At 37.8% G+C, this 56,624-nt stretch carries 54 protein-coding genes and 7 pseudogenes (1 of these 61 only partly in view); 28 read left to right on the top strand and 33 right to left on the bottom strand.

The features are described from left to right. Nucleotides 1-86: 86 nt before the first annotated feature. From N4G44_RS16090 to N4G44_RS16080, 3 genes are all read right to left on the bottom strand, one after another. Nucleotides 87-371, bottom strand: a complete 285-nt coding sequence (locus N4G44_RS16090; RefSeq protein ID WP_474925099.1) for a helix-turn-helix domain-containing protein — start codon at nucleotides 369-371, stop codon at nucleotides 87-89. Continuing rightward, complete coding sequence (locus N4G44_RS16085; RefSeq protein WP_474925097.1) at nucleotides 349-651, bottom strand: helix-turn-helix domain-containing protein; 303 nt, start codon at nucleotides 649-651, stop codon at nucleotides 349-351. Before N4G44_RS16085 ends, N4G44_RS16090 begins: the two co-directional genes overlap by 23 nt. Nucleotides 652-1,018: 367 nt before the next feature. Further along, complete coding sequence (locus tag N4G44_RS16080; protein ID WP_474925094.1) at nucleotides 1,019-2,245, bottom strand: TPR end-of-group domain-containing protein; 1,227 nt, start codon at nucleotides 2,243-2,245, stop codon at nucleotides 1,019-1,021. Between the two features lie 223 nt (nucleotides 2,246-2,468). On the opposite strand from N4G44_RS16080, the gene N4G44_RS16075 reads away from it, so the two are divergent. Beyond that, on the top strand, nucleotides 2,469-2,615 hold the full coding sequence (locus tag N4G44_RS16075; protein ID WP_474928285.1) for a hypothetical protein: 147 nt from the start codon (nucleotides 2,469-2,471) through the stop codon (nucleotides 2,613-2,615). Nucleotides 2,616-2,951: 336 nt separating this feature from the next. Here the strand turns inward: N4G44_RS16075 and N4G44_RS16070 are convergent, their stop codons facing one another. From N4G44_RS16070 to N4G44_RS15970, 21 genes are all read right to left on the bottom strand, one after another. Next, nucleotides 2,952-4,199 (bottom strand): site-specific integrase, encoded by a 1,248-nt coding sequence (locus tag N4G44_RS16070; protein ID WP_474928284.1) that lies wholly within the window; start codon nucleotides 4,197-4,199, stop codon nucleotides 2,952-2,954. A 300-nt stretch (nucleotides 4,200-4,499) separates the two neighbouring features. Then, on the bottom strand, nucleotides 4,500-5,057 hold the full coding sequence (locus N4G44_RS16065) for a hypothetical protein (protein ID WP_474928283.1): 558 nt from the start codon (nucleotides 5,055-5,057) through the stop codon (nucleotides 4,500-4,502). Further along, nucleotides 5,054-5,608 (bottom strand): hypothetical protein, encoded by a 555-nt coding sequence (locus tag N4G44_RS16060; RefSeq protein ID WP_474928282.1) that lies wholly within the window; start codon nucleotides 5,606-5,608, stop codon nucleotides 5,054-5,056. Before N4G44_RS16060 ends, N4G44_RS16065 begins: the two co-directional genes overlap by 4 nt. Further along, nucleotides 5,608-5,895: a hypothetical protein gene (locus N4G44_RS16055; RefSeq protein ID WP_474928281.1), complete on the bottom strand. Its 288-nt coding sequence runs from the start codon at nucleotides 5,893-5,895 to the stop codon at nucleotides 5,608-5,610. Before N4G44_RS16055 ends, N4G44_RS16060 begins: the two co-directional genes overlap by 1 nt. Nucleotides 5,896-6,013: 118 nt before the next feature. After that, nucleotides 6,014-6,565 (bottom strand): hypothetical protein, encoded by a 552-nt coding sequence (locus tag N4G44_RS16050; RefSeq protein WP_474928280.1) that lies wholly within the window; start codon nucleotides 6,563-6,565, stop codon nucleotides 6,014-6,016. 3 nt (nucleotides 6,566-6,568) lie between these two features. Next, on the bottom strand, nucleotides 6,569-6,856 hold the full coding sequence (locus N4G44_RS16045; RefSeq protein WP_474928279.1) for a hypothetical protein: 288 nt from the start codon (nucleotides 6,854-6,856) through the stop codon (nucleotides 6,569-6,571). A 121-nt stretch (nucleotides 6,857-6,977) separates the two neighbouring features. Then, a complete protein-coding gene (locus N4G44_RS16040; RefSeq protein ID WP_474928278.1) occupies nucleotides 6,978-7,535 on the bottom strand; it encodes a hypothetical protein in 558 nt (185 codons plus the stop codon). A gap of 26 nt (nucleotides 7,536-7,561) precedes the next feature. Then, nucleotides 7,562-8,104, bottom strand: a complete 543-nt coding sequence (locus N4G44_RS16035) for a hypothetical protein (protein ID WP_474928277.1) — start codon at nucleotides 8,102-8,104, stop codon at nucleotides 7,562-7,564. A gap of 12 nt (nucleotides 8,105-8,116) precedes the next feature. Continuing rightward, a complete protein-coding gene (locus N4G44_RS16030) occupies nucleotides 8,117-8,683 on the bottom strand; it encodes a hypothetical protein (protein WP_474928276.1) in 567 nt (188 codons plus the stop codon). 11 nt (nucleotides 8,684-8,694) lie between these two features. Next, nucleotides 8,695-8,976 (bottom strand): hypothetical protein, encoded by a 282-nt coding sequence (locus N4G44_RS16025; protein WP_474928275.1) that lies wholly within the window; start codon nucleotides 8,974-8,976, stop codon nucleotides 8,695-8,697. Between the two features lie 114 nt (nucleotides 8,977-9,090). Next, nucleotides 9,091-9,648, bottom strand: coding sequence for a hypothetical protein (locus tag N4G44_RS16020; protein WP_474928274.1), 558 nt, complete (start codon nucleotides 9,646-9,648; stop codon nucleotides 9,091-9,093). An 11-nt stretch (nucleotides 9,649-9,659) separates the two neighbouring features. Continuing rightward, the gene (locus tag N4G44_RS16015) at nucleotides 9,660-10,031 is read right to left on the bottom strand and encodes a hypothetical protein (RefSeq protein ID WP_474928273.1); all 372 of its coding nucleotides are present in this window, start codon (nucleotides 10,029-10,031) and stop codon (nucleotides 9,660-9,662) included. Nucleotides 10,032-10,084: 53 nt separating this feature from the next. Continuing rightward, on the bottom strand, nucleotides 10,085-10,630 hold the full coding sequence (locus N4G44_RS16010) for a hypothetical protein (protein ID WP_474928272.1): 546 nt from the start codon (nucleotides 10,628-10,630) through the stop codon (nucleotides 10,085-10,087). A 26-nt stretch (nucleotides 10,631-10,656) separates the two neighbouring features. Next, nucleotides 10,657-11,034, bottom strand: a complete 378-nt coding sequence (locus N4G44_RS16005) for a hypothetical protein (RefSeq protein WP_474928271.1) — start codon at nucleotides 11,032-11,034, stop codon at nucleotides 10,657-10,659. A 29-nt stretch (nucleotides 11,035-11,063) separates the two neighbouring features. Further along, on the bottom strand, nucleotides 11,064-11,567 hold the full coding sequence (locus tag N4G44_RS16000; RefSeq protein ID WP_474928270.1) for a hypothetical protein: 504 nt from the start codon (nucleotides 11,565-11,567) through the stop codon (nucleotides 11,064-11,066). Nucleotides 11,568-11,570: 3 nt separating this feature from the next. Continuing rightward, nucleotides 11,571-11,948 carry a hypothetical protein gene (locus tag N4G44_RS15995; RefSeq protein WP_474928269.1) on the bottom strand — a complete coding sequence of 126 codons (378 nt, stop codon included), beginning with the start codon at nucleotides 11,946-11,948 and terminating at the stop codon, nucleotides 11,571-11,573. Nucleotides 11,949-12,076: 128 nt separating this feature from the next. Continuing rightward, the gene (locus tag N4G44_RS15990; RefSeq protein WP_474928268.1) at nucleotides 12,077-12,601 is read right to left on the bottom strand and encodes a hypothetical protein; all 525 of its coding nucleotides are present in this window, start codon (nucleotides 12,599-12,601) and stop codon (nucleotides 12,077-12,079) included. A 20-nt stretch (nucleotides 12,602-12,621) separates the two neighbouring features. Further along, nucleotides 12,622-13,167 (bottom strand): hypothetical protein, encoded by a 546-nt coding sequence (locus N4G44_RS15985; RefSeq protein WP_474928267.1) that lies wholly within the window; start codon nucleotides 13,165-13,167, stop codon nucleotides 12,622-12,624. Nucleotides 13,168-13,169: 2 nt separating this feature from the next. Then, nucleotides 13,170-13,547 carry a hypothetical protein gene (locus N4G44_RS15980; RefSeq protein ID WP_474928266.1) on the bottom strand — a complete coding sequence of 126 codons (378 nt, stop codon included), beginning with the start codon at nucleotides 13,545-13,547 and terminating at the stop codon, nucleotides 13,170-13,172. Between the two features lie 153 nt (nucleotides 13,548-13,700). Beyond that, nucleotides 13,701-14,459 (bottom strand): PPK2 family polyphosphate kinase, encoded by a 759-nt coding sequence (locus tag N4G44_RS15975; RefSeq protein ID WP_474928355.1) that lies wholly within the window; start codon nucleotides 14,457-14,459, stop codon nucleotides 13,701-13,703. 360 nt (nucleotides 14,460-14,819) lie between these two features. Further along, complete coding sequence (locus tag N4G44_RS15970) at nucleotides 14,820-15,284, bottom strand: DUF1573 domain-containing protein (RefSeq protein ID WP_040997965.1); 465 nt, start codon at nucleotides 15,282-15,284, stop codon at nucleotides 14,820-14,822. Between the two features lie 127 nt (nucleotides 15,285-15,411). On the opposite strand from N4G44_RS15970, the pseudogene N4G44_RS15965 reads away from it, so the two are divergent. From N4G44_RS15965 to N4G44_RS15940, 6 genes and pseudogenes are all read left to right on the top strand, one after another. Continuing rightward, nucleotides 15,412-18,026 (top strand): annotated as a pseudogene (locus N4G44_RS15965) (valine--tRNA ligase). Between the two features lie 95 nt (nucleotides 18,027-18,121). Then, the gene (locus tag N4G44_RS15960) at nucleotides 18,122-18,757 is read left to right on the top strand and encodes a DUF4241 domain-containing protein (RefSeq protein ID WP_474928265.1); all 636 of its coding nucleotides are present in this window, start codon (nucleotides 18,122-18,124) and stop codon (nucleotides 18,755-18,757) included. A gap of 63 nt (nucleotides 18,758-18,820) precedes the next feature. Continuing rightward, nucleotides 18,821-19,711 (top strand): ribokinase, encoded by an 891-nt coding sequence (locus N4G44_RS15955; RefSeq protein ID WP_474928264.1) that lies wholly within the window; start codon nucleotides 18,821-18,823, stop codon nucleotides 19,709-19,711. Nucleotides 19,712-19,800: 89 nt separating this feature from the next. Beyond that, nucleotides 19,801-20,646 carry an alpha/beta hydrolase family protein gene (locus N4G44_RS15950; protein ID WP_474928263.1) on the top strand — a complete coding sequence of 282 codons (846 nt, stop codon included), beginning with the start codon at nucleotides 19,801-19,803 and terminating at the stop codon, nucleotides 20,644-20,646. Next, on the top strand, nucleotides 20,643-21,287 hold the full coding sequence (locus N4G44_RS15945; RefSeq protein WP_474928262.1) for an HD domain-containing protein: 645 nt from the start codon (nucleotides 20,643-20,645) through the stop codon (nucleotides 21,285-21,287). Before N4G44_RS15950 ends, N4G44_RS15945 begins: the two co-directional genes overlap by 4 nt. A gap of 38 nt (nucleotides 21,288-21,325) precedes the next feature. Next, nucleotides 21,326-21,919: a hypothetical protein gene (locus N4G44_RS15940; RefSeq protein ID WP_474928261.1), complete on the top strand. Its 594-nt coding sequence runs from the start codon at nucleotides 21,326-21,328 to the stop codon at nucleotides 21,917-21,919. Nucleotides 21,920-21,997: 78 nt separating this feature from the next. Here N4G44_RS15940 and N4G44_RS15935 read toward each other — a convergent pair whose 3' ends face one another. The 3 genes and pseudogenes from N4G44_RS15935 to N4G44_RS15925 form a co-directional block, all read right to left on the bottom strand. Continuing rightward, nucleotides 21,998-22,228, bottom strand: a complete 231-nt coding sequence (locus tag N4G44_RS15935) for a hypothetical protein (protein WP_260542888.1) — start codon at nucleotides 22,226-22,228, stop codon at nucleotides 21,998-22,000. A 125-nt stretch (nucleotides 22,229-22,353) separates the two neighbouring features. Next, nucleotides 22,354-23,243 (bottom strand): annotated as a pseudogene (locus N4G44_RS15930) (DUF72 domain-containing protein). A gap of 92 nt (nucleotides 23,244-23,335) precedes the next feature. Beyond that, nucleotides 23,336-24,745, bottom strand: coding sequence for a hypothetical protein (locus N4G44_RS15925; RefSeq protein WP_474928260.1), 1,410 nt, complete (start codon nucleotides 24,743-24,745; stop codon nucleotides 23,336-23,338). Nucleotides 24,746-25,528: 783 nt separating this feature from the next. Here N4G44_RS15925 and N4G44_RS15920 point away from each other — a divergent pair. Beyond that, nucleotides 25,529-28,712 (top strand): annotated as a pseudogene (locus N4G44_RS15920) (TonB-dependent receptor). Nucleotides 28,713-28,851: 139 nt separating this feature from the next. On the opposite strand, the gene N4G44_RS15915 reads toward N4G44_RS15920, so the two are convergent. The 5 genes and pseudogenes from N4G44_RS15915 to N4G44_RS15895 all read right to left on the bottom strand — a co-directional run bounded on the left by N4G44_RS15915 (nucleotide 28,852) and on the right by N4G44_RS15895 (nucleotide 34,726). Next, a complete protein-coding gene (locus N4G44_RS15915) occupies nucleotides 28,852-30,420 on the bottom strand; it encodes a hypothetical protein (protein ID WP_474928259.1) in 1,569 nt (522 codons plus the stop codon). Between the two features lie 6 nt (nucleotides 30,421-30,426). Next, complete coding sequence (locus N4G44_RS15910; protein ID WP_474928258.1) at nucleotides 30,427-30,999, bottom strand: hypothetical protein; 573 nt, start codon at nucleotides 30,997-30,999, stop codon at nucleotides 30,427-30,429. Between the two features lie 636 nt (nucleotides 31,000-31,635). After that, nucleotides 31,636-33,293 (bottom strand): annotated as a pseudogene (locus N4G44_RS15905) (ribonucleoside-diphosphate reductase subunit alpha). Between the two features lie 56 nt (nucleotides 33,294-33,349). After that, entirely contained in the window at nucleotides 33,350-33,637 is a 288-nt protein-coding gene (locus N4G44_RS15900) for a hypothetical protein (RefSeq protein ID WP_474928257.1), read from the bottom strand. Nucleotides 33,638-33,751: 114 nt separating this feature from the next. Beyond that, nucleotides 33,752-34,726: a ribonucleotide-diphosphate reductase subunit beta gene (locus N4G44_RS15895; protein WP_040997941.1), complete on the bottom strand. Its 975-nt coding sequence runs from the start codon at nucleotides 34,724-34,726 to the stop codon at nucleotides 33,752-33,754. A gap of 425 nt (nucleotides 34,727-35,151) precedes the next feature. Here N4G44_RS15895 and N4G44_RS15890 point away from each other — a divergent pair, with 425 nt between their 5' ends. From N4G44_RS15890 to N4G44_RS15870, 5 genes and pseudogenes are all read left to right on the top strand, one after another. Beyond that, nucleotides 35,152-35,841 (top strand): ABC transporter ATP-binding protein, encoded by a 690-nt coding sequence (locus tag N4G44_RS15890; protein ID WP_048502390.1) that lies wholly within the window; start codon nucleotides 35,152-35,154, stop codon nucleotides 35,839-35,841. Between the two features lie 100 nt (nucleotides 35,842-35,941). Further along, nucleotides 35,942-37,171, top strand: coding sequence for an ABC transporter permease (locus N4G44_RS15885; protein ID WP_474928256.1), 1,230 nt, complete (start codon nucleotides 35,942-35,944; stop codon nucleotides 37,169-37,171). A gap of 117 nt (nucleotides 37,172-37,288) precedes the next feature. Further along, nucleotides 37,289-38,559: pseudogene (locus N4G44_RS15880) on the top strand (ABC transporter permease). A gap of 131 nt (nucleotides 38,560-38,690) precedes the next feature. Next, nucleotides 38,691-39,884: an efflux RND transporter periplasmic adaptor subunit gene (locus tag N4G44_RS15875; RefSeq protein ID WP_474928255.1), complete on the top strand. Its 1,194-nt coding sequence runs from the start codon at nucleotides 38,691-38,693 to the stop codon at nucleotides 39,882-39,884. Between the two features lie 133 nt (nucleotides 39,885-40,017). Continuing rightward, nucleotides 40,018-40,749: a glycosyltransferase family 39 protein gene (locus tag N4G44_RS15870; protein ID WP_474928254.1), complete on the top strand. Its 732-nt coding sequence runs from the start codon at nucleotides 40,018-40,020 to the stop codon at nucleotides 40,747-40,749. 107 nt (nucleotides 40,750-40,856) lie between these two features. On the opposite strand, the gene N4G44_RS15865 is transcribed toward N4G44_RS15870, so the two are convergent. After that, nucleotides 40,857-41,060 carry a hypothetical protein gene (locus tag N4G44_RS15865; RefSeq protein WP_474928253.1) on the bottom strand — a complete coding sequence of 68 codons (204 nt, stop codon included), beginning with the start codon at nucleotides 41,058-41,060 and terminating at the stop codon, nucleotides 40,857-40,859. 18 nt (nucleotides 41,061-41,078) lie between these two features. On the opposite strand from N4G44_RS15865, the gene N4G44_RS15860 reads away from it, so the two are divergent. The 15 genes and pseudogenes from N4G44_RS15860 to N4G44_RS15790 form a co-directional block, all read left to right on the top strand. After that, a complete protein-coding gene (locus tag N4G44_RS15860; RefSeq protein WP_474928252.1) occupies nucleotides 41,079-41,543 on the top strand; it encodes a hypothetical protein in 465 nt (154 codons plus the stop codon). A 236-nt stretch (nucleotides 41,544-41,779) separates the two neighbouring features. Further along, nucleotides 41,780-42,679 (top strand): NAD(P)/FAD-dependent oxidoreductase, encoded by a 900-nt coding sequence (locus N4G44_RS15855; RefSeq protein ID WP_474928251.1) that lies wholly within the window; start codon nucleotides 41,780-41,782, stop codon nucleotides 42,677-42,679. A gap of 109 nt (nucleotides 42,680-42,788) precedes the next feature. Continuing rightward, on the top strand, nucleotides 42,789-43,115 hold the full coding sequence (locus N4G44_RS15850; RefSeq protein ID WP_474928250.1) for an ArsR/SmtB family transcription factor: 327 nt from the start codon (nucleotides 42,789-42,791) through the stop codon (nucleotides 43,113-43,115). Between the two features lie 56 nt (nucleotides 43,116-43,171). After that, the gene (locus N4G44_RS15845; RefSeq protein ID WP_474928249.1) at nucleotides 43,172-43,645 is read left to right on the top strand and encodes a DUF6428 family protein; all 474 of its coding nucleotides are present in this window, start codon (nucleotides 43,172-43,174) and stop codon (nucleotides 43,643-43,645) included. Nucleotides 43,646-43,667: 22 nt separating this feature from the next. Next, nucleotides 43,668-44,279 (top strand): arsenate-mycothiol transferase ArsC, encoded by a 612-nt coding sequence (locus tag N4G44_RS15840; protein ID WP_474928248.1) that lies wholly within the window; start codon nucleotides 43,668-43,670, stop codon nucleotides 44,277-44,279. Between the two features lie 2 nt (nucleotides 44,280-44,281). Next, nucleotides 44,282-45,316 (top strand): ACR3 family arsenite efflux transporter, encoded by a 1,035-nt coding sequence (gene arsB / locus N4G44_RS15835; protein ID WP_474928247.1) that lies wholly within the window; start codon nucleotides 44,282-44,284, stop codon nucleotides 45,314-45,316. 137 nt (nucleotides 45,317-45,453) lie between these two features. Continuing rightward, nucleotides 45,454-46,719 (top strand): serine hydroxymethyltransferase, encoded by a 1,266-nt coding sequence (glyA, locus tag N4G44_RS15830; RefSeq protein WP_073060977.1) that lies wholly within the window; start codon nucleotides 45,454-45,456, stop codon nucleotides 46,717-46,719. Nucleotides 46,720-46,779: 60 nt separating this feature from the next. Further along, a pseudogene (locus tag N4G44_RS15825) lies at nucleotides 46,780-47,243 on the top strand (regulatory protein RecX). 44 nt (nucleotides 47,244-47,287) lie between these two features. Next, on the top strand, nucleotides 47,288-48,379 hold the full coding sequence (locus tag N4G44_RS15820) for a DegT/DnrJ/EryC1/StrS family aminotransferase (protein WP_474928354.1): 1,092 nt from the start codon (nucleotides 47,288-47,290) through the stop codon (nucleotides 48,377-48,379). 119 nt (nucleotides 48,380-48,498) lie between these two features. Beyond that, entirely contained in the window at nucleotides 48,499-50,427 is a 1,929-nt protein-coding gene (locus N4G44_RS15815; protein ID WP_474928246.1) for a polysaccharide biosynthesis protein, read from the top strand. A 37-nt stretch (nucleotides 50,428-50,464) separates the two neighbouring features. After that, nucleotides 50,465-51,286, top strand: a complete 822-nt coding sequence (locus tag N4G44_RS15810) for a polysaccharide biosynthesis/export family protein (RefSeq protein WP_474928245.1) — start codon at nucleotides 50,465-50,467, stop codon at nucleotides 51,284-51,286. Nucleotides 51,287-51,293: 7 nt separating this feature from the next. Continuing rightward, entirely contained in the window at nucleotides 51,294-53,678 is a 2,385-nt protein-coding gene (locus N4G44_RS15805) for a GumC family protein (protein WP_474928353.1), read from the top strand. After that, nucleotides 53,679-54,970 (top strand): annotated as a pseudogene (locus N4G44_RS15800) (nucleotide sugar dehydrogenase). 69 nt (nucleotides 54,971-55,039) lie between these two features. Next, nucleotides 55,040-56,482, top strand: a complete 1,443-nt coding sequence (locus N4G44_RS15795; RefSeq protein WP_474928244.1) for an oligosaccharide flippase family protein — start codon at nucleotides 55,040-55,042, stop codon at nucleotides 56,480-56,482. Between the two features lie 51 nt (nucleotides 56,483-56,533). Next, nucleotides 56,534-56,624, top strand: the beginning of a protein-coding gene (locus tag N4G44_RS15790) for an EpsG family protein (RefSeq protein ID WP_474928243.1). 356 nt of this gene lie beyond the right edge of the window; 91 of the gene's 447 nt are visible here — the first part of the coding sequence; it begins with the start codon at nucleotides 56,534-56,536; its stop codon lies beyond the right edge, outside the window.

Here is a 56,624-nt window from a genome sequence, read left to right as displayed (position 1 = left end):
CAGAGTGGAAACTCCGGCTGTTAAATAACCTATGAAAAACACCAAGATCAAAATTAAACATATATATAAATTTTGAAAAATATTTTTTATTTTCTTTTGTAGTTGCTTTTCAGCAGTTTCAGGATATCTGATTCTTTAAATAGTATTTTGCCTTCTATTTGAATATAAGGCAATAGCCGATCATCCCTGTACTGTTGAAGTGTGCGCTTGCTGATATGCAGTCGCGAGCAAACCTCTGGACCTGATAAAAAGATTTCACCATTGAATACCGGGCGGTAGTGTTCCCTGATAAATAAGAGTTCTTTTTTTATTTGGTTTAGCGTATCTAAGTATGCCTGCCCTTCATCGTTATTTTCTTTTAATTCTTTCATGCATTTTGGGTTTGGATTGGAGAAGTACTGCAACATCTTCGTATTTAAAATAATTCTTCCTGTTGATACAACTGGCAGCAAGTAAGCCACGGTCTTTATAAGATTGGAGGCTACGTTTACTTATATTAAGCAGGATACAGACTTCCTGCGCATCCAGCCATTTTACAGGTCTTCCAAGGTATTCATAAGGCCGAACCAGTTCTTTGGTTAATACTGATACCTCTGCCAGCGCTGTGGTGAAGGCAATAAATTGGACCTTTTCAAAAAACACTATTTCCATTGTTCACGGGTTTTGATAATCGTAAACTTATACTGGATTACAAGCCCTGGGTGGATAATTGCCAACAGTTGTATAATTTGGCTTAAATAAGCCTAAGAGTATATATAAAAAAGCTGTCTCATACACAGCATGAGCTGGCTATGGACAGCAGCCTGTGTGATCAGGCCTTACTTTGTTATGAACAGTCGCTGATCGTGCTGTTAATAGGGGTTGTCTGTATGGACAACCTTTATCGCGCTTTCAGCATTTTAGTTTAAATTTCAGATAGCAGCTGAATAACTTTTTTGCATCCTACAATTGGGCCGTTCTACTTGCAAGCCTTACAGGAGACAGAGATAGCACTCAATAGAAAATCAACATAAATGTTTTAATTTTTCTTAAGTGGCAGTTTCCAGAAATAAGCGGGATCGTGTGTAATTGTGTTGCCCTTCAAGTAATGGTTTTGCGTTTCATCAAATCCCGACGGCACAAGGGAGACGAATTGCAACTCTTTGTCCAGCGGCCGGTACCTGCTTTCGTTATTGAACCGGCTCTGGTTGGTACATTGTATCCAATAAAGGTTTTTGGCCATATAGTAGTCGAGGTACCAGTCTTTGGTTACTTGTGTTTCTTTGTTCAACTTCAGTGGACTGTTGTTTTTCAGGCGGTCTCTCACCTCTTCTATACTCAGGATACTGTCATGTTCGTCCATCACATAAATACCGTGGGACGCATCCATCCAAAGCCATTTATTCAGTGTTTCGGAATAAACACAATTGATAACATGACAGTCAGTATCCTTGTCATCTTTGGGCATACAAGTCACGTAGCGCGATTTAAAACCCAACGCCAGGTACATTTCATTAAGAGTCATAGCCTTATGGCGGCAATTAATACCCCTTCCGGTTGTCTTATGGTAGTTGTAAAAATCTATGGCATCAAACTCACATAGTGCCCAATTGGTGCCGTCGTAGGCGATTTCTCGGGTTACAAAGAGCATCACATTAATGAGTCTTGATACTTCGTCGCCATTACCTGAAATGGAATCAAGGTTGAAGTACCGTCGTATTTCTTTGAGGTTGGATTGATCTGCGGACTGGTAGTAAAATGCAGGCAATGAGTCTTTGTACTCGGTATGGTAGCTGCCTGACTGCTGAAGCAATAGCAGCTTGTCGTATTGTTTTAATTGCCCGAACAGTAATATGAATTTTTTCTCTTTGCGGATGTTGTCGAGATCAGTATCCTTTTTGACATGCTGGTATTCGGTATAACCAAAATTGATCGCGTTTTCAAAACTAGCAATTGCCAGCTTTTTCTGCCCCAGTAATGATTGTACACAGGCGAGGTTATAAAAAGAATTTGCTTTTATCATTCTGATATTGGACTCGACTTTCTTCTGTTCCGTCGGCGATAGTTGTAATTTATCCAAATTCGAAATTACTTCTTTCAGCACCCATTCAGCTTTTTGGTATTCTTTAGCCGTGTAATGGGTATTATACTGCGTTGAGAGATCGGAAAGTTTTGCCAGGAACGTATTCCAGTTGGCTGAATTGGTTTGTGCAAGTGAGCAGAGTGCAAAGAGAAGTGCCGCAACAAAAGTGATCAAGGATTTCATGTTCAATTTAGTTTTAGTAGAAAAAGGAGTTGGTTACAGCACTCTATGCTCTTCAGGTCACAAGGTTTTATGTATGCGTAGTTATACTGTTCCGTAATTATGATTATGTAAAGATAGAGAGGGCGGCTCAAAAGGACACCTCTTTTTTGTGGTTGTTCACAGATATAGATAAAAATAAACTGCTGAGTCTTGTAGTTGTTGTTGCGTTGTCGTTTAATAATGCATGGGTAAATCAGACGTCATCTTTAAAATATACAATCAGCAGCAGACCATGCTACCGCCTGCGGACCTGAAAAAGTTGGTAGAAAAGACACACGCGGTATGGATCATCAATATTATAATCGATCATTTGAATATTGATGGTATTTAGCAGCCAGTATAAAGGTCGCGGTACCACCAGTTACAATAATCCGCGTATGCTGCTCAGGGCGCTGGTATATGTCTATATCTGTAACGAGTACAGTAGCCTTAGAATAGAACATTATTGAGGCGGGGAATTGTCCAGCCGATATAGAAGCTGTTTTTGATACTAGCAAACACAACAAAGGCGTTAGAGCGTTATGATCAGAGGAATGGAAAAAGTATTGACAGAAACAGGGCTCCAACTAGCAACATAAAAACCTGAAAACGACCGACTCGCTCCTGCGAAAATGAAAAAACCGCCTCAAATACTTTGAGACGGCCTCTTGTTGGGCAGTGAGGTTTGTTAAGCGCTTTGGTAAAATTGCGTCATGCCCTTTATTTTATCAGCCGCCTTCTCCATGTCTTTACCTATTTTTTCATTGATGATTTTAGCATAGATCTGAGTAGTGGAAAGTATTTTATGTCCCATCATTTTGCCTAAAGTTTCCAGTGGAACACCTTCGGTAAGTAAGAGGGTAGCAAATGTATGACGGGCGCTGTGAAAAGTAAAATACCGGTTCTTTAAGGATTCTATTTCACCGAATAACTTTCTCAGGTTCTTGTTGCATGACGTATTACAGGACATAGGAAAGATCCGGTCATCTTTTGAGACACCCTCATATTTTTCTATGATCAGTTTGGGTATATCGAGCAAGGGTACATTGGAAGTAGTCACCGTTTTTTTCCTACGGGTGATTATCCAGCTTTTACCATCAAAGAAATCCTGGATGTTACTTTTGGTCAGCCGTTTAATATCTATATAGCATAACCCTGTAAAACAACTGAAAAGAAAAAGGTCTTTTACCAGTTCCAGCCTTTCATTGGATGGCTGGTGAGCTATTAGTTGTTCTACCTCCTTTTTAAGTAGGTATCCCCGGTTTGTTTCTTTACAGCTGTTTTCATATTCATCGAAAGGATTATGATTGAGCAGCTTGCGTTTGATCGCCAGCTTGGTGACTGTAGTCAGCCCTATCATATACACCCAAATGCTGTTGTGTTTTAAACCAACATCACCCCTGAGGTAGAAATCAAAGTCCTGGATGAACTCTGGTGTCATATCACTAAATGGAATATCTCCTTTTTTGTGTTTAGTGGCAATATAGTCTTGCAAATGTTTAAGCAGCGTGCCATATTTATCATAAGTAGAAGCCGACCGGGTTCCGTTGTCCACCATTTTTTTAAAGTTCTTGTTGAACTGTGTAAAAAATGCAACGATAGAGGGGTCGTTGATGTTATTGCCCAGCACTATATTTTTTAGCTCTTCAGCTTTTACCCTGCCTTGCTTACCAAGTAAAGCAGTATAACATTCTTCAGTACGCAGCCGTACTTGTCCGAGCTTCTGATTAAGGGTCAGTGCTTCTTTACTTTTACCGCTTACCCTTCCATACTTTAAGTCCCAGTTTTCGGGGCTTATGTCAAGCTTCGTACTAAATTGAGCGATTTCTCCATTGATGGTAATTCTGGCCATAACAGTTACCATCCCGTTTTTCTTAGGAGCATTTTTTTTGAGATAAAATAGCAGCTTAAAAGTGCTTCTTTTTGTTGTTTCCATAACTCTAGGATTTTAATGTTTTAAGTTATAATCTGTTGAGTTACAGTTGTGTATGAAAGGTAGCGCAGATGAGTGCTGTATTACTAAAGCGGTTTTAGCTTAAATTCAAAACAGGTAATGATTTAGTAACCTATCTTTTGCACAGTAGCTTCATTCTAATGCATTATTCTGCATGAAAGCTTAAAGAACAATTTTAATAAAACCCGCTACCGTAGCCACTTTGCTCCATTTTTCCTCCTTTTTCTTTTTTGTTGTATTTTTAAAATAAAAAAGCGGAGACTTGTCTCCGCTTTTTTCTGTCTATGGATAAATACTGAAATAGGTCACCTTTCCAGTGGATGTGGTAATGGTAAACCATTCTGCTTCTATCCCGCTGCTGGCTCCTATCTGATAGGCGTTTGCCGTTACACCCGCATTGATCGCAACAGCAGGGTCTCCTACGAGAAAGGAATCAATGGCATTTCCTGCGCTGTCACGAAGCACAAAATGGAAGGATGCCCATTCATTAATAGCTGACATCGTAGATGTTATAAAATTATGATTGTAAGGATATGATGCGTTGTTGTTTGTATTGGTAGGATCGGTCACATTCCATTGCATCATGTTCATAGGGAATGGTGCCAGGCCGGTAGTCCCGAAAGAGTCGTAAGATGAAGAAATTCCTGCCGGCATCGTGTAGGTCCCGAATGTTCCGTTTGGGGAGGCATACATATATTTAATCAGTCCCGGGGTCGGGCTGCAGGTCATCAGTCTTCCTACTGCATCATAGGCATTGTAGTTATTAAATACAAAAGAAGAGGTCTGGGCTGAAGAAAGTATTCCTGCTAAACCCAATAATAAAGCTGCTGTTTTTTTCATGGATAAATTTGTAGATAAGTTGTTGTATCAGTACCTGTTGTAATGGTAAACCATTCTGCGGAGCCATACGGAGTGGAGAAATAATCCACACTGGTGACACATGTATTCGGGGTAGCATCTCCCAGATTCGTGTTGAATCCCGGCACTTGATTACCGGTTCCTGCATAATACATGGAGAACTTAGAAGTTACCCACTTGGTATTGCTGGCAATTACACCGCCGGGCATAAGGCTGGGATGGTTCCATGTTCTAACGGTTGAAGACGATGAGCTAAGGGTTACAAGCCAGGTATTAATAGGGTACAGGGAACTGACGAACTGGTCTCTGTAATTATCGATCTTCCAGGCAAGTCCATTTCCCATGTGTGAGTTGGCAGGAACAATAATTGTAGCAGGGTCATTGTTGATGACAGCCGGAATACAGCCGCTGAAATTAATGGCCATGAGATTTCCATAATAATCGTGAGGGGAATAATTATTGAGCATAAACATTCCCTGGGAATATGCTAGTGATGCTGCAGTGATTCCTAAAATGGTTAATAGTTTTTTCATTATTTGTCGGATTTAATGTTTTTACGGATCTCATCACTTTTCTGCATATAGACCTGGGTAGCCCAAACAATAATCTGGCTCATGTCACCACCTGTTTTTCTCATTAATTCAGCTTCCGTAACGCCTGTGGAAAGGATTAATTCTTTGGATGCAGGAACAAGAAGAGCCTTTCTTCTGTCGCTTAGTTCCGAAGTATTTCTTTTTCTTTCCTCTTCGGTAGGTCTGTTTTGCGAATCACCAAGACTTTTAAAAGCTTTGTCGAAGTTTTCCATTTGTGGAGTTTTCATAGTTTCCACGGTATTGACAGCGGTTCCTTCATTGTTACATGAAACCAGAGTTAAAGCGGCAAAAGCTGCCGATAAAAAAGTTTTTTCATAATTAATTAGAATTTAAGTTGAATTTTGATTAATAAAGCTGAAGATATGTGGTTACATTGCTCCCACTGGTAATGGTAAACATTTCTGCGCTGTTAGTTCCGCTTGGAGTCGTAAAAAAATCAGGATAAGTATAACATGGATTTCCCGCTATAGCTATATCGGCATTAAAACCAACAACATTATTATTGGTTCCGGCATAGACCATTCCGAATTTAGACATGCCCCATCTCGTATTGTTTGAAAACGTACCTCCGGGAACTAAAGCCGGGTGGTCCCACGGTCTTACATTGGTGGTGTTGGGAGAGGTTGCAACACTCCATGCAGCCATCGGATACAACGAAGATGTATACTGATCTCTGAAGTTATCATATTGGAGCTGGGTTCCGGTTCCCGTATTGGAATTGGCAGGCACTATGATAGGAGTATTGTTGACCACTCTAGGATAGCATGGGGCAAACAAGTTGTGTGCGATTACATCTCCCCTGTAATCATAAATCGTATAATTGTTGATAATAAGGGTTCCTTGTGCATAGGCAGCTACGGAGGCTGCAATACTTAATATTGACAGGATTTTTTTCATAGCCTATTTATCAGATTTGATGTTCTTACGGATTTCGTCACTTTTCTGCATATAGATCTGGGTAGCCCAAACAATAATCTGGCTCATGTCACCGCCTGTTTTTCTCATTAATTCAGCTTCCGTAACGCCTGTGGAAAGGATTAATTCTTTGGATGCAGGAACAAGAAGTGCTTTTCTTCTGTCACTCAGTTCGGAAGTATTTCTCTTTCTTTCCTCTTCTGTAGGTCTGTTTTGGGGATCACCAAGACTTTTAAATGCTTTGTCGAAGTTTTCCATTTGTGGAGTCTTCATAGTTTCCACAGTATTGACAGCAGTTCCTTCATTGTTACATGAAACCAGAGTTAAAGCGGCAAAAGCTGCCGATAAAAAAGCTTTTTCATAATTAATTAGAATTTAGGTTTGATTTTTTTGATTAATAAATTTGTAAATAAGAATAATCTACATTGCCCGTAGTAATATTGAACCACTCTGCGTCCCCGTAAGGCGTTGAAATATAGCCTGTAGCTCCTGTACAGGGATCAGGAGTTTCTCCGATCAGCCCGCTGAAAGCCGGTTCCGGCGTTGAAGTTCCTGCAAAATACATCTGGAACTGTGAAGAAGCCCATTTTACATTCGAAGCAATAACTCCTCCGGGTGCTATACTTACATGGTTCCAGGCGCGTACCTGGGTTGTGGTGGGATTCAGCTGTACTGTCCAGTTGGTAGTAGGATACAATGAGCCGGTAAACTGGTCTCTGAAATTTTTATAGGCAAGCTCCTGTCCGTTACCTGTATGTGAATTGGCAGGAACAGTAATCGTTGCGGGTGTACTGGATGTTACATACGGATAGCATCCTCCTGCGAAATTGTGAGCACTGATGTTTCCCCGAAAATCATAAGTGGTAGAATAATTATTGACAATCATCAGGCTGCTCTGGGAGAATGCTGATGAAAACAATGCGAGTGAAAGGATGGTTACTATTTTTTTCATGCTTGTAGTATTAAAATGATTTAAGATTAATAAAGCTGCAGGTAGGTAATACCGGAGATGGTAAACATTTCCGCACTGTTGTTTCCTGAAGGGGTAACGAAATAGTCATTGATACCGGTATTGCAAGCGTTGGCAATATTCATATTGGCCCGGAAATTTTCTGTGTTTGAATTTGTTGTTCCTGCGTCCATCATATCAAACTTCGTGGCATACCATTTTGTGGTGGTTGCAATGGTTCCGCCCGGTGAAAGATTCACATCATTCCACGCCATGATTGAAGATGAAGTAGGATTTAATGTCACTACCCAGTTAGCTGTAGGATACAGGGAAGAAGAGAATTGGCCCATATAATCCTTGTACACAAGCTCAAGCCCGTTTCCCATATGAGATTCAGCAGGAACCACAATTGCACCGTCATTTCCTACACGGGGATAACAACCGGAGGTGGAATTGGTAGCTATTAAAAATCCGTAAAAATCAAATTTCGAATAGTTGTTCACAATAATGGTTCCCTGTGAATAAGCAAAAGAAGCCACTGCAGTTCCCAATATCATTAAGATCTTTTTCATAATTAAATTATTTTAGTAGAGTTGGATGTACGTGAAAACAGTTCCTCCGCTGCTCAGCGTGAATATTTCTGCACTATTGCTACCTGTTGAGGTCGTCATATTGTCAGAGGCATTGTAGCAGTTTATGTTGCCGGCAAGAGTGAGGGCACCGTTAAAGTTATCAGGAGCCAGAGTGGTTGTTCCAGGATAGTACATTACAAATTTGGTAGTGGCCCATTTTGTATTGTTTGAAAGGACTCCGCCAGGCATGATGGCCGGATGGTTCCATAATCTTACTATACCGGGTGCAGATGATGTGCTGACGTGCCATTCCGTCATCGGGTACAAAGAAGAAGTGTATTGGTCCCTGTAATTGGTGTATATCAATGCATTGCCATTACCTGTATGAGAATTGGCGGGCACTGTTACCATGTCCGGATTGTTGGAGCTGATATAAGGATAACACCCTCCGGCAAAATTATTAGCTACAATGAATCCTTTAAAATCATATGGAGAATAGTTATTTACAACAAGCGTTCCTCCTTGTGAGAAACCGAAAGAAAAGACCGCTAATCCCAGTAATGTTAATACTTTTTTCATGATGGTTATTTTTAAGATTTAATGTTTTTACGGATTTCATCGCTTTTCTGCATATAGATCTGGGTAGCCCAAACAATAATCTGGCTCATGTCACCGCCTGTTTTTCTCATTAATTCAGCTTCCGTAACACCTGTGGAGAGGATTAATTCTTTAGATGCAGGAACAAGAAGAGCTTTTCTTCTGTCGCTCAGTTCCGAAGTATTTCTTTTTCTTTCCTCTTCGGTAGGTCTGTTCTGCGGATCACCAAGACTTTTAAAAGCTTTGTCGAAGTTTTCCATCTGTGGAGTTTTCATAGTTTCCACCGTATTGACGGCAGTACCTTCATTAGAGCATGACACAAAACTTAAAACGGCAAATACAGCCGGGAAAAATATCTTTTCATAGTTAAATTTTAATTTGATGGTGTTTTAATAAATCTGTAAGTAAGTTTCTACTAAACCAGTACCGGTAGTAATCGTAAATATTTCTGCGCTGTTCATTCCGCTTGTGGTTACGAAATAATCTGGTGCAATGTAGCATGAGTTCCCTGCAACCGCCACGGTCGTACTAAATCCCGGAACATAAGCGGACGTTGCCGGATCATACATTTCAAATTTTGAGGCAGACCACTTTGTATTAAAAGATAATGCACCCCCGGGCATAAGACTTGCGTGGTTCCATGGCCTTACGCTGGTGCTGGTGGCAGCCAGGTTAACCGTCCAGTTAGGCATGGGATACAGGGAAGTGGTGAACTGATCTCTATAATTAGGATATATTAATGCATTGCCATTGCCTGTATGAGAGTCAGGAGGGATCACGACTCCGCTGTTGGTCCCGATAATAGGATAACATCCTCCTGAAAAATTATTGGCAATTAATGCTCCGCGGTACTCGTATATACTGTAATTGTTCACAATCAGAGTTCCTCCTTGTGAGAAACCGAAAGAAAAGATCGCTAATCCCAGTAATGTTAATACTTTTTTCATGATGGTTATTTTTAAGATTTAATGTTTTTACGGATCTCATCACTTTTCTGCATATAGATCTGGGTGGCCCACACAATGATCCGGCTCATGTCACCGCCTGTTTTTCTCATTAATTCAGCTTCCGTAACACCGGTGGAAAGGATTAATTCTTTGGATGCAGGAACAAGAAGAGCTTTTCTTCTGTCGCTCAGTTCGGAAGTATTTCTCTTTCTTTCCTCTTCGGTAGGTCTGTTCTGGGGATCACCAAGACTTTTAAAAGCTTTGTCGAAGTTTTCCATCTGCGGGGTTTTCATAGTTTCCACCGTATTGACGGCAGTGCCTTCATTATTACATGATGCCAGAGTCAATAGGGCAAAGGCCGATGATAAGAATAGTTTTTTCATAAGTGCTTAAATGTTAGATTTTTAATTATGTTAAACTTTTGATGGTGTAGGGATTAATAGATTTGGAAATAGGTAACCAGTCCGCCCGGTGTTGTGATCGTAAACCAGTCTGCGGAAACAGTGGTGTTGGGCCCTGTCTGGCTTGAGCTTAAGAAACCGTTGGAAAGAATAGGATCCCCTACCTCAAAAGTATCATACGTATATCCCGTAGTATCTGTAAGCCTGAAAGCGAAGCCCATCCACTCATCAACAGGAGTAACTGCTGTGATGATAGGATGATTGTACGGATAATTACCGGTGTTGGAGCTGTTTAAAGGATCAATATAATACCATCCGGGTATGGGAATAGGGTTCGAACCGCCTGTGTTATCGAATTTTTCGTATTTCGTATACCCTCCTGCAGGAATAGTATATACGGAGTAAGGAGGATTCGGAAGGGCGTACATATAAGGTTGAGACGATCCCATGCCGGCCGAGCCTACCGTCATAAACCTGCCTTCAGCATCATAAGCGCTGTAATTATTGATCACCATTAAGGATGATTGTGCAGAAATACCTATTCCTGTCAGTATCCCTAGAATAAAAGTTAATTTTTTCATACTTTAATAAATTTTAATGGTTAGTTTTATTTATCGGATTTAATATTTTTTCTGATCTCATCGCTTTTCTGCATATAGATCTGGGTAGCCCAGACAATAATCTGGCTCATGTCGCCGCCTGTTTTTCTGGTCAGCTCAGCTTCTGTAACCCCTGTAGAAAGGATCAGTTCTTTGGAAGCCGGAACCAGAAGAGCCTTTCTTCTGTCACTCAGTTCCGAAGTATTTCTTTTTCTTTCCTCTTCGGTAGGTCTGTTCTGTGGATCACCAAGACTTTTAAAAGCTTTGTCAAAGTTTTCCATCTGCGGGGTTTTCATGCTTTCCACCGTATTGACGGCCGAGCCTTCATTATTGCATGAGGTTAGCATGAATAAGGCAAAAGCTGCCAGTAAAAAATGTTTTCTCATAGGAATAGGATTTTAATTGGATAAACTGATTAATATATCTGGATATAGGTAGATGTAGTTGTGCCGGAAGTAATCGTAAACCATTCTACCTGTGCCTCAGGGGCAATAAAAACATTAGGGACAGGATTACATGTATAAGACACATCTCCCACAGCACCTGAAGATAAAGGGTTTCCTGTCTGGTAAAACTGAAACTGTGACATTACCCATTTGGTATTGTTGGAAATTGCCCCTCCCAAAACAAGGCTTGGATGGCTTCCGGGTCTCAGGGTTGCTCCCGTAGATGATGTAGATACTTTCCAGGTCGTACCCGGAATATTATAACTGTTGTAGCTGACAGAATTACCACCGGAGATTACAAGTTCAGGATTGTCTAAAGCCACATAGAAATAGCATCCCGGTGTGGACAAATTAGCCGCAGTAACTCTTGTGTGGAAATCATAAAATGTATAGTTATTAATGACAAGAGGTCCTCCCTGTGCATAGGCAGATGATAGAAATGCCAGTCCAATAACTGTTAAAAGCTTTTTCATAAACTATTGATCAGATTTAATATTTTTACGGATTTCATCGCTTTTCTGCATATAGATCTGGGTAGCCCAGACAATGATCTGGCTCATATCACCGCTGGTTTTTCTGGTCAGTTCAGCTTCTGTAACCCCTGTAGAAAGGATCAGTTCTTTGGAAGCCGGAACCAGAAGAGCCTTTCTTCTGTCGCTCAGCTCAGACGTATTTCTTTTTCTTTCCTCTTCAGTAGGTCTGTTCTGCGGATCACCAAGACTTTTAAAAGCTTTGTCAAAGTTTTCCATCTGCGGGGTTTTCATACTTTCCACCGTATTGACGGCAGTGTTTTCGTTATTGCACGATGTTAATGTAATTACGGCTACCATGGCCGATAAAAGAATTTTTTTCATGATTAATTATATTTAGAATAAGATTAAAATAGGTTTGAATTTAGGCACAGAAAATCCCCAGAGAGCAAAAAACGGTTGCTCACTGTAACAATAATGTAAAAAGACAGCTGCAGAACAGCTGCCTCTTTTTAAAAGATCTGCAGGTAAGTGGTCGGGCCGCTAGGTGTGGTTATGGTAAACCAGTCTGCGCTCGAAAAAGCTCCCGTTCCTGAAGTGGTAAATCCTGAATATACAGCTGGATTCCCAAGCTCATACGTGTCTGTTCCCAAGGATGGATCTGTCAGCCAGAAATGGAATCCGCCCCAAATATTGGAAGGGTCCATTACCGATGCAATAAAAGGATCATTGTATGGGTATGTTCCGCTATTGGCAGGATTGACAGGATCTGTAACGTACCATGTCGTAATAGGAAGAGAAGCTGTACCTGATGTGCTGAATGTATTATATTGTGTCATAGCTCCCGCAGGAACAGTGTAAGTTCCGTAAGGGAAGTTAGGAGCTGCAAACATATAAGGGCCGGGTACTCCCGGTGTGCCGGTACGGAGCCTGCCGACGGCATCATAGGCACTGTAGTTTTGTATAATCAGAGGAGAATTTTGGGCAAAGGAAAGTACTCCTGCCAGGGCTGATAAAAGTAATGCTGTTCTTTTCATAGTAATATAAGGTGAATGGTTTATTGGATGACAAGATAGGTATAGACTGTTCCGCCTGAAGTGATGGTGAACCACTTGGAGTTTCCGTAAGGTGATGAATCTATATAATCAGGAGCACTGATGCACGGATTGGCAGCATCTCCGATATCTCCGTTGAAGAAAGTTTCCGGGATAGAAGTTCCGGCATGGTACATCTGGAATTTAGACATAGACCATCTTGTATTATTGGAAATAACACCGCCGGGCACCAGGCTGGAATGGTTCCATGGTCTTGTTGTAGCTGCAGAACCTGAGGCGAGTGTAACTTCCCACGAAGAAACCGGGAATGGGGAAGATGTGTACTGGTCTCTGTAGTTTTCGTATTTTGCCGTAGCACCCGCCGGTACCACTACAGGATAAGGAACTTTGGAAGTAACGTAAGGGTAGCACCCTCCTGCAAAATTATTGGCATAAATTATTCCATGAAAGTCGTAATTGGTGGTGAAATTCTGAATGATCAGCATTCCACCCTGGGCATATGCAGAAGAAATAAAGCATAAGCCGAGCAGCAGTAAAAACTTTTTCATGATTATTTCTCAGATTTTAAGTTTTTACGGATCTCATCACTTTTCTGCATGTAGATATTGGTAGCCCATACAATAATCTGGCTCATATCACCGCCTGTCTTTCTCATTAATTCGGCTTCTGTAACGCCTGAGGAAATAATAAGTTCTTTAGATGCGGGCACAAGGAGGGCTTTCCTTCTGTCACTTAATTCAGAAGTATTTCTTTTCTTTTCTTCTTCAGTAGGTCTGTTTTGTGGGTCGCCGAGACTTTTGAAAGCTTTGTCGAAGTTTTCCATTTGAGGAGTCTTCATGCTTTGTACAGTATTTACAGCTGCGCCCTCATTATTACACGAGATAATACTTATTACAGCAATTGCTGATAATAATAAATGTTTTTTCATAGCTAAAGTTTAATGATTAGGGGTTAAAAATTAATTTTTGATAAATTTATGAAAAAAACTAATATGAACAACATTTTATTCACTTTTTAGTGTCTTCTATGTTAAATTTATTTTATCCTATTTAGCTACGAGGTAATAATTTACACTTATGTATTATTCACTTTCAAGGGTTTTTTTAGCTTCTGCAAGCTCTTTTTTCTCCTTTTCTCCAAGTTGAGGATACTTCAGGTTCATCTTTTCCAGAGTATCAATAATGATCTGTATAGCGGCTACTCTTGCGAACCATTTATTGTCTGCAGGAAGTACATACCACGGGGCATAATCTTTTGCTGTTTCATTGATGGCGGTTTCATAAGCGTCCATATATTCCAGGAAAAGAGCTCTTTCAGGAAGATCTCCTGCAGAAAATTTCCAGTTCTTCTCCTGTTCGTTGATCCTGTCCAAAAGTCTTTTCTTCTGCTCGTCTTTGGAAACATTTAAAAATATTTTAACCACAGTAGTTCCATTCTGTGAAAGATGTTTTTCGAAATTCCGGATACTCTCATACCTGTTTTCCCAGAATTTTGCATCAAAATCCTTTACAGAAGACCATGTTTTCTCACTCAGGTTGTATTCAGGGTGAACCTTGCATACCAGTACGCTTTCATAATGGGAGCGGTTGAAGATTCCGATCATTCCTTTTTGGGGAAGAGCCAGGTAATGTCTCCACAGGAAATCGTGGGAATATTCCTTCGTGCTTGGAGCTTTAAAACTGGTGACATTACAGCCCTGAGGATTTACCCCTCCGAATACATGCTCTATCAGGCTGTCTTTTCCCGCTGCATCCATTGCCTGAAGAATGACAAGAAGGGACTGGCTCCCATCGGCATATAGTTTTTCCTGTAATTCACGCAGTTTTTCTTTTTCTGCAATTAAAAGCTGTTCGCCTTCCTCTTTTGTGAGTTTTCCTTTATATTCTGTTGAAGTTTTTTTATTGAAAATTTTCCTTTAATCAGGAAGTCATCTGAAAAGTTGGTGTCCATGTGTTTTTATTTAATTAAAGATTAAAGATTAAAGATTAAAGATTAAAGATTAAAGATTAAAGATTAAAGATTAAAGATTAAAGATTAAAGATTAAAGATTAAAGATTTTACCTAAATTCCAAATTTCGACGTATAGTATCTAACATCTAGCATCTGACATCTAGCATCTGACATCTACTATCTAACCCAATATAAATGTAATAAAAAAACCGTCTTCATTGAAGACGGTTTTTTTATTTTTTAGTAGAGATTACTTTGCTGCTGCTTTTTTAGCAAGTTTAGCGGCTTTCTTCTCAGCTTTTGCTGCTGCTTTCTGCTCTTCAGCGGTTAATGGCTTAGGCTCAGGAGCGTTAGCGTCTACATTACCTTTGATGTAAATTACGCTTCTGCTGTTAGCTGGGTCATTAGAGAAAACTTCGATCATTTTATTGAAAGGTCCGTTAATAGCAGTGTTGTATCCTACTTTAATTTTAGCAGACTTTCCTGGCATGATCGGGTCCTGGCTGAATTCAGGAGTTGTACATCCACAAGAAGGCTTTACGTTAGAAAGGATCAAAGGCTTGTCACCTGTATTCGTTACAGTAAAGAATCTTGTACCATCAGCACTTGGTTTAATAGTACCATAGTCAAAAGTCGTTTTGTCAAACGTAATGGTTTGTGCAGATGCCAGTGCAAATGTTCCAAATAATGCAATTCCTGCAATTAATTTTTTCATATTCTTGAATGTTAATATGTTTGTTAGATAAATTTTGAGAAACAAAGTTAAAAATTATTTTAATTCATACTTAAAATTTTTTTCTTTAGACTATTTTTGCAAATTGTAAGCAAAAGAAATAGAATTTATGCAGATTTCAGAAAAGTACAATCCACAGGAAACTGAACAGAAATGGTACAACTTCTGGATGGAGAACAAATACTTCCATTCGGAACCTAATGACAAACCGCCATATACTGTGGTAATTCCTCCGCCAAACGTAACGGGGATATTACACATGGGACATATGCTGAACAATACCATTCAAGATGTTCTCGTCCGCCGTGCAAGAATGCAGGGCTTCAATGCCTGCTGGATTCCAGGCACAGATCACGCTTCAATTGCCACTGAAGCCAAAGTAGTTGCTAAACTGAAGTCTGAAGGGGTCAGTAAATCAGATATTACCCGTGAAGAATTTTTAAAGCATGCCTGGGAATGGACCGATAAATATGGAGGAACTATTCTTGAGCAGCTGAAAAAACTTGGTTGTTCATGTGACTGGGACAGAACCCGCTTCACAATGGAGGAAAAGCTTTCGCAGCAGGTAATCAAAAGCTTTGTAGATCTGTACAATAAAGGATTAATCTACAGAGGATACAGAATGGTCAACTGGGATCCGGAAGCCAAGACCAATATTTCCGATGAAGAGGTAATATTCAAAGAGCAGAACGGAAAACTATATTTCCTTAAATATAAAATTGAAGGTATGGAAGAATTCCTTTCCGTAGCTACTACACGTCCTGAGACTATTTTCGGGGATACAGCAGTGTGTATCAATCCTAATGATGAAAGATATGCCCACCTTAAAGGTAAGAATGTAATTGTACCGATTGTAAACAGGGTCGTGCCAATTATCGAAGACGAATATGTAGACATAGAATTCGGAACAGGTGCCTTGAAAATTACGCCGGCTCACGATATCAATGACTACGAAATCGGTCAGAAACATCAGTTAAAAATGATTGATGCACTGGATGATGACGGAAACCTGAATGAGTACGGTTTACATTATGCAGGTAAAAACAGGTTTGAGGTAAGAAAGCAGATTGCAAAAGAGCTGGAAGAAAATGATCTTTTGTTAAAAGCAGAAGATTACGTTAATAAAGTAGGAACTTCGGAAAGAACAGGGGCTGTTATTGAACCTAAAGTTTCAGTTCAGTGGTTCTTGAAAATGTCTGAAATTGCTAAGCCTGCTTTGGATGTGGTAATGGATGATGAGGTTAAATTTTATCCTGAAAAATTCAAGAATACCTATAAACACTGGATGGAAAACATCCGTGACTGGAATATTTCCCGCCAGCTTTGGTGGGGGCAGCAGATCCCCGCATTCTATTTTGGAGAAGGGGAAAATGATTTTGTAGTTGCAGAAACTATCGAAGAAGCTTTAACATTAGCCAAGGAAAAAACAGGAAACCCTAATCTGGGAACATCGGATCTGAAACAGGACGAAGATGCCCTTGATACCTGGTTCTCCTCATGGTTGTGGCCAATGTCCGTATTTGACGGTTTACTTGATCCTGAAAATAAGGATATCAACTATTATTACCCGACTTCTGATCTGGTAACAGGCCCGGATATTATTTTCTTCTGGGTAGCCAGAATGATCATGGCCGGACTGGAATACAGAAAAGAAGTTCCGTTCAAAAACGTATATTTTACCGGGATTGTAAGAGACAAGCAGAGAAGAAAGATGTCAAAATCTTTAGGAAACTCACCCGATCCACTTGAATTAATTGATAAATACGGTGCAGACGGAGTACGTGTTGGGATTTTATTGAGCTCTGCAGCAGGAAATGACCTTCTTTTTGATGAAGATTTAATGCTTCAGGGAAGAAATTTCATGTCGAAGATCTGGAGTGCCTTCAGATTGATCAATCTTTGGAATCATGAAGATAAACCTGCCAACTCAACAGAAAATCAAGCGATCGAATGGTTTGAAAATAAATTGAATAAAACAATTATTGAGATCAATGATCAGTTTGAAAAATTCAGAATTTCTGATGCTTTGCATTTAATTTATAAACTGATTTGGGATGATTTTTGCGGTTGGTACCTTGAAGCAATCAAACCTAATTACGGAGAAGGAATTTCTAAAGAAGTCTATAATAAAACAGTTGAGCTTTTTGAAGAATTAATGAAGTTGGTTCATCCGTTTATGCCTTTCCAGTCAGAAGAAATCTGGCAATTGATCTCTGAAAGAAAAATTGAAGAAGCCTTGGTTATTGCTCAGCAGAAAAAAGCAGGAACATTTAACGAAGATATCATTAAAAACTTTGAGACCGCGTCAGAAGTGATTTCCGGAGTTAGAAATTATCGCCAGACCAAGGGAATTTCTCCGAGAGAAGCTGCTGAGATCTATACCAATGCATCAGAATTTCCAAACGAATCTGTCATTAAAAAACTGGCAAACGTTTCTGAAATTCATTTTGGAACAAAAACAGATAAACCGAGCTTTACATTCCTTGTTGGGGCAACGGAAATTTCTATTCCTCTAAGTGAAAACCTGGATTTAGGAGAAGAAAAAAGAAAACAGAAGAAGAATTAAAATACTTAAAAGGATTCCTGATTTCTGTTGACAAAAAGCTTTCCAATGAGAAATTTGTAGCCAATGCAAAACCTGAAATTGTAGAGGTAGAACGCCAGAAACAAAAAGATGCTCAGGATAAAATTGCGATTTTGGAAGAGAAACTGAAAAGTTTGTAAATTTAAAAGATAGACAGTAAGTTTGTCGGAGTGTCGGGCAGAGCATAAACTGAAAGTTTATGCTCTGCCCGACAATTTAAACAACAAAAAAATAAATGACACACCTGGAAAATATAAAAAAACTATTCTCAAAAAACTTCGTGGAAAGCCCATTATTGGAAAGCTTTGAAGTTGGGAAGCTCTATCTTTCAAGCGGAAAGCTGGTAGCCTGTGATCCTCTCATCACGAATGATATGCTTCCGTTTTCTACAGAGTTTCCGAAAGGGAATTTTTCTGTTTTGCTGCATAAAGAAAGAGAAAGCAACTGTGTAGCCTATGCAGAGGTTATTTTCAGCAGCGAGGCCATTGAAGAATGGAAAATGGCTGTCACTGAAGGGCAGGATGTGAAAGACCTCGCGGAAGAAGAAGTTTTTGGATATCCGGTAGAAAGTGGAATGGGATGCCTGATGGATGTGGATACCCAGAACAGCCTTAATGAACTTGAGAAAAAGCTATACCATAGCAAAGGCGCAGATTTCATGGGGATCTATGAAGAATTTTTTCATGAATATTTTTTTGATGAAAAGGGAGCCATAGATCAGTACGCGTTTCTGAAGCCGTCAGAGGAACATCCCGGAACTATTTTCGCCTTTGAAACAGGTTATGGAGAAGGTTTTTATGCCAGTTATATCGGTTACGACAAAAATCACAAGCCTGTGAAGATAATTACAGAATTTATTGAAATAAGTTAATTAAATTAGTTACTTTTGGAACCTAGTTTTCTGAATATTATATTAAACTAACATAAAACACCAATGAACTTCTCATCAGAACAACCCAAAATTATTGTTGTAGGCAGCTCTTCAATCGATCTGGTTTTAGAGACTGAAAAAATTCCCCATTCCAATGAAACGGTTTTAGCCGTTAATTCAGATAGCTATTTTGGCGGTAAAGGGGCCAATCAGGCGGTAGGTGCGGCCAGACTTGGGGCAAGCGTTTATTTTATCGGATGTGTGGGGATGGATCCTCTTGGTCAGCAGATCATGAGAAACCTCGTAGGGGAAGGTGTTAATGTAGGTTTTGTCCATGAAACGGATGCAGAGTCTACCGGAACAGCATACGTGACAACCAGCAACGGAAACGCGGCGATTGTAGTAGTTCCGGCAGCCAACAAACATCTTAATATACAGCATGTGGAAGATGCGGACCGTTATTTCCAGAGTGTGGATCTTATTCTCGTTCAGCTTGAAGTAGCGATGGAAGTGGTAGAATATACTATAAGAAAAGCCAAGAAATATGGTAAGAAAGTAGGTCTTTACGCTTCACCGGCAATGAGGATAAGTGAAGAGATCATTGATAATGTAGATTTTATCGTTACCAAAAGCAGTGAGCTTCATACGGTTTTCGGAGAAGAAAAAAGAGAAGAGATCCTTAAAAAGTATTTTAATAAGGTTTTTGTAAGGGACGATACTAATTCCACGATCTATTTCGACGGGACGGAAATGAAGTATTACAGAAATGATAAAGATAAAACCGTTTACAAAATGGGAATGGGGGATGCTTTTACTTCAGGATTCGCTATTGCACTCTGCCACGGGAACTCCATTGAAGACTGCGTAAAGTTCGGCAATGAGGTCTCTTCAAGAGTTTCCGGAGGGAAAGGTTCGCAGACCGGACTTCCGAGAATGTCGGATTTCTTTTCCTAAAGCTATTTGCCACATATCGAAAGTTACAAACTTAACATAAAAAGATAAGTAAAATCTCCACTTTTATAGTGGATTTTTTCTTTTTCACTATGGAAAAACTGGAACTTATTACAAAAGACCGTGTATCTCTGGCGGTTCACCTTTTCAGGCCTGAAAAAAGCAATGGCAAGCTGCTTCTGATTAATTCTGCAACAGGGGTAAAGCAGCAGGTCTATTTTTCATTTGCCCAATTTTTTTCAGAACAGGGATTTACAGTCATTACCTATGATTACAGGGGAATTGGGCTTTCAAAACCGGAAAAAATGAAAGGCTTCAGAGCTTCTATGAGGATCTGGGGTTCAGAAGATTATAAAACTCTGACCCAATATATCAAAACAGAGTTTCCGGAATATAAAAAATACTGCCTGGGACATTCGGTTGGGGCACTGATTCTTGGGATGAATGAAGATTCCACCATGTTTGATGAATTTATTTTCGTAGGGACCCAGAATGCATTTGTCGGAAATTTAAAACCGGGGACCAAAGTTGAAGCCTATCTCGGGTTTGGAATTGTTCAACCTTTAACCACCAGGTTATTAGGCTATTTCCCGGCAAATTGGTTTGGATTGGGAGAAAGTCTTCCAAAAAATTGTGCATATGACTGGAGAACCTTAATTTTAAACAGGAAATCAACCAACAGACTGTTGGAGAAAATTGATGACTATTCTAAAAAATTGACACAGAAAGTGTTTGTGATCCGGGCAGAAGATGATTTGTGGCTGACAGAAAAAGGAGTATTAAGCCTTTTGAATGATACTTATCCCAACCTCAGGCCTTCCTACAGGCTCGTGAAAACATCCGAATCCGACAAAAAAGAAATCGGGCACATCAATTTTTTTAGAAGTTATAATAAGAAACTCTGGAACATTATTTTAAACGAACTGACGGATAAATGAAAAGTACGATCGAAAACACCGTAGAATTTGTAAAAGAAAAATTAAAAGGTGCTGAAGCAGGCCACGACTGGTATCATATTGAAAGAGTATGGAAATTGTCAAAAAAAATAGCGGAAACGGAAGACTGCAACCAGGAAGTGGTAGAACTTTCGGCTTTGCTGCACGATATTGCCGATCCTAAGTTCCATAACGGAGATGAAACCATAGCTCCGAAAATAGCGGGAGAATTCCTGGAAAGTCAGAACGTTCCGGAAGAGGTAATAGAAAAGGTATTGTTTATCATTAAAAATATTTCTTTTAAAAACAGAAGCGAAATGCCGGTTGAACTTCCCGTTGAGCTTAAGATCGTGCAGGATGCAGACCGGATAGATGCGATTGGCGCTATTGGGATAGGAAGAACGTTCAACTTCGGGGGCTTTAAGAACAATCTGATGTACGATCCTGAAATTCAGCCAAGCCTGAATATGTCCAAAGATGAATACAAGAAATCCAACGGTACCACCATCAATCATTTTTATGAAAAACTATTGCTTTTAAAAGACCTGATGAATACCCGGAAAGGGAAGGAGCTGGCCCGGGAAAGACACGATTATATGCTGGGATTCCTCGATCAGTTCTATAAAGAATGGAATGTGGATTAACCTTCCTCTGAAAAATCTTAAATCAGTATCTTTGCAGTATGGTATTTATCATTTTTGTGATCTTCTGGGCTTGTGTTATTTCTTTGGTTTTATTTAAAGTAAAATCAGGAAAGGCAGCAAAATGGGCGAAACTGTTCCGGATCCTTACGGTTGTTTTTTCTATATCCATCTTTACCTATTGGTTCATTAAAAAAAGTGCGGTAAGTTTTGTAGACAATTCAGTAGGTCTTCAGGTCGTTAATAAACTGCCCCAGACACTGGATTTTTACCTCATCAAAGTAGATACTGCCAAAAACGGGAATTTAGAGCCTAAGCATATCGGAAAAATTCGTCCGGAATATTACAGGATAGAATATCTCAAAATGGATAAATCCGATGAATACTGGATTATAGGATATCTTGGGAAAAAAAACATGGTGTATTTCTCCCAGCATGCAGTCCCGAATAAAAATATAGACCAGATTGTAGAAGTTCAGAATTATATCAACCAAAGTGTAAAGCTTTCTGAAACTGCAAAAAAGCAGCTGGAAGCCTATAACTATGAAAATACAAAGCTGGGAATCTGGGTCACTTTAGACCTTCTTCTGCTCTTCCTGAATCTCGTACTTTTATTGAGAAAAAATAAGCAATAAGTAATGGGTAATAAGCAATTATTTAAACCAACAGTTTAATATTATCCATTACTCATTACCCATTGCTCATATATTACATTAAGGATAGTCCAGGATCTGCATGATCTGTTCCTTAAACTCTTCAGGACAGCTTTTGACCAGTTTATCCTTATTCTGTTTACTGATCTGGTGAGGCTCCAGCCACTCGGTACGGTTGACGCTAAGGCTGTGATTGTCGTATACTCTCTTTATTCTATGATCTTCATAGAATGTGTATTCATCACCAAGCCAGTTGTTGGCAATGCTGATTGTGCAGATTTCTTTTTCCATGGCATTTGTATTTTAAAACAGCATGTTGTGTTATGAACAGCAGTCTATCCTAAATTACTAAATTTTTCCCACAAAAACAGTTTTTTTTCGCGTTTTATTACAAAGTGGAGTATATTTTCCTGCTTTTAGAATAGTGTTCCATTATTATCAGAAGCCATTTGCGGAATATGGAGATCTGTTTTCCATTCTTCATTCATCTTTTTAATAAAATAGGCAGATAATAGCGGAGATGCTTTTTCAATGTTCTGATGAACAAAGAAATAGACGTTCTGAAGGCCTTCTTTTTTCCATTTTGTAAGGCGTTCCATCCAGTCATCCAGTCTTTCGTAGTCGCTCTCAGCGTTGGCCCCTACATATCTTATAAATGCATTGGGGGTGGTAAGCCGCATGTGAAGCATATCCCTTCTTCCGGCAGTATCCACTATGATATTGGTAATGTGATGGGCTTCAAAAAGCTCACAGGTTGTATTGAAGATCTCTTCATCGGTAAACCATTCTGTATTGCGAAGTTCAATAGCGAGCGGGACTTCTTTGGGCCAGTCTTTCACGAATTTTTCCAGCCTGTCATAATCTTTAGGTTTGAAATTATCATGAAGCTGTAAAAAAGCCATTCCCAGTTTTTGATCAAAATTCATTACAGCTGATGCAAAATGGGTAACCGGTTCGGTAACGTCGATCAGTCTTCTGAAATGAGAAACCGTGTTGGTGATCTTTGGAAAGAATTTAAAATGGTCAGGTGTTTTTTCTTTCCATACAGCCACCTGCTCAGGAGTAGGCATTCCGTAAAAGTAGCATTCAGTTCTATAGAATTAAACTGTTTGGCATAATAGGTCAGTTCGTCTTTTGTTCCCTTAGGATAAAATCCTTTCAGGTCGGTTTTATTCCATTTTGCACATCCTATGGAGATATTTTCAAGTCCTTTTTTATTCTGATTTAAAATTTCCTTAGTTCTTGAATGATCTTTGGGAAGGGTGAAATCTATTTTTGACGGGTCTTCTACTTGGCCGAATTTCATAGCTGAAGTTTTAAAATTAAACTTATAAACAAATATAAAAACAAAACCGCAGAAAATTTCTGCGGTTCCATCAAATTAATGTGATAAATATTTTATTTGATCGGTATTGCAACAATACTTACGTTGTCATTGGCGGCTACTCCAAATTGTCCGTTATAGGAGGAGCTCACAATATTTGTTAATAGTCCGGTTAAAACTACAGTGTATGAACCCGGAATTAGCTTAAGAGACATATTGGGAGTCGTATTCATATTTCCTGTTGTTCCACCTGAAGGGCTGGCTCCTGTATAAATACCGGAACTCGGACCATAGGCAGTTCCTGTAGTTATTGTAGAACCTGCAGGTACTGTTGTAAACTGCCAATAAACACGATACAGTCTTGGTACCCCATCTGTTATTGCACTTCCGGTAGTGGTGGTTAAACTTGCTGAAACATTGGCACTAAAAGTGACTAAAGAAGGTCTGGTCAAGGTAAAATTAAACGTAGTTAAATTAGTGTTAACACCAACATTAGAACCACTAGGTACTGTTATCGTCGGTGATGTAGCCACAGCGTCCGTACCATCTGCTCCGATAAGTATACTGACATCACTCGTACTTAATGAACGGCCCCATTTAGCACCGTCATTGATATATTCGCCAGGATAAACCTCATTGCCTGCAGATGAAGTATTGGTTGCCGTATTGTATACCTCCATACCTGCCACATGTGCGGAAAGCGGAGAAGCATTATTGGTTGCAGTCAAAGCTAATCTTGGCAATAGCAAACCTCTTGATGTTGAGCTTAATTCTAGTAATGCATTGGCATTCGGTGTTGTAGTTCCTATTCCTACATTACCACCGTTGATAACAGTAAGGGCTGTAGTTCCATTGGTCATAAGATTTACTGGAGCCGTACTTCCTGTAGCTGAACCAACAAACAGTCCGGTAGAAGTTCCTCTGATGGAAATTTGCGCTGCCGATCCTACATCCTGTAAAATATCAAGGAAAGAAGCAGCATTGGAAGACCATGTCATAGCGGCACGGTTGGTTCCCTGAAGAGTTGCCTGGCCATCAGTAGCCGTGTGAAGAATTCTGAAAAAAGGACCGGTTGCAGTATTCTGGAATCTTAAAAAGTTGGTTCCCATTTCAACCGTTCTGTTTCCTGTAAGTGTTCCGTCTGAGTTGTAAATATTAACATCATTTCCTGTATTTATTTTTACCCAGACCGTTCCGTCGAATGAATAATATCCCACTGCATTTATATTAACTGCAGTACCTGTTTGAGTTCCTGTTGCAATGCTATTCACGTAAATGAGGGTTGAAGTTGGAATAGAAGCCATACTTTGCGCTCTTTGTCTGTCTACACGGGGTATCAGCAAACCATCTACATTGGTAGTAGTTCCTGTTGTATTTTTAGCAGTAACATCTAATGTTGCAGCTGGAGTAGAGGTGTTGATACCTACCTGTGCTGAGTAGATTAATGGGAAAATAACAATCCCAAATAATAAGCTTTTTTTCATTGTTGTTTATTTGTATTTAATTGAAAACTTTATTTTTATATAGGCCGAAAAGGCATTAATGAATTTCAAAATGCATTAATACTTTTTGTTCAGGTTAAATGATGGAAATGGATTTGTACAATTGTTCAGATTTGGAAGTCAGTTAAATATGATGAACTAACTTATGTACAGGTTGTATAAATTTTTTAGATAATAAATAAGTGTAGAAGTTTTACAATTCAGTATTCGTAGTACAAATTATTCAAACATTGTGGTCAATAATGTTCTATGTATTTCTTTTACAACAGCTAATATCAAAAACTTACGAAACGAGTCTGTCAATCTTATCTGTATTCTATTAAATACAAACGGGAGGGAAATGATGTAATGTAAAATTTAATCTCATATGTGTGTGTATTTTTCTCGGTATAAAGTTAATAAATATTTTTATAAAAGTGATTTTTATTTTTAACTATATAGTAAATAATCTATTAGAAGCATAATAAAAACACGATAAAAGCATATAAGTGTCAGAGTTGGTTTTCTGAAAAAAGTGATGCTCAATTTCTTAAACAATCCGAAATATAATTCTTGTTCACATTGTGTTCACATCATAAAAAGTCTTTAACAATCAGAGTATGCTGATTTCAATAGGCTTAAAATACTCCTGAATTAGATGATTATTGAATGTCATTAATTTTTTTTAAGGAAATATTAAACTTTGTGTTACATAATGTTAACTGTATGTTACCCTACTTCATAAGCAAGGAATCTAATTTTGCCCTAGAAATAAGAAGTAAAAAAATGAAAAAAAAACTAATCTGTGCTTTTGCTTTATTGTCATTCGGCTTTGCATTTTCACAGGAAACAACCTCCAAAATTTTTGGGAGGCTAAAAGGAACCAGCTCGGAACTTACTGTAAAAGTAACCCATGTGCCTACCAACAGTACTTTTGAAACTAAAAGTAACAGCAAGGGGCAGTTTAGCCTGGATAACCTTCAGCCGGGAGGTCCGTATAATATTGAGATCTCCGATGGTTCACAAGTCGTTTATTCCAATACCAATGTCCAGCTTTCATTAGGTAATAATGATCTGCCGGTAGTGGAGATCAATAATGGTGAAAAAACCATTGACGAAGTTAAAATTACTTCCAAAAGAACAAGCGTAAAAAATGGAGTAGGGATCAGCCAGGCGCAGATTTCAGGACTTCCCAATATCAACAGGGGGATTCAGGATGTTACGAAACTGGTACCGCAAAGTGCGAATAACTCTTTCAACGGAACCAATTTCAGGTATAATAACGTAACGATCGATGGATCTATTAATAATGATGCCATTGGTTTCAGCCCGTCTCTGGGAGGGCAGACAGGAACTTCGGGAATGCCCGGAAGCAGTACCCGGTCCAATTCTATAAGTTTGGATGCCATTCAGGATGTTCAGGTGTACATCGCCCCTTATGATGTGAAGCTGGGGAACTTTCTTGGGGGAGTATCAATGCTGTAACCCGAAGCGGAAGTAATGATGTAACGGGGTCTATGTATGTGTATGGAAGAAATGCTTCTATTACAGGGAAAAACAGAGTGGGAGACAATTCAAAAATGCCAAGTTCTTTTGAAGATTTTATTTACGGGGAAGAGTAGGGCTGCCTGTAGTAAAGGATAAGGTATTCTTATTCAGTAATCTGGAATATACCAAACGGACGGATCCTGTTTTTTATAACGCCGGTGATCCCAATGCTTTGGTAAACAATACGGTTGCCCAGCAGATTTCTGATTTTGTACGCAACAAATATAGCTTTAATGTTGGAAGCTTTGATCAGTACAACAACTTCTCGGAAAGTGCAAAGCTTTTCAATAAATTAGATTGGAAGATCAATGATAAACATACTTTATCTATTAAAAATAATACAGTATTTTCCCAGGCTTCAAATCTTGAAAGGGATGGAGCTAATTTCAGGTTTTCCAGTATGGATTTTATTCAGAAAAACAACTCTTCATCCACCACTCTGGAATTGAAGAGCCGTTTTAATGATAAATGGAACAATAATCTGGTCCTTGGGTACTCTTCTATTCATGACTACAGAGATCCAACCTCTTCCAATGCCATGTTTCCACAGGTAGAAATTGCCTATAACGGCGGAACTATTTTATTAGGAAACGATAGAGAAGCTACTGTTTTCAACATGAGACAGAAAACTTTTGAGATTACGGATAACCTGACTTATAAAACAGGAAATCACACCTTCTTATTAGGAACACACAATGAATTGTATAATATTGATTATGGTTTTGTGAATGCCCTTAACGGAAGAATTTCTTATAAAAGTTTAGCCGATTTTTATAATTCCAATCCTTCGAGAATCAGGGGAACATATCCATTTAACGGAGACAACAGGCAGGCGATTTTTGATAATCCGTATGCCCAGTATAAAGTAAATCTCCTTTCCTTATATTTTCAGGATGAAATCAATTTAGGAAAATTAAGGCTATCTCCAGGAGTAAGAGTAGACTATACCGATCTTCCCAATAAACCTCTTTTGAGTCCGAAGGTAACCAGCTCTCCAGCGGATCCTAATTACGGAAATACTTATAGCTACACCCCATTGAGCCAGCTTAATAATGATTATCTCACTAAGCCGACACTTTCTCCAAGATTAGGATTTACATGGGATGTGACGGAAGACCGTTCTGTTGTCGTAAGAGGAGGTTCCGGAATCTTTGTGGGAAGAATACCTTTTGCATGGCTTGGATATGCTTATTATAATGATGGGGTTGGCTTTGGCAGCTATGATTATAATGCACCTACTGCAGCACAGCTTGCAGCGAACGGAGATCCTTTGATAGGCGGTAATTTTCCGAAATGGCAGAATTCTTCCAAAGTACAGGTGGATCTTATCGATAACAATTTTAAAATGCCAAGAGTGTGGAGAAGTTCATTAGCTTTGGATTACACACTGGCAGGATATAAATTTACCCTGGAAGGAATCTATACCAAAGTGCTTTATGATCTGAAGTTCCAGCAGGTGAATAAAACGGATAATGTAACGTATTTCAGCTATGATGTAAACCATGAAATGCCGGTTTATACAACGAACATCAACAGTAATTTTTCTAATGCCTATCTTCTGTCCAATACCAAAGAAGGCTACCGGTATAATGTGACAGCACAGATTTCAAAAGCATACAGCTTCGGGTTTAATTTCTTTGCCGCTTACACTTATGGTGATGCCAAAGATATTACCAACGGTATCCGAAATTCGATGGAAAGTAACTGGCAGATGAATCAGTCGCTGACTCCTAACGATCCTAAACTGACAACATCCAATTTTGCCATTAAAAACAGAGTGGTTGCCAATCTTGGGTATGCCTTTAATGTTTCAAAATCCAACAGGTTGTCTGCCAATGTATACTTTAATGCACAATCAGGAAATCCTTTCTCATGGGGATTTGTAAACAGTACGATTGCCAATACAGGTCAGGCTGCAGGATTGGCTTATATCTTTAAAGATGCAACTGAAGCGGCAAAATACATTGTACCTATAAAAGATGGATCAGGAAATATAGTGGTTACCGCCCAGCAGCAGGTCGCTGATTATGAAAATTTCGTCAACGGGAATAAATATTTAAGCTCACGACGTGGAAAGTTTACAGAACGTAATGGAGATAACACTCCGTGGAATATTCAGGCTGATTTCAGAATCATGGATGAAATAAGGCTGAGTGAAAAATCTAAAAACAATATCCAGATTTCATTAAGCATCATCAATCTTACGAATCTGTTGAATAAGGACTGGGGAAAAGTATATTTTGTACCCAATACCTTTAATTCCACAGCCAGCGTAGGATTAACGAAAGTAGGAAATGTTGCGGCAGGACAACCCTCTGCAGGAGATCCAACCTATAATTTTACAAAACCCGGACTGCCTTATACTATTGATCAGTTTGCATCAAGGTTTCAGGCTCAGCTGGGAGTTCGGTATAATTTTTAATTTTACTTTATATTATTCTTTCATGAGGTCCGGATGTTCTTTCCGGGCCTTTTTTATGAGTTGACCTGCAGGATTTTACGTATTAAAAAAACCATAGAAATCTCTATGGTTTTATACTGCTTTTATGGCAGAATATATTTTATTTTACTCCCTGCGTTACCATCTTGTTTGAAATAACAGAATAGACACATCCGGTAGTTTTTAAATTGACTGTGATGGTAGCCGGAACAGATCGGTAAGCGGTATCACCATAAGGTTCAATGATCTTTCCGTTTGCATCTTTTACAGTTCTTCCTTTTACTGAGTAAGTCATTGTTGCAGTTCCAGTAAATCCGCTTGAAGGATTAAAGGTAACAATTCCGGTAGATTTATTATACGTCCATGTTCCCTGAGGAGTTACTTTTTTACGGTACAGGGTAAGATCCGTATCGCTGGTTTTGGTAAAGCTGAAAGTAGAATAATCTATATTGGCACTGCTTCCCGTTGGCGGAGTGGTAATGCTGATAGGTCCTTTGTAAGCAATATCATTATTGAAAACCGGAATATTAACCGGTTGAAGCTTACAGGTAGAAGCTACATCATCATTGGTAACGGCGGCATAAGGAAGGGTAAGCTTTACATTCCGGATGATCTGCTGCTGGTATGCCGCTCCTGTAGATGCTGCAAAGCCAAGCTTTAAAACAGCCGGAACCGTTGCATTGAGAGTTTGGTCAGTAGGAGTTCCTTCCGTATTGGAAGTATCAAAATCAGTTACTTGCGGATTGGCATTTTCAGTATATGGAACCGAGGTCTTATAATGGTAATAATTGATTACATTGATCGGTGTTCCATTCTGGGCAGTCTGAATATCCACTTTGATATCAAACCCATCTGTTGTAGTTGGCGTTACAAAATGCGGGATCAGGTCAAGATATACTTTTCTGAATTCTCCTGCATTGTTTCTAAGGTCAAAAAGTGAAGGCAAGGTGTTGGTCGTTGCCAGATAGCTTCTGTCGGCCTGTAAGATTCGGCCCACTGCTCCGGTATTGCTTAAGGTAGTACGGGTAACCAAAACCGGATACCCTGTAAACCCGTCTCCCAAACCATTTGAATTAATCACTGCGCCTTTTGCTCCTCTTAAAGTAACATGGCTTGTTGCCTGTCCCCATGTTACTCCCGAAATACCATTCACTCTGGCATCTCCCTGGAAACGTTTGGATTTGAAATTTCCGAACTCATCCAGTGCTATCCCGAGGTAAGCTCCTGTTAAGCCTGCTTTTCTTAAACTTGCATACGTGTTCATCGCCCTGTTATAGGAATACCCGATACCTGCGCCTGGTGCTCCTATGACAGGATTGGTTACTGCCCCGTCATAAAGGAAAAAAGATAAACCGTCTCCGTAAGTACCTCCCAGTGGAGTACCATTTTTCATGTCATATTCAAATTCTACGTGAAGACCGTTTACTGAAGTAAAAGTCCTTCCGTTGATAAACAATCCCCCGAACTGGCTTGAGCTGGCGGGAGTAAGCTGTACCCCTGTAGCGGTATGTGAGGCATTTCCCTGTATCGTAAGCTCAGGTGCTGAAGAAGCGTTCATAAGTGAGCTTGAATAGGAATAAAAACCATAAATACTTGCTACTTCTGTACTGTCTGTCTGTGCATACACAAAGTTGGTAAGCAGAACAAAAAACAGGCTCATCAGAGACAGCCCTTTAAAATTCTTTTTCATGACTGCTTATTTTACAACAAATACTATGTTGATGAAAGATGCTGAAGTAGCATTTGATAATACGTCATAATTTAATACGCCCGTGTTGCTGATGCTGTTTATCTTGAAAACAGAAGAATCATAACCCGTTACATAGTAGTGTATATCCGTTGCATTAGGGAAAAACGGGATCGTGGCCGGAGCTGATGTGCTTCTTGCATTCGCGGGTACATTCGAGAATTGATTTTTATACAGAGTATAGAGATCTTTTGTTTGTCCCGTTGCTGGGGTAGTTGTATCAAAAACTACGCTTGGCATGTAGAAAAATTTAGCTACATACGGCGAAAGACATACCCAGTCCGGAGCAGCAGGAGTTCCTACATTCTGGCTGATACATTTTCTGTTTGTATCAAAAATAACCAGTCCTGTTGCAGGATTAGTAACGGAAGAAAGGTTACTGATTCTGGGTAAAAGCATTCCTTTAGAAGTGCTTGTAATATCTAAGGCAGAGCTTGGGTCGGGGTTAGAAGTATTAATGCCCACCTGAGCAGTAATGGAACAAGAAGCCATTACCAAAATTGAAGTAATAATTTTGTGCATTTTCGAAATAATTTTTTTTGTGTTTTGTACTATTAGCAAATTTCTTGCCAATAGTAGATTAATTGTTCAATACTCGTATTTTGTTTATTTTATATTATATACGAGTTTTTTTGTGTTTGGTTTTTAATTTAAATATTTGTTTTAAATTAAAATTCATCATTTAGTGATTTCTGAATAGTGTTTTTTTGTGTTTTTATTTTTATTCATTCATTTGGTATTTATTGTTTTGTTGTGTTTTTTTTATTAGTATTTCAGTTTCTTAATAAAACATGAAATAGATTACGTTGATTTATTTAGTGTTTTTTTTATAAAAAATTTAATTTTAAATAATATGTTAACTGTTGATAGCTGTATCGTTTTGCAGTTAAATATTTATTGTAAAAACATTTTATTATTAAATTTTCAGCAAATTTATACAAAATTACTTTATAATGTTGACTAAAACCCTGTATTTTAGGGACTTGATTCACTGCTTAGGGAATCGGACCCCAATATTTCCAATGTCAATGGAAGGTTGCAATTAGTTTTAAATTCTATAATTAAAACGTTAAAAGTTTGTTAAGATTTCAAATAGGCATAAAAAAGCACGCAAAGAAGCGTGCTTTTAACTATGTTGATGTTTATTATTTATGAATCCTATGCTTCACAAGCTGAACAAGTTACAAAATTCACCATCATTTCTTTAGAGACAGATGAACTTCTCTGGTAATAAAGGGTTTTTACACCTTTTTTCCAAGCTTCGATATAAAGGTAATTTACATCTTTTACCGGCATTGTAGAAGGAATCTGTAGGTTCAGAGACTGAGCCTGATCAATATATTGCTGTCTTTGAGCAGCCTGAGAGATAATTTCCATCGGGGAAATTTCTTTAAACGTTTTGAATACTGCTTTCTCTTCGTCTGTAAGCTCTTTAAGGTGTTGTACAGAACCGTGGTTAAGCATGATCGTTCTCCATGTTTCTTCGTTGTCAAGACCTTTTTCTTCCAGTAATTTTGCTAAATATTTGTTCTTACGCATAAAGTTTCCTTTCGCAAGACCTGCTTTATAATAGTTGGAAGCAAACGGCTCAATACCAGGGAAGTCTGTCCCAAGATCGCAGAGCTTGAAGTGGTAGGAGCAATGGCCATTGTTGTGGTATTTCTCAATCCGTATCCTTTCAGTAATTCCGGTTCACCATAGATGTTGGCAAGCTCTCTTGAAGCTGTTTCCGCCTGTTCTTTGATATGTCTGAAAGCCCTTGCATTGAACTGAGTGGCTTCAAAGCTCTCAAAAGGTATCATGTTTTTCTGTAAATAAGAATGGTATCCTAGAACTCCCAATCCAAGGGCTCTGTGACGCAATGCGAAGTTTCTTGCTCCCTGCAGGTAATAGTTTCCTTCCGTTTTTTCGATAAACTCAGTTAAAACAGCATCCAGGAAGTAAACAGCCAGTTTTACGGCGTCTGTATCTTTCCATTCGTCATACAGTTCCAGGTTCATGGAAGACAGACAGCAGATGAAAGATTCTTCTCTGGTAGAAGGAAGCATGATTTCAGAGCAAAGGTTACTTGCATTAACAGGCATTCCAAGATCTTTATAAACCTGTGGTTTGTTTCTGTTTACATTGTCAGTAAAGAAAATATATGGAAGACCTTTCTGCTGACGACTTTCAAGAACTCTTGCCCAGATCTTACGCTTATCCATATCTCCATCGATCATATCCTGCATCCAGTAATCAGGAACACAAATTCCTGTAAATAAGTTCTGGATCGGGCTTCCGATGTCTTTAATGGATAAAAATTCTTCAATATCACCGTGGTCGATATCCAGATAAGCGGCAAATGCCCCTCTTCTTACCCCTCCCTGTGAAACTACATCCATCGCGGTATCGAATAACTTCATGAACGAAACCGCTCCTGAAGATTTTCCGTTATCCGTTACGGCAGTTCCTCTGTTTCTCAGTTCCCCGAAATATCCTGAAGTTCCACCTCCGATTTTCGTCTGCATGATCACTTCACCCATTTTGTGGGTAATGCCTTCAATGCTGTCCGGAATGTGTACGTTGAAGCATGAAATTGGAAGACCTCTCTGGGTTCCCATATTTGCCCATACAGGAGAGGAGAAGCTGATCCATCCTTTGGTGATCATTTCTTTGAAAGCAGGCTGTAATTCCGGCTTGTATAATTTTTTGGCAGCAGCAGTAGTGATTCTGTCGATGGCTCCGTCTACAGTTTCTCCTTTTAACAGATAGCCTCTGTTCAGCATTTGCTCGGACTCTTCATTGAGCCACCATATATTTGAATTTTGTTCTTCCATAGATGTTTATATTTTCAAATTCCAGGACCGTGTTTATGCTCCGGAATTTTGTTGCTTTATATTGATTGTAATATTTCCACTTTGTGCGTACCGTTCAGGCCGCTTTCATCTCTTAACCGCTGAAATTCTTTAAAAGAAGGTGTGTTTAAAACCTCATGCTGAACTTCTTCATTGATATAATTTGAATAATGTAAAAAAGTAACACCGTCTTCTTTTACATAAACCTTATACTCAAATGTTTCCTGATCCAGGTTTTTGAAATCTTCCAGAAACTTTTGAATATGGGTTTTGTTTTCTGAAACGTATTCAGGGTTTACGGTGTAGGTTACAATTACATTGATCATTATTGTACTTTAAGCTATTTTAATGAATTTATTAAATATGCTCCGGCAAGCTCAGCATAGCATTTTGCTAATACTAACTGTTTTGCCGCTCGTTTCGCTCGCGCTTTTTCCTGTTTAGAACAAATCGTTCGCTGTAATACTTTTGTCGTGTTTCGTGTAATCTACCGGTCTTTTTGCGAAGAAATCATCCATAGAATTGGCAAAAACTTCCTCTTCAAACCATTTCATTGGACGGTATTGCTCAGGGGAAACGTTGTAACGGGTTTCCATGTTGATTTTCTTTAAGCTGTCGTCTACACGGTACTTCATAAAGTTCAGAAGGTCTTCTTTGGAGAAAACACTTAATTCTCCTAACTCAAAGATCCAGTCAAGGATTTCGCCTTCCAGCTCGATGGACTGATCTACCAATGTGTAGATGTCTTCGATATCTGAATCTGTTAACAGATCCGGCTGTTCTTCACGGATTTTATTGATCAGATAGATTCCTGCATTGGCGTGGATCTGTTCGTCTACAGAAGTCCAGGCAATGATATTGGAAACATTCTTCATAAATCCTTTGAATCTTGTGAAAGAAAGGATGATGGCAAATTGTGAGAAAAGCGATACGTTTTCAATCAGGATGCTGAATAATAAAAGAGAAGAAACGTATTCTTTTGGCGTAGTGGAATTGGCGTGCTTCAGGACATTGGACAGGAAGTCAATTCTCTTTTTCACGGCAGGAATTTCCACAACATAATTAAATTCTTCATTATATCCTAAAACCTCTAACAGTCGGGAATAAGCTTCCGAATGACGGAATTCACATTCTGCAAAAGTAGCTCCAAGTCCGTTAAGTTCAGGTTTTGGCAAGTGGTTGTATAGGTTTCCCCAGAATGTCTTTACAGACACCTCGATCTGTGCAATCGCTAAAAGTGCGTTTTTCACAGCATGTTTTTCATGTGGCTCCAACTGCGAATGAAAATCCTGAACATCTGCAGTAAAATCCACTTCCGAATGCACCCAGAACGATTTGTTGATCGCCTCTACAAACTGAAGAACCTCAGGGTATTCAAATGGCTTGTAACTTACTCTTTTATCAAAAATTCCCATATTTAAAATATCTTTAAAATTAAATAATCTGCATCACTGTGGATAACTTTGAAGCAATGCTTAACTTGTTGTAGGTTTGGTATTTACGTTTGAAACATATTCACATTGACTGGTGTCGGTTTCTTGTAAAGAACTAATGACAAAGTTCGAAAAAAGAAACGATTTTGAAAGGGGTAAATACTAATTGGCTGAGTTTTAACTGTAAAAGTTTTCCACATTTACATGAAACCAGCACAGATAATGGCTTACGGAGGGTTACAGGCAGAAAATAAATGAAAAATTCAAGTTACAGTTAAACGCTTTTGTGTAATGTATTGTTAATAAAGGTTTAATTTGTTAAACAATAAAATATTCGAATAAATTATTGTTCTTGTAACAAATTGAAAATATCATCTACTTATTGGGTATAAAACAAGCACCACTTAATGTTAGTAATTCAGGATTTACATAAATCATACGATACGGGAAAAAGCAAGCTGCACGTTCTGAAAGGGATTAATCTTAATATTTCCGAAGGCGAGTTTGTCTCTATTATGGGGAGTTCCGGTTCCGGAAAATCCACGCTTCTTAACATCATCGGTATTCTGGATGAAAAAGATTCAGGGACTTATGAGCTGGATGGGGTTCCTATTGAGCATTTGTCTGAAGTGAAAGCTGCAGAGTACAGAAGCAAATTTCTGGGCTTTATTTTTCAGTCTTTCAACCTGATCAGCTACAAAACGGCTCTTGAAAATGTAGCCCTTCCTTTATACTACCAGAATGTTCCCAGAAAAGAGCGTAACCAAAAAGCACTGGAATACCTGGAAAAAGTGGGTCTCGGACAATGGGCAGGCCACCTTCCCAATGAGCTTTCCGGAGGGCAGAAGCAAAGAGTAGCTATCGCAAGGGCTCTGATTACAGATCCTAAAGTCGTTCTGGCGGATGAACCAACCGGAGCACTGGATTCCAAAACCACACATGATATTATGAAGCTTCTTCAGGATATCAATAATGAGGGAAGAACCATCATTGTGGTAACCCACGAACCTGATGTAGCCGCCCAAACGAAAAGAAACGTAATCCTGAAGGATGGCATCATAGAAAGTGATGAGTTTATTAAGCAGATTGTTTTATAAAATTTGCTGATTTGAAAATTTGATAATGAGATAATTTGAAAATTTAGAGCTCGATTTTTTTTTAATCTTTTAATTTTTCAATCTTTTAATACAATAAAAAATGTTTGACCTAGATCGTTGGCAGGAAATATTCAGTTCTATTCGCAGTAATGTATTGCGAACAGTGCTTTCGGGGTTTACGGTAGCTTTGGGGCTGTTTATTTTTGTTGTTCTTTTCGGAATAGGAAAAGGGCTTCAGAATGCCTTTACCGAAGGTTTTGCAAGAGATGCACAGAATCTTATCACGATACTTACGGGTAAAACCACGATAGCGTATAAAGGACTTCAGTCTGACAGGACAGTCACAATGGATAATGATGACTATGATTTTCTGATCAATACCGACAAAGAAAAAGTAGGGGATGCCAGTCCAAGATACAGCACCAATTTAATGGTGAAATACGGGAAAGAAAGCGGAACTTACCAGATCAACGGTGCAGAGCCCGGAGAACAGGTTATTGAAAACCGAAAGATGATTGACGGACGCTATCTTTCGCCAATGGACCTTGAGAGAAAGCTGAATGTAGCTGTAATCGGAAGAATGGTTCAGCGTGACCTGATCAAAAACGGAAGCCCGGTAGGGAAGGACCTTAATATCAATGGAACCATGTTCAAGGTAGTAGGTGTTTTTTCCGATGATGGAGGCGACTGGGACGAAAGGCATATCACGGTTCCCATTACAACGCTTCAGCAAATGAAAAAGGGTTCTGATACAGTATCTACCACATTTATTGCCTACAACGAAAAGCTGACTCCTCAGGAAGCCATTAAATATGGTGATGAGCTGAAAGACAGGTTAAAAGCAAGAAAAAACGTTGCTCCTGATGATGAAAACGGGGTCCGCGTCTGGAATAATGCCCGGAACATGAACGAGACCTTTCAGTTTATGGCAGTTCTTACCCTTATTGTAGGTTTTATCGGGCTGGGAACATTGCTGGCAGGAATTATCGGGATCAGTAACATCATGGTATATATCGTAAAAGAAAGAACCAAGGAAATAGGTGTCCGTAAGGCAATTGGTGCCAAACCAAGAAGTATTGTCGCCCTTATTGTACAGGAAAGTGTTGTGATCACAGTAATTTCAGGAATTATTGGAGTTGCCGTAGGAGTATTGGCACTTAACTTAATAGGAGACAGCCTTGAAGAATATTTTATTAAAAACCCTAGTGTGGGATGGGGGACCATTTTTATGGCATTTATTGCACTGATATGTTCAGGGCTTATTGCAGGATTTGTTCCGGCATACAGAGCTTCAAGGATCAAACCGATAGAGGCACTGAGAACGGAATGATGATGTGTTAATGTGAGGATTGGTTGATCCGAAGATGAAATGATAAAACGAATCAAAACATCACTTATCATTCATCAATGATCATTTATAATATAATAAAACTTATAACTCAAAGAAGTGAACATTTTATTTAAAAAAGATACGTGGCAGGAAATTTATTATTCACTGAGGAATAATAAGCTTCGGACGTTCCTTACCATGATTGGTGTGGGTTGGGGAATGTTTTTGTATGTGAGTCTTCTTGGGGCTGCAAAAGGGATGGAAAACGGTTTTGATAAATTATTTTCCGGATTCGCCACCAACTCCATTTTTCTTTGGGCTCAGAAAACCTCCATTCCGTATGACGGATTTCCTAAGGGAAGAGAAGTGCACCTCAATCTATCCGATATGGAAATGCTGAAAAGAAAAGTGACCGCCATAGATTATATCTCACCTCAAAATGCAAGAGGAAGTTTTACCGGTACACCAGGCGAATCCATGTCAAGAAATGGTAAAAACGGGACCTATTCTCTTACCGGAGATTATTCGGTGGGAAATAAAATATCTGAAAAGAAACTTATTTTCGGGCGTTACATTAATGATGCTGATGTTCAGGGAAACAAAAATGTAGTGGTTATCGGAGAAGAGATCTATAAGAATTTTTTTGATGCCAAGAAAAAGAAGATCCCGTTGGAAAGCAGGTCAATATAAAAGGATTATTTTTTAATGTAATCGGCGTTTTCAGAGTGAAAAAAGGAGGTGGATTCGAAAACGACCGAACTGCTTTTATCCCTCTTTCAACCTATACAAAAATGTATAATGCGGGAGAACAGATTGACATGTTTGCGATCGTGAGTAAACCCAATGCCAACGTAAACGGGGTGGAAGAAGATGTGAAACAGGTTTTGAAGAATAAAAATAAAGTATCTCCGGAAGATACCAATGCCTTCGGAAGTTTCAATCTCGGAAAAGAATTTAAGAAACTTACAGGTTTTCTTACGGGAATGCAGCTTTTAACAATCATCGTAGGAACGCTTACCATTCTTGCAGGAGTTATCGCCATCTCGAATATCCTTCTGATTACCGTAAAGGAAAGAACCAAAGAAATCGGAATACGAAGAGCTTTAGGAGCAAAGCCGGCTGAAGTAAGAAACCAGATTCTTCTTGAAAGTGTAGTGATTACCCTGTCGTCTGGAATTCTCGGATTCATGTGTGGAATTTTCGTTCTCATCATTTTAAATATGGTGACCCAGAATCAGGACGATTTTCCATTCTATAATCCGACCGTAAATTATGGAAACGTGTTCGGGGCTATGGCTGTGATGGTGATCCTTGGCCTGATTATCGGGATGATTCCGGCACAGCGTGCAGTAAAAATCCGTCCGATTGAAGCATTGAGATCAGAGTAATGTGATGATATGATGATGTGTTAATTTGAAAATTTGAAATTGATGACCGATTTTTTAATGTTTAAATTTTTTAATCATTAAATATTTAAATAAACTAATAACTTTTTTAATAGTAAAAATAAACTAGATATATGAAAAAGAAATTCACTTGGAAAAAAGCCATTTATATTGTACTAGGGCTTTTATTTGCAGTGGCGTTGTTCTCCGGGATCGGGTATCTCGTGAAATCAAATTCTAAACAGAGTGAAGCTTTCCTGACCAGAAAACCAAAGTACCAGGATATGGAAGACAAGGTAATGGCTACAGGAAAGATTATTCCAAAAGAAGAGATCGAGATCAAACCGAATATTGCCGGGATCATTGATAAAATTCTGGTAGATGAAGGAGATAAGGTAGAAGCAGGACAGCTGATTGCAACCGTGAGAATCATTCCTAATATTGCTGATGTAAACAATGCTCAGCAGGAAGTAGTGAATTCCCAGCTGCAGATCAGCAATGCTAAAATGAATGTGGATAACATGCAGAAGCAGTTCGCCATGCAGGAAAAACTATATAAGCAAGGGGTTATTTCCAAGCAGGAGTATTTAAACTCTCAGCAGCAGCTGTTTTCACAACAGCAGGCTCTTAAAAATGCCAATCAGCAGTTGGCTACCGCTCAAAAAAGATTACAGATTGTAAAAACGGGAGCTACTCCGGAACTTCAGGGTCTTGCAACAACGCAGATCCGTTCCAAGGCAGCAGGTACCGTTCTTGAGGTTCCTGTGAAAGTAGGAAGCCAGGTAATTGAAGCCAACTCATTCAATGCAGGAACGACGATCTGTTCCATTGCAGACCTTAATTCTTTAATCTTCCAGGGAGAAATAGACGAAGCACAGGCCGGAAAACTGAAACAGGGAATGGATATGAAAATCGTGATCGGAGCCCTTCAGAACAAAACATTCCCGGGAAAACTGACCATGATTGCCCCTAAAGGAAAAGATAATCTGGGAACCATAAAATTCCCGGTAGAAGGGGATGTAAACAATCCTAACAACGAATACATCAGAGCAGGATTTTCTGCCAACGGAGAAATTGTGCTGAAATCTGAGAAAAATGCATTGCTGCTGGACGAATCCCTGATTCAGTACGAAAAGAAAAACGGCAAAGACACCCCTTTTGTAGAAGTGAAGCAGCCTGATGGAAAATTCAAAAAAGTGTATGTAAAATTGGGTGCCAGCGACGGGATCAACGTACAGATCCTTTCAGGAATTACCAAAGACTCTGAAGTGAAAGTCTGGAACCCTTCCGATAAAGATAAAGAAGAACTTAAAGAAAAGAAAAAATAGTAAACTATCACTATATATTTAAACTGTCTGATCCCGGGAAACTTTTCCGGGATTTTTTATTGACGAACCGATGTAATGAATATTTTTAATAAATTGTCTTAAAATAGAAAATAACCGTACAACATCATAACTGATGAAGAAAAGCTACCTCCTTCTCATTTTCTTTGTGATTGCAAAATTTATCCTGCAATATTCCCTGATCAGCCCTGAATATGAGCTCCACAGGGACGAATACCTCCATCTGGATCAGGCCAACCATCTTGCCTGGGGATACCTTTCCGTTCCTCCCGTGAATTCATGGCTGGCATGGCTCATTAAAATACTCGGGGGATCCGTATTCTGGGTTAAATTCTTTCCGGCTCTTTTCGGAGCACTGACTCTTGTTGTCGTATGGAAAATCATTGAAGAGCTTAAAGGTAGCTTATATGCTCAAATCTTAGCCTCAACGGGTATTTTACTTTCCGTACTTCTCAGGATCAATATGCTTTTTCAGCCTACTTCCCTGGAAATCCTGCTGTGGACCCTTATGTATTATATGCTGATCCTGTATTTTAATTCAGAAAAAGTAAAATGGCTTTATAGTGCAGCAGTAATCTTCGGAATAGGTTTTCTGAATAAATATAATATAGCCTTTTCCGTGCTTGGACTGATCCCTGCCATTCTGCTGACCCGGCAAAGAAAGATCTTTCTTCAGCCCCATCTTTACGGAGCGGCATTGGTAGCTTTATTGATTATGCTTCCTAACCTGATCTGGCAGTATAAATTTGATTTTCCGGTTGTTTCCCATATGAAAGAACTTTCGGAAAGGCAATTGGTTCATGTTGACCGGTTCGTTTTTTTAAATCCCAGATCCTTTTCTTTATAGGCTCGTTACTGGTAATCATAGCAGGATTTTATGCGCTGCTGTTTTATAAACCGTTTGAGAAATTCAGATCCTTCTTTTGGGCATATGTCATCACTATTGCCCTGTTTTTATTTTTCAGGGCTAAAGATTACTACGCTGTTGGACTTTATCCGGTTTTCATAGCATTCGGGGCTGTTTTTCTGGCGCACATCTTTGATAATGGCTGGAAAAGGTATCTTAAACCTGTTTTTATCCTCATTCCTGTTCTTCTGTTTCTGCCTTTGTACAACCTTGCTTTTCCCAATAAAAGTCCCAAATACATCGTCAGCCACCCCGAAAAATATGAAAAGATGGGTTTGCTCCGCTGGGAAGATGGTAAAGACCATCCGCTGCCTCAGGATTTTGCAGATATGCAGGGATGGAAGGAGCTTGCCCAAAAAGTTGATAAGGAATATTCGCTGCTTTCACAAAGCGGCAGGACTTTAGTGCTTTGTGATAATTATGGGCAGGCAGGAGCTATTAATTACTATTCCAAAAAAGGAGTAAGGGCGGTCTCATTCAATGCAGATTATCTCAATTGGTTTGATCTTAGTAAAAAATTTGATAACCTGATCCGTGTAAAAGAAGCTTCCACTGAGGATAATGAACTGAAAGAAACAGGTTCTTATTTTGAAACCTCCAAAGCGGCAGATTCTATTGTCAATAGATTTGCCCGGGAAAAAGGAACCACTGTTTTCAGCTTCAAAGGAGCCAAAATTGATATCCGGCCAAGAATTGCGGATGAAATCAATGAAGTGAAACACAGGTATCAATAAATGGCAGCTGATTTTAAATTGTACAGGTTTAAAATCAGCTGTTTCAGTTATAATGAGTTTATAATATGTACATTAAATAATATTGGCAAATATTAACGCAACATTGTTTCATTAATGAAATATTATTTATCTTTGTAAAGCAAATAGACGAATAAGCAAAACCGGAATTGTCCACTTTGCTATCAATTATCAATCATCAATCATCAATTATTAACTAACCATCAACTATCACTTAAATGAAAAATTTTGATGTCATCATTATAGGAGGGAGCTATGCAGGATTATCCGCAGGGATGTCTCTGGGAAGATCATTAAGAAACACCCTGATTATTGACAGCGGTAAACCATGCAACAGGCAGACTCCACACTCCCATAACTTTATCACTCACGATGGGAAAGCGCCGAAGGAAATTTCTGATCTTGCCCGGGAACAGGTCGCAGCATATGATACCGTAAAATTTCATGAAGGTCTTGTAGTAGCTTTAAAGAAAACAGATGAAGGATTTGAAGCGGAAACCTCCACAGGTGAAAAATTCTATGCTAAAAAGCTCATCCTGGCATCAGGAGTAAAAGATATTATGCCGGAGATTCCGGGATTTGCGGAATGCTGGGGAATTTCAGTACTGCATTGTCCCTACTGTCACGGTTATGAAGTAAAAAATGAAGTGACAGGAATACTTTCAGATGGTGACATGGCTTACGAATTTTCAAAGATAGTCTATAACCTGACCAAAGATCTTTTTTTATTCAGCAATGGGCAGTCGAAGCTTTCAAAAGATCAGAAAAATAAACTTGCTCATAATAATATCAGTTTAGTTGAAGATGAAATTGAAAAAATAGAGCATGAAAAAGGCTACATCCGGAAAATAATCTTTAAAAGCGGAAAAGAAATTTCTTTACAGGCCCTGTACGCTAAAATCCCGTTTGAACAGAATATCAATGTCTCGGAAGACCTGGGTTGTGAGCTTACTGAACACGGATTTATTAAAATTGATGATATGCATAAAACCAATATTCCCGGTGTTTTTGCCTGCGGAGATAATGTAACCATGATGAGATCTGTTGCCAATGCTGTCGCACAGGGGAATTTTACAGGAGCTATTGTCAACAAGGAGCTTGCAGATGAAGAGTTTTAATTCTATATTATAAATTGGTGCGGTCCCTGCGGAAGTTTCTGCGGGGATTTTTTTATTAATATTTTGTTGTGAAAATTTATTATCGTAATATTGCGATATAATTAACATCATGGGAGCTACTAAAACAGATTTCTTTGCGGATGAACAGAATAAAATAGCAGTCATTGCAAAAGCTTTGGGGCATCCTGCAAGAATTGCCATCATCGAATATCTTTTGAAAGTCAATGAATGCATCTGCGGTGATATTGTCAATGAACTTCCTCTTGCACAACCCACCGTCTCACAGCATTTAAAAGAATTGAAGAACGCAGGTCTTATTAAAGGGAATATTGAAGGGAATTCTATATGTTACTGTATTGATGAAAAGGCTTTTGAAATTTTAGCTGTTTTCTTTTCAAACATTATCTCGACGGTTAAAAAGCAGAAATGTTGTTAAAATTTTTTTGACTTCTATTATCGTAATATTGCATTATAACAATTAAAACATCATTTATGAAACTATCGGATATCAAAAACATTTTACCTACACTGGATAATGTTGAATTTCAGCTTGAAAACGGGAAATTTGTACCGGAACACTTTCACGTCACAGAAATAGGAAGCGTAACTAAAAATTTTATCGACTGTGGAGGGACTATCAGAAAAGAAGAGCGGATCAATTTCCAGCTTTGGAACGCAGATGACTATGACCATCGTCTTAAACCCGGAAAGCTATTACATATCATTAACTTGTCTGAAGAGAAGTTGGGAATCGGAGACTTTGAAATTGAAGTGGAATGCCAGGATCAGACTATTGGGAAATATGATCTGGAATTTAACGGTAAAAACTTTATTCTGAAAAATAAACAGACCGCCTGTTTAGCTCAGGAAGCTTGTGGAATTCCTCAGGAAAAGCAAAAAATAAATCTGAGTCAGCTGAAGACTGGCCAGAGTTCTTGCTGTACACCGGACTCGGGTTGCTGTTAATTTTAACTTTATAATAGTGAAAATGTATCCTAAATTGTCAGAATATATAGAGCAGATTCTTGTTCAGGAAATCAGTGATGAAAGAAAAACGGTGCTGCAGCCATTAATAGATTTTGTAAAACAGAAAAAATTAAATCAGGAACCAATAGATATTAATTTCATCTGTACTCACAACTCGCGGAGAAGTCATTTGGCTCAGATATGGGCACAAACGGCATCGGCCTATTTTAACATCTCTGATGTACAATGCTATTCCGGAGGGACAGAAACAACTGCTTTATTTCCTAAAGTTGCTGAAACATTAATAGAATCCGGTTTTTATATCTGGAAATTAAGCGAAGGTAAAAACCCTGTATATGCGGTAAAATACTCTGAAAATGCTTTACCAGTTATTGGATTTTCTAAAAAGTATGATGATGCTTTTAATCCGGATTCCGGTTTTGCGGCAGTCATGACCTGCTCACAGGCAGATGGAGGCTGTCCTTTCATTCCAGGAGCAGAGAAACGTATTCCCATTACATTTGAAGATCCGAAAGTTTCAGATAATACACCTCTGCAAACTGACGTATATAAAGAAAGAAGTCTGCAAATCGGAGCTGAAATGTTTTATGTTTTTTCTAAAATTAGTAATTAAAAATGAAACCCAAATTAAAATTTCTAGACAGGTATTTGACGCTTTGGATTTTCCTGGCAATGATAATAGGAATTGGTCTGGGACATTTTTTTCCTGGTATTTCCGTATTGGCAAATTCACTTTCTTCCGGCACTACTAATATACCTCTGGCTATCGGGCTGATCCTGATGATGTACCCGCCCCTTGCAAAAGTAGATTATAGTCTGTTGCCACAAGTACTTAAAGATAAAAAAGCTATATCTGTTTCATTATTGTTAAACTGGGTTATTGGACCCGTTTTAATGTTCGTTTTAGCCATTATCTTCCTTAAAAACGAACCGGAATTTATGATAGGGCTTATCCTGATAGGTCTTGCGAGGTGTATTGCAATGGTTGTTGTCTGGAATGATCTGGCAAAAGGAAACCGGGAATATGCAGCTTTGCTGATTGCTTTAAACAGTATTTTTCAGATTATATCATATAGCTTTCTGGTGTGGTTATTTATTAATATTCTTCCGCGAAAATTAGGATTGGGCAATTTTAATATCTCTGTACCGGTCCGGGACGTGACTGAAAGTGTTTTAATGTATCTTGGAATACCTTTTCTGGCAGGCTTTTTATCCCGTTATTTTCTCATAAGATCCAAAGGAAAAGAATGGTACAACCGAAAATTCATTCCCCGGATTTCGCCTATTACTTTGTATGCGTTATTATTTACCATCGTCTTAATGTTTAGTTTAAAAGGTGATAAAATATTGGAACTGCCTATGGATGTTGTGAAAATTGCAGTACCACTCATCATTTATTTTGTATTGATGTTTTTTATTAGCTTTTTGATAAATAAAATGATAGGAATTCCTTACGATAAGAATATTTCAATAGCTTTTACTGCTACGGGAAATAATTTTGAATTGGCTATTGCCGTTAGTATTGCCGTTTTTGGGATCCATTCGTCTCAGGCTTTTGTAGGTGTTATTGGCCCTTTGGTAGAAGTTCCGGTGTTAATTTTATTGGTTAAGGTAAGCTTATACCTCAAAAAAAGATACAACCTGATATGAAAAAACCTGTCAATGATAAATAAATCGGTAAATAAATGATATCTGGAATTTTGTTCCAAAATCATACTTTCTGATACAAAAATCTAGCAGGAAATTCCGTACATTTGGGGTGAAAAATTTCAAAAACTAAAAGTAAAATGGACATTATTTTCGACCTGATTGAAAAAGAAAGACAAAGACAATCCCATGGATTAGAGCTTATTGCATCAGAAAACTTTGTTTCTGAGAACGTGATGAAAGCAATGGGAAGTGTACTGACCAACAAATATGCTGAAGGATATCCCGGAAAAAGATATTACGGAGGATGTGAAGTAGTAGATGAGGTTGAAACATTAGCCATTAACAGAGCCAAAGAACTTTTCGGTGTAGATTATGTAAATGTACAGCCGCATTCAGGTTCACAGGCTAATGCTGCCATTTACCTTGCCGTTTTGAAAGCCGGAGACAAAATTATGGGAATGGACCTTTCAATGGGAGGGCATCTTACTCACGGTTCATCTGTGAATTTTTCAGGAATTCAGTATCAGGTGGTTTCTTACGGTGTTCAGAAAGAAACAGGACTTATCGATTACGACCAGATGAGAGAAGTAGCTTTGAGAGAAAGACCGAAAATGCTTATCGCAGGTTTCTCCGCTTATTCAAGAGATCTTGATTATGCTAAATTCAGAGAGGTTGCGGATGAAATAGGAGCTACGCTTTGGGCAGATATTGCTCACCCGGCAGGTTTAGTGGCAAAAGGATTATTGAATTCTCCATTCGAACATTGTCACGTTGTAACTACCACTACTCACAAAACATTAAGAGGTCCGAGAGGAGGAATGATCATGATGGGGAAAGACTTCGAAAACACATACGGCCACAAAACGCCGAAAGGAGAAACGAAGATGATGAGCCAGGTACTGGATGGTGCTGTTTTCCCGGGTATTCAGGGAGGACCGCTTGAGCATGTTATCGCCGGTAAAGCTGTTGCTTTCGCTGAAGCGTTGGATGTTCAGTTTGAAACCTATGCAAAACAGGTTAAAGCCAATGCGCAGGCATTATCAAAAGCTATGATCAATAGAGGTTTCGACATTGTAAGTGGAGGTACAGATAACCACTTAATGTTGGTCGACCTTAGAAATAAGAACGTCAACGGAAAAGAAACGGAAAAGGCTCTGGTACTTGCAGATATCACATGTAATAAAAATATGGTTCCTTTTGATGACAAATCACCGTTCACGACTTCCGGTATCAGATTGGGAACTGCAGCTATCACAACAAGAGGTCTTAAAGAAAATGATATGGACACCATTGCAGGATTTATCTCTGAAGTGGTAGACAACATCAAAAATGAAGAGGTTATCGGCTCTGTAAGAAAGAAAGTCAATGAACTGATGGAAGGTAAAGCCCTTTTCAACTATTAATCTGAATTAAAATATTATTATAAAGAATGGGCAGCCTGTCCATTCTTTTTCATATCTATTATGGAGAAAAAATCTTTCACCTTTGATGAAATAAAGCAGAAACTGGTCAACTATTGTGTTTATCAGGATCGTTGCCATGCAGAAGTGGAGCAAAAAATGAGAGAATTTATGCTCATTGATGAGGCAAAAGATGAAATTATACTCTACCTTTTAAAAGAAAACTATCTTAACGAAGAAAGATTTACACGGAGCTATATCAGGGGAAAGTTTTATATCAAGCATTGGGGCAGGAATAAAATCAAAATGCACCTTAAGCAGAAACAGATTTCTGAAAAACTCATCAACAGCTGTTTCGACGAAATAGATGAATCCGATTATGAAAAAATGATCAGAAAAATCTTTGAAGACTACTATTCAAGGCAGAAAGGGATGAAGGAATATCAAAAAAATCTAAAACAATAAAATATTTAATGAGCCGGGGCTTTGAATATGAAAAAATAAGTGATACTTTTGGCGAAACATAAATAAGTAATTGAAAAAAGATAAGATTTGGCTTTCGCCTCCTCATATGGGGGGAAATGAGCTTAAATATGTGCATAACGCATTTGATACCAACTGGATTTCCCAATACGGCTCCAATATTGATGAATTTGAAAATAGCCTGGAAAACTATTTAGGATACGATTCTCATGTAACGGCTTTATCTTCCGGAACTGCGGCCATTCATCTTGCACTTAGACTCTTAAATGTTGAGGAAGGAGATTTCGTCATCTGCCAGTCTTTTACTTTTGTGGCTTCTGCCAATCCTATTCTTTACCTTAAAGCTGTTCCGGTATTTGTTGATAGCGAAGATCAGACCTGGAATATCTGTCCAAATGCCTTGGAAGGTGCAGTGAAATACTGTATTCAGCAAGGAAAAAAACCAAAAGCAATTATTGCAGTTTGCCTTTATGGAATGCCTTTTAAAGCGGAAGAAATACTCCAGATTTCAAAAAAATATGATATTCCTGTAATTGAAGACAGTGCGGAAGCATTGGGCAGTCAATATAAAGGCCGGCCTTGCGGTACTTTCGGAGATCTTTCTGTTATAAGTTTTAACGGAAACAAAATTATCACTACTGCGGGTGGGGGAGTTTTGATCTCAAGAAATGAAGAAGTAAAGAAAAGAGCACTTTTTCTTGCTACACAAGGTAAAGACAACGAAGAATTTTACAACCATTCCGAATTAGGATACAATTACAGAATGGATAATATTGCGGCCGGAATTGGAAGAGGCCAATTGGAAACACTCGAAGAAAAAATCATCACGAGGAGAAAAAATCATGATTTTTATCACGAACTGTTGAAGAATAATGAAAATATTGATTTATTTTCCACACCAAACAGTGATTTTTATTCTAATTACTGGCTCAATACTGTTATTCTGAAAAACGGACTTTCGAAGGAGGAGCTTAGGAGTAAATTTTCACAGAATAATATAGAAACCAGATATCTATGGAAGCCAATGCATCTTCAACCCCTGTATAAGGATTGCAGATTTTTCGGAAATAATTTATCTGGTACGCTTTTTGACACAGGACTTTGTCTACCGTCAGGAACCAATTTAACGAATGATTGCAGAAATAGAATTTCTGAGGTTTTAGAAAGTGAAATTCCCTAAATTTGTTTTTAAAATTTACGGATAGATAGGATTTTATTTTATTTTTGTATCCATTCTTAAAAAAGAGTATTAATAAAACAAAGGGTTGAACCTATTAAATATGAACACAAACAAAGGCAATGTACAGCTCTATTAGAAAAAAGATATTTGGAGGTGATAATGTTGTCAATCTCTCAGACGTAAGATATCTTCCCAGATGGATAATACTTGTAATAGATATTATTATTCTGGTCATGTCTTTATTTCTTTCCACTTATACTATAGAAAAAATTACCCAGAAAGAATTCATTTATCACGAAGATAAAAGTATTGTTTTCGGTTTTATTATTTTGATAAATACAATTTTCATGTATTTATTCAAAACCTATGCAGGAATTATAAGGCACTCTACTTTTATTGACCTTTTTAAACTGCTTATATCATGTTTCTGTACCATGACCGTAGTGGGATTGGTAAATCTGATCTATTTCTGGTCTACCGGAGGGAAATTTATTCTTACTCCTTTCCTTATACTTTATTTCATTATTTCTTTTATGGGATTATTCCTTTTCAGGCTGTATGTGAAAGAGTTTTTCCATATTGTACGGGAATATAGAAGAAGTGCACTGAAAAAAAGAATTTTAGTTCTAGGTATCGATGAACAGTCCATTGCTATAGCCCGTGCTATTCTGGATAATCCAAGCCTGCCTTATCAGGTAGTGGGCTTTCTTACGCAGAGAACAGATTCCAAAAGAGCTTCGTTATTGGGAAAACCTATTTATGAGAAGAAAAGGATAGAGGAAGCTACAAAAGAAGATCTTATTATTGATGGGGTGATCATTGTTAAAGAAATGATGTCTAAAGATGAAATGAATTCGTGGGTGAATTTATTTTTAGAAAAAGACTTGAATATATTCAAAGCTCCATCCGTACAAAAGTTAAGAGACAGCGATTTAGGAGGAGCCATCAGAAATCTTCAGATTGAAGACCTTCTCAACAGAAAACCAATAAAAATTGAAAGCGAAGAGGTTAAAAGCAGACACTTCAATAAAAATATACTGGTAACGGGTGGTGCCGGATCTATCGGAAGCGAAATCGTAAGACAGGTAGCCCAGTTTAATCCTGCATTAATTGTCGTTCTGGATCAGGCGGAAACTCCGTTATATGATATTGAGCTTGAAATGAAAGAGAAATTTCCTCATATCAGGTTTAAGTTTGTTTTAGCCGATGTTTCTAACATACACCGTGTTGAACCGGTATTCCAGACTTATAACTTTTCAATGGTATACCATGCTGCCGCATATAAGCATGTCCCTTTAGTTGAGGAAAATCCTAATGAAGCTATCCGTGTCAATGTCCTAGGATCAAAAAATGTTGCTATTTTATCAAGCCGTTATAAAGTAAATCGCTTTGTGATGATCTCTACGGATAAAGCTGTAAACCCTACCAATGTCATGGGAGCTTCCAAAAGAGCAGCTGAGCTGTTTGTTCAGTCCTTACATCATGTAGAAGGGAATACGACCAAGTTTATTACAACCAGGTTTGGAAATGTATTGGGATCAAACGGTTCCGTTATTCCACACTTTAAAAGACAGATAGAAGCAGGAGGTCCTGTGACCATTACCCATCCGGATATTGTAAGATACTTCATGACCATTCCTGAAGCTTGTGAACTTGTTTTACAGGCAGGAACAATGGGACAGGGAGGTGAAATTTTTGTCTTTGATATGGGAGAACCGGTAAAAATCCTTGATCTGGCGAGAAGAATGATCAAATTATCCGGTTTTGAACCTAATATAGATATAAAAATTATTTATACGGGCCTACGACCGGGAGAAAAGCTATATGAAGAGCTGTTGAGTGATAATGCAAAAACACTCCCTACTCATAATGATAAAATCATGATTTCTAAAGACCCTGCGATGTCATTCTCAGAAATAGAAGCCCTGATCAATCTGATAACAGATGCTTCTGTAATGGAAGATAAAGTGAATGTAGTGAAGCTTTTAAAAACAATTGTGCCTGAGTTTAGAAGTAATAATTCCATCTATGAGGCTTTAGATAAATAAAGAAAAATATAAATGTATATTTGTACAATTTTAAGATATGAAGGGAAAAATATTAGCAATATTTCTAACACTGATACTGGTTTCATGTAAGGTGAATCAGAATAAGCCAAATGATTTAAACTATATGCAGAATATAGAAAAAGTGGCTATTGAATCGTCAGCAAAAAATTCTGTTTCTACTATACAAGCCGGGGATCAATTGGTCATTTGGATAACTGCGAAGGATATGGATGTAGTTAAGCCATTTAATCAAAATTATTCGTCCTCAGAAATGATTCAGACAAATAATACTGCAGGAGGAAATACTCCAAGTCAAGGTACTGTAACTATTTCTGGGCCTACCTACATTGTAGATGCTAATGGAGATATAGATTTTCCGGTATTAGGGAAAATTAATACAACCAACAAAACTTTTACCGGTTTTAAAGATGAGCTAAGAGATAGAATGACTCAATATGTTGTTAATCCTACAGTAAGTATGAGACTTGCGAATTTCAAAATAACAGTATTGGGTGAAGTAAACAGACAGGGGGACTATACAATTTCGAATGGGCAAGCTACCATATTAAATGCACTTGGTCTGGCAGGAGATCTTACCATATATGGAAAAAGAGAAGATGTTCTGGTTATAAGAACAGAAAACGGACAAGTCATTCATGGTAGAGTAAATTTACAAGATGCTAATCTGATTAATTCGCCTTATTATAATCTGAAACAAGGAGATGCTATTATAGTTTCTTCGAACAATACTAAAGATCTTACAGCAAAACAAAACCCTAATACAGGACTTATCTTAACAGGTATTTCTATAGCAGTTACGGCTGTGGCAGTAGTAGTAAGTCTATTTAATAAGAAATAAGAAATTGATGGATAATAAGTCTTCACAAAATCCGGAAGTAAAAAATAATTTTAACATTGATATTAATGAAATCATTAAGCCATACACAAGAAGATGGATATGGTTTTGTATAAGTGCTGTATTAGCTGTTATTCTAGGGTATATTGCCCTTAAATTTATGACACCTATATATAATACACAGGCCACAGTACTCATTAAAGATGCTAAAAATACATCTCCAAGTTCAAGTAATCTAGGGTTCTTACCCGATTTCTCTGGATTCGGAGGGCTTAAGACCAGCAGCATTACTAATGAAATTGAAATATTCAAATCTAAAAGATTGATGAGTGCTGTAGTGAACAGCCAAAATCTTCAAACAAACATCATTGCTAAGGGAAGAATCAGAAGCGTCGAATTATATAAGGAAACGTCTCCTATTTATGTGAAGGTAATTAATGAAAAACAGCCCATTAATTCAAATAATGTCATAAAAGTTCAGATACATGGAGAAGAGCTTAAAATTTCATCCGAAAATCTGAAAAAAGATATTGTTACGGGTTTTGGAAGAACAATATCATTACCTTTTGCAAATATTATTATTATTAAGAATACTAAATTTAATAAAAATTTAGTCAAAAAAATAGATTATAATAATTTAGAATTGAATATTGCATCAAAAGAAGCAAAAGTAAATAGTTTACAAGGCCTTTTTAGTGCAGGTTTAATTAATAAGGAAACAACTATTATCAAATTAAACGTAAAATATCCGGAAATAAATAAAGCGAAGGATATTCTTAATAGTCTTATTGTTGCCTATAATAATGATGCGATTTTAGATAAAAGCCAAGAATCTCAAAAAACACTGGATTTTATTGAGGACAGGATCAAAAAACTTTCTGTTGAATTAGGACAGGTTGAAAGTCAAAAAGAGAATTTTAAATCACAAAATAATTTAACTGACCTAGAGACTGAAGCAAAAATAGATTTGCAAAGTTCTGCTGAAGCCCGGGCAAAACAATTAGAAATAGATGCCCAATTGGAATTAACAAATTCATTGGTGAATTTTATTTCAAAACAAGCGCCTTATCAGGTTTTACCAGCTAATGTAGGATTGAATAATGTTGATGCTGTTGCAGGAATTTCAGCTTACAATCAACTGGTTTTGTACAGAAACAGATTATTAGAGTCTGCTACTCCTGAAAACCCTGTTGTGGCTGATGTTACCAAACAAATTAATTCTATGCGTACATCCATAGCACAAAGTTTGGAAAAGAACAGAACAGGATTGGAACTTGCTAAAAGCCAGTATTTAGGAGAACAAAATAAGATAACAGGAAAGATATCCAAATTACCTTCTATAGAAAAAATCTTCAGAGGCATTGAGAGACAACAACAAATAAAAGAAAATCTTTATCTTTTGTTACTTCAAAAAAGAGAGGAAACAGCAATTACACAATCTGTTTTTGCTCCAAAAGCAAGGATTATAGATGCAGCATATGCATATGGAGCTCCAATATCTCCGCAAAGAGGAATTATCTTGTTAGCTTCTTTGGTTATTGGACTACTTATACCATTTATATTTATTTATTTAAAAGAATTACTTAACAATAAGCTGAAGACCAAGCATGACCTTGAAAAACTAGCCCATGCACCGGTAATTGCAGAACTGCCTAGTAAAGAGAAAGGTGACTCGGATATTGTCCAGATGAATGATATTACGCCAATGGCGGAGGCATTTAGAATTCTTATTACCAATATGAATTTCATGCTTCCTAAAAGTAAAGATGCAAAAGTAGTTTTTGTTACCTCTACTGTTAAGGGAGAAGGTAAGACATTTGCCTCTGTAAATCTGGCGTTAACAATGGCTAGCCCGAAGAAAAAAGTAATTATTATAGGCTCTGATATCAGAAACCCTCAGCTTCAGCGTTATAATCCTGCCAGAAAAGGATTAGCCGGTCTTACTGAGTACCTTTACTCAGATCATACAAAATTAGAGGATATAGTTCATGTATCTACCTTTAATCCTTATCTGGATGTTATTTATTCAGGAATGATTCCACCAAATCCTACGGAATTATTGTCAAATGGAAGATATGAAATGCTTCTGAACGAACTTAAAGCAAAGTATGATTATATCATTCTGGATACTGCACCATTAATGTTGGTAACTGATTCTTTCTTAATAGCAGAATTGGCAGATGTTGTAATTTATGTATCAAGATCTAACTATACTGAAAAGGCTTTGATTGAGTTTGCTAACAGTAATATTGATCAGGGCAAGATTAAGAATGTAGGTTTTGTACTAAATGATGTAAGCAGCGAAAATTTAGGATATAGTAATAAATATGGTTATGGATATGCGAATGTAGAAGAAAAAACGTGGTTGCAAAAAATAAGAAAAATATTTGGCTAAATGGATCTCTATAAGATTGCTATCATTGGACAAGGGTATGTTGGCTTGCCTTTAGCACTAGAATTTGCCAATCATTATCCTGTTCTTGGATTTGATATAAATTCTGAAAGGGTAATAGAATTAAATAAGGGTCAAGATACTACTTTTGAAGCTGATATTTGTAAACTCAATGATGGCCTGGAGAGGTATAAAGAGTCTCAAGGCAAGATAGGATATAAAGCAACAGATGATATATCTGAAATCTCGGAGAGTAATATTTTTATTGTAACAGTACCTACACCTATTGATAAATACAATGCTCCGAATTTACATCCACTAATATCAGCGTCAAAAATGCTGGGGAAAATTATAAAGAAAAGAGATATTATTATCTATGAATCAACAGTTTTTCCCGGTTGTACAGAAGATGAGTGTGTGCCAATATTAGAAGAATATTCAGGATTAAAATTTAATGAAGATTTTTTTGTAGGCTATTCACCGGAAAGAATTAATCCCGGTGATAAAATTAATACCCTTACCAATGTTAAAAAGTTACTTCTGGATCTACATCTTCAATTGCAGACCAGATAGATGATCTATACAAAAAAATCATTACAGCAGGAACTTATAAGGCTCCAAGCATTAAAGTGGCTGAAGCTTCTAAAGCCATAGAAAATGCTCAAAGAGATATAAATATTTCATTTGTAAATGAGCTTGCCCTAATATTTGATAGAATTGGTATTGATACAAATGATGTTTTGGAGGCTGCCGGGACCAAGTATAATTTTTTAAAGTATAAACCAGGCTTGGTAGGAGGTCATTGCATTTCTGTTGATCCTTATTATTTAACTCATAAGGCAGAACAGCTAGGATATCATCCGGATGTTATTTTATCAGGACGTCGTGTAAATGATTCTATTGCCAAATTTATAGCTTCAAAAGTTGTTAAACTCCGTATTGCTAAAGATGGAATAGTTAAAGGTTCAGATGCATTAATTCTGGGGATGACTTTTAAAGAAAATTGCCCCGATATCAGGAATAGTAAGGTTCTGGATATTTATAAAGAGTTAATTGAATATGGAATTCATGTTGATATATTTGATCCCTGGGCAAATAAAGAAAAAGTGAAGCAGGAATATGATATAGAAATGTTGTCTGATCTCAACGAAGATAAAAAATATGATTTTATTATCATAGCCGTAGCTCATAATGAATTTTTGAAAATTGACCTTCAAAAATTGAAAAAAGAAAATACTGTAATTTTTGATACAAAAGCTTTTATAGATAGAAGTTTAGTTGATGCAAGGCTATAAAATTTTTATTGGCTTTTGCTAATAATAACTATATGCACAAAATACAATACTATTGATGGAAAAAAAAGTTTGGCTTTAAACTATGGTTTAAGTGCATTTAGAATAATGACCTCGGCTATTGTTGGCCTTTTGATTATGTCTCATGCAAATAAAACTCTGGGGGCTGAAATAATTGGTAAAGTAGAATATGCTAACACCATTATTAATTATTTTATCATGTTTTCTGTCTTAGGAATTCCAATGTACGGGGTGAGGGAAGTAGCCAAACAAAGAAATGATAAGAAAAAATTATCCCAAACGCTTGTAGAGCTTCTGTCCATACTCTTTGTTACCACATTAATTTCATACATTATACTTTTTACACTCATATATGGATTTAATCTTTTTTCGGATTATAAAACACTGATTTTACTTTTTAGTATTATTATTTTACTTAATAATGCAGGTGCGGACTGGTTTTTTATGGGGATGGAGGATCAGCTGTATATTACTATAAGATTTGTCTTTGTAAGGTTGATAGCATTAGCGATTCTTTATTTATTTATACATACCAAAGATGATTATCTTGTTTATGTATTCATTACAATTCTATATGTATGTGGATCTAATGTTTTTAATTTTTATTTTTTATATAGAAATATCCAGTTTCAAGAAATTTCATTTAAGACTTTAGATTTTAAAAGACATCTTAAGCCTGTGATGACTATTTTTGTAGCAGCAATATCTGTAAACATTTACTTACAGTTAGATAGTTTCCTTATCAGCCATTTAGCAGGAGATAAATATCTGGGCTACTATGCTGCATCTAATAAGCTCATCAGACTAACCATAACATTCATTTCAGTAATTGGTTTGGTTCTTATTCCAAGATTATCGACCTTTTGGGATAGTCAAAAAGAACTATACAGTGAAACGTTAATTAAATCTTTTAATTTAATTTTACTTTTTTCTCTTCCTATCTCATTTTTCTTTTTCCTGTTTTCAGAAGAAATAATAGGTATAATGGCTGGAGATGATTTCTATCCAGCAGTGCTGACAATGAAATTGCTGTCTCCTGTTTGTTTAATTGCAGGTATAGTATATTTCTTAGGATATCTTGTTTTGTTTATTCAAAAGAAAGAAAAGATCTATACTTATGCGGTTATATTAACAGCTGCTTTTAGTGTCGTTGTTAATCTGTATGCTATAAAGCATTGGCAGCAAAATGGTGCAGCGGTTACACAAGTTTTAGCAGAAATTGTAGCAATACTATTTATGCTGGCTTTTGTTAGAAAACAACTCCCAAAAGGATTACTTTTCAATAAAAATATTCTTAAAATTTTACTGAGTTCTACCTTCGCATTTTTATTATTGTTTGGGGTAAAAGAATACCTCAATCTGGAATTTAACCTATGGATATTTATGGTAGAATCCATAATGTTTTTTTTATCTATATTTGTTTGTCTATTAATTGTAAAAGAAAAATATATTCAGGAAGGTTTAACCTTGTTTATGAACAAATTAAAAAAATAATTTATCTTTTATTACACTTCAATCCTTTACAATTTCTGAAATACTCAAAAAATGGCGGCATATATCATACTTTATCTATTCTCAGTTTTTCTGTCATTTTATAGCTATTTAAAAGAAAATACAAGTAAAATTCCTTTCCTTA

It is taken from the genome of Chryseobacterium sp. GTID13 (assembly GCF_056172655.1).
The sequence above is the reverse complement of the archived record's forward strand: the minus strand, read 5'-3'. Positions and strand labels throughout refer to the sequence as shown.

Coding starts and splice junctions, on each gene's coding strand:
- N4G44_RS16090 (WP_474925099.1), bottom strand. CDS start 371: ATGAAAGAATTAAAAGAAAATAACGATGAAGGGCAGGCATACTTAGAT.
- N4G44_RS16085 (WP_474925097.1), bottom strand. CDS start 651: ATGGAAATAGTGTTTTTTGAAAAGGTCCAATTTATTGCCTTCACCACA.
- N4G44_RS16080 (WP_474925094.1), bottom strand. CDS start 2,245: ATGAAATCCTTGATCACTTTTGTTGCGGCACTTCTCTTTGCACTCTGC.
- N4G44_RS16075 (WP_474928285.1), top strand. CDS start 2,469: ATGGGTAAATCAGACGTCATCTTTAAAATATACAATCAGCAGCAGACC.
- N4G44_RS16070 (WP_474928284.1), bottom strand. CDS start 4,199: ATGGAAACAACAAAAAGAAGCACTTTTAAGCTGCTATTTTATCTCAAA.
- N4G44_RS16065 (WP_474928283.1), bottom strand. CDS start 5,057: ATGAAAAAAACAGCAGCTTTATTATTGGGTTTAGCAGGAATACTTTCT.
- N4G44_RS16060 (WP_474928282.1), bottom strand. CDS start 5,608: ATGAAAAAACTATTAACCATTTTAGGAATCACTGCAGCATCACTAGCA.
- N4G44_RS16055 (WP_474928281.1), bottom strand. CDS start 5,895: ATGAAAACTCCACAAATGGAAAACTTCGACAAAGCTTTTAAAAGTCTT.
- N4G44_RS16050 (WP_474928280.1), bottom strand. CDS start 6,565: ATGAAAAAAATCCTGTCAATATTAAGTATTGCAGCCTCCGTAGCTGCC.
- N4G44_RS16045 (WP_474928279.1), bottom strand. CDS start 6,856: ATGAAGACTCCACAAATGGAAAACTTCGACAAAGCATTTAAAAGTCTT.
- N4G44_RS16040 (WP_474928278.1), bottom strand. CDS start 7,535: ATGAAAAAAATAGTAACCATCCTTTCACTCGCATTGTTTTCATCAGCA.
- N4G44_RS16035 (WP_474928277.1), bottom strand. CDS start 8,104: ATGAAAAAGATCTTAATGATATTGGGAACTGCAGTGGCTTCTTTTGCT.
- N4G44_RS16030 (WP_474928276.1), bottom strand. CDS start 8,683: ATGAAAAAAGTATTAACATTACTGGGATTAGCGGTCTTTTCTTTCGGT.
- N4G44_RS16025 (WP_474928275.1), bottom strand. CDS start 8,976: ATGAAAACTCCACAGATGGAAAACTTCGACAAAGCTTTTAAAAGTCTT.
- N4G44_RS16020 (WP_474928274.1), bottom strand. CDS start 9,648: ATGAAAAAAGTATTAACATTACTGGGATTAGCGATCTTTTCTTTCGGT.
- N4G44_RS16015 (WP_474928273.1), bottom strand. CDS start 10,031: ATGAAAAAACTATTCTTATCATCGGCCTTTGCCCTATTGACTCTGGCA.
- N4G44_RS16010 (WP_474928272.1), bottom strand. CDS start 10,630: ATGAAAAAATTAACTTTTATTCTAGGGATACTGACAGGAATAGGTATT.
- N4G44_RS16005 (WP_474928271.1), bottom strand. CDS start 11,034: ATGAGAAAACATTTTTTACTGGCAGCTTTTGCCTTATTCATGCTAACC.
- N4G44_RS16000 (WP_474928270.1), bottom strand. CDS start 11,567: ATGAAAAAGCTTTTAACAGTTATTGGACTGGCATTTCTATCATCTGCC.
- N4G44_RS15995 (WP_474928269.1), bottom strand. CDS start 11,948: ATGAAAAAAATTCTTTTATCGGCCATGGTAGCCGTAATTACATTAACA.
- N4G44_RS15990 (WP_474928268.1), bottom strand. CDS start 12,601: ATGAAAAGAACAGCATTACTTTTATCAGCCCTGGCAGGAGTACTTTCC.
- N4G44_RS15985 (WP_474928267.1), bottom strand. CDS start 13,167: ATGAAAAAGTTTTTACTGCTGCTCGGCTTATGCTTTATTTCTTCTGCA.
- N4G44_RS15980 (WP_474928266.1), bottom strand. CDS start 13,547: ATGAAAAAACATTTATTATTATCAGCAATTGCTGTAATAAGTATTATC.
- N4G44_RS15970 (WP_040997965.1), bottom strand. CDS start 15,284: ATGAAAAAATTAATTGCAGGAATTGCATTATTTGGAACATTTGCACTG.
- N4G44_RS15960 (WP_474928265.1), top strand. CDS start 18,122: ATGACACACCTGGAAAATATAAAAAAACTATTCTCAAAAAACTTCGTG.
- N4G44_RS15955 (WP_474928264.1), top strand. CDS start 18,821: ATGAACTTCTCATCAGAACAACCCAAAATTATTGTTGTAGGCAGCTCT.
- N4G44_RS15950 (WP_474928263.1), top strand. CDS start 19,801: ATGGAAAAACTGGAACTTATTACAAAAGACCGTGTATCTCTGGCGGTT.
- N4G44_RS15945 (WP_474928262.1), top strand. CDS start 20,643: ATGAAAAGTACGATCGAAAACACCGTAGAATTTGTAAAAGAAAAATTA.
- N4G44_RS15940 (WP_474928261.1), top strand. CDS start 21,326: ATGGTATTTATCATTTTTGTGATCTTCTGGGCTTGTGTTATTTCTTTG.
- N4G44_RS15935 (WP_260542888.1), bottom strand. CDS start 22,228: ATGGAAAAAGAAATCTGCACAATCAGCATTGCCAACAACTGGCTTGGT.
- N4G44_RS15925 (WP_474928260.1), bottom strand. CDS start 24,745: ATGAAAAAAAGCTTATTATTTGGGATTGTTATTTTCCCATTAATCTAC.
- N4G44_RS15915 (WP_474928259.1), bottom strand. CDS start 30,420: ATGAAAAAGAATTTTAAAGGGCTGTCTCTGATGAGCCTGTTTTTTGTT.
- N4G44_RS15910 (WP_474928258.1), bottom strand. CDS start 30,999: ATGCACAAAATTATTACTTCAATTTTGGTAATGGCTTCTTGTTCCATT.
- N4G44_RS15900 (WP_474928257.1), bottom strand. CDS start 33,637: ATGATCAATGTAATTGTAACCTACACCGTAAACCCTGAATACGTTTCA.
- N4G44_RS15895 (WP_040997941.1), bottom strand. CDS start 34,726: ATGGGAATTTTTGATAAAAGAGTAAGTTACAAGCCATTTGAATACCCT.
- N4G44_RS15890 (WP_048502390.1), top strand. CDS start 35,152: ATGTTAGTAATTCAGGATTTACATAAATCATACGATACGGGAAAAAGC.
- N4G44_RS15885 (WP_474928256.1), top strand. CDS start 35,942: ATGTTTGACCTAGATCGTTGGCAGGAAATATTCAGTTCTATTCGCAGT.
- N4G44_RS15875 (WP_474928255.1), top strand. CDS start 38,691: ATGAAAAAGAAATTCACTTGGAAAAAAGCCATTTATATTGTACTAGGG.
- N4G44_RS15870 (WP_474928254.1), top strand. CDS start 40,018: ATGAAGAAAAGCTACCTCCTTCTCATTTTCTTTGTGATTGCAAAATTT.
- N4G44_RS15860 (WP_474928252.1), top strand. CDS start 41,079: ATGGGTTTGCTCCGCTGGGAAGATGGTAAAGACCATCCGCTGCCTCAG.
- N4G44_RS15855 (WP_474928251.1), top strand. CDS start 41,780: ATGAAAAATTTTGATGTCATCATTATAGGAGGGAGCTATGCAGGATTA.
- N4G44_RS15850 (WP_474928250.1), top strand. CDS start 42,789: ATGGGAGCTACTAAAACAGATTTCTTTGCGGATGAACAGAATAAAATA.
- N4G44_RS15845 (WP_474928249.1), top strand. CDS start 43,172: ATGAAACTATCGGATATCAAAAACATTTTACCTACACTGGATAATGTT.
- N4G44_RS15840 (WP_474928248.1), top strand. CDS start 43,668: ATGTATCCTAAATTGTCAGAATATATAGAGCAGATTCTTGTTCAGGAA.
- arsB (WP_474928247.1), top strand. CDS start 44,282: ATGAAACCCAAATTAAAATTTCTAGACAGGTATTTGACGCTTTGGATT.
- glyA (WP_073060977.1), top strand. CDS start 45,454: ATGGACATTATTTTCGACCTGATTGAAAAAGAAAGACAAAGACAATCC.
- N4G44_RS15820 (WP_474928354.1), top strand. CDS start 47,288: ATGGGGGGAAATGAGCTTAAATATGTGCATAACGCATTTGATACCAAC.
- N4G44_RS15815 (WP_474928246.1), top strand. CDS start 48,499: ATGTACAGCTCTATTAGAAAAAAGATATTTGGAGGTGATAATGTTGTC.
- N4G44_RS15810 (WP_474928245.1), top strand. CDS start 50,465: ATGAAGGGAAAAATATTAGCAATATTTCTAACACTGATACTGGTTTCA.
- N4G44_RS15805 (WP_474928353.1), top strand. CDS start 51,294: ATGGATAATAAGTCTTCACAAAATCCGGAAGTAAAAAATAATTTTAAC.